At 68.1% G+C, this 55,930-nt stretch carries 55 protein-coding genes and 4 tRNA genes (2 of these 59 running past the window's edge); 35 read left to right on the plus strand and 24 right to left on the minus strand.

Annotated elements, in window-relative coordinates:
- The 5 genes in view from gatA to ACFM35_RS05175 are tightly spaced (at most 58 nt apart) and all read left to right on the plus strand, a layout consistent with a single transcriptional unit that may run on beyond the window.
- On the plus strand, window positions 1-1,122 hold the 3' portion of the coding sequence (gatA, locus tag ACFM35_RS05155; protein ID WP_378839229.1) for an Asp-tRNA(Asn)/Glu-tRNA(Gln) amidotransferase subunit GatA. It extends 387 nt beyond the left edge of the window; the window shows 1,122 of its 1,509 coding nt (coding positions 388-1,509); its start codon lies beyond the left edge, outside the window; the stop codon is at window positions 1,120-1,122.
- Window position 1,123: 1 nt separating this feature from the next.
- Window positions 1,124-2,626 (plus strand): Asp-tRNA(Asn)/Glu-tRNA(Gln) amidotransferase subunit GatB, encoded by a 1,503-nt coding sequence (gatB, locus tag ACFM35_RS05160; protein ID WP_378839232.1) that lies wholly within the window; start codon window positions 1,124-1,126, stop codon window positions 2,624-2,626.
- 51 nt (window positions 2,627-2,677) lie between these two features.
- Window positions 2,678-3,937, plus strand: coding sequence for a DNA polymerase IV (gene dinB / locus ACFM35_RS05165; RefSeq protein ID WP_378839234.1), 1,260 nt, complete (start codon window positions 2,678-2,680; stop codon window positions 3,935-3,937).
- A gap of 58 nt (window positions 3,938-3,995) precedes the next feature.
- The gene (locus ACFM35_RS05170) at window positions 3,996-4,316 is read left to right on the plus strand and encodes a hypothetical protein (RefSeq protein ID WP_378839237.1); all 321 of its coding nucleotides are present in this window, start codon (window positions 3,996-3,998) and stop codon (window positions 4,314-4,316) included.
- Window positions 4,291-4,884 (plus strand): nucleoside/nucleotide kinase family protein, encoded by a 594-nt coding sequence (locus ACFM35_RS05175; RefSeq protein WP_378839240.1) that lies wholly within the window; start codon window positions 4,291-4,293, stop codon window positions 4,882-4,884. The genes ACFM35_RS05170 and ACFM35_RS05175 overlap by 26 nt, the downstream gene beginning before the upstream one ends.
- A 10-nt stretch (window positions 4,885-4,894) precedes the next feature.
- Here the strand turns inward: ACFM35_RS05175 and ACFM35_RS05180 are convergent, their stop codons facing one another.
- The 6 genes from ACFM35_RS05180 to orn all read right to left on the minus strand — a co-directional run bounded on the left by ACFM35_RS05180 (window position 4,895) and on the right by orn (window position 7,613).
- Window positions 4,895-5,434: a DUF2017 family protein gene (locus tag ACFM35_RS05180; RefSeq protein WP_378839242.1), complete on the minus strand. Its 540-nt coding sequence runs from the start codon at window positions 5,432-5,434 to the stop codon at window positions 4,895-4,897.
- Entirely contained in the window at window positions 5,404-5,709 is a 306-nt protein-coding gene (gene clpS, locus ACFM35_RS05185) for an ATP-dependent Clp protease adapter ClpS (RefSeq protein ID WP_378839245.1), read from the minus strand. The genes ACFM35_RS05180 and clpS overlap by 31 nt, the downstream gene beginning before the upstream one ends.
- The gene (locus ACFM35_RS05190; RefSeq protein ID WP_378839247.1) at window positions 5,709-6,059 is read right to left on the minus strand and encodes a metallopeptidase family protein; all 351 of its coding nucleotides are present in this window, start codon (window positions 6,057-6,059) and stop codon (window positions 5,709-5,711) included. Before ACFM35_RS05190 ends, clpS begins: the two co-directional genes overlap by 1 nt.
- 446 nt (window positions 6,060-6,505) lie before the next feature.
- Window positions 6,506-6,751, minus strand: a complete 246-nt coding sequence (locus ACFM35_RS05195; protein WP_378839250.1) for a helix-turn-helix domain-containing protein — start codon at window positions 6,749-6,751, stop codon at window positions 6,506-6,508.
- A gap of 124 nt (window positions 6,752-6,875) precedes the next feature.
- A tRNA-His gene (locus ACFM35_RS05200) sits at window positions 6,876-6,948 on the minus strand.
- Between the two features lie 38 nt (window positions 6,949-6,986).
- Window positions 6,987-7,613 carry an oligoribonuclease gene (gene orn, locus ACFM35_RS05205; RefSeq protein ID WP_378839252.1) on the minus strand — a complete coding sequence of 209 codons (627 nt, stop codon included), beginning with the start codon at window positions 7,611-7,613 and terminating at the stop codon, window positions 6,987-6,989.
- A gap of 65 nt (window positions 7,614-7,678) precedes the next feature.
- Between orn and ACFM35_RS05210 the strand changes: the two genes are divergently transcribed.
- Both ACFM35_RS05210 and ACFM35_RS05215 read left to right on the plus strand, forming a co-directional pair.
- A tRNA-Arg gene (locus ACFM35_RS05210) sits at window positions 7,679-7,751 on the plus strand.
- Between the two features lie 137 nt (window positions 7,752-7,888).
- A complete protein-coding gene (locus ACFM35_RS05215) occupies window positions 7,889-8,101 on the plus strand; it encodes a methyltransferase (protein WP_378839255.1) in 213 nt (70 codons plus the stop codon).
- A gap of 84 nt (window positions 8,102-8,185) precedes the next feature.
- Here ACFM35_RS05215 and yczE read toward each other — a convergent pair whose 3' ends face one another.
- Window positions 8,186-8,809, minus strand: a complete 624-nt coding sequence (gene yczE, locus ACFM35_RS05220; RefSeq protein WP_378839258.1) for a membrane protein YczE — start codon at window positions 8,807-8,809, stop codon at window positions 8,186-8,188.
- Window positions 8,810-8,870: 61 nt separating this feature from the next.
- Between yczE and yczR the strand changes: the two genes are divergently transcribed.
- Window positions 8,871-10,295, plus strand: coding sequence for a MocR-like transcription factor YczR (gene yczR, locus ACFM35_RS05225; RefSeq protein WP_378839260.1), 1,425 nt, complete (start codon window positions 8,871-8,873; stop codon window positions 10,293-10,295).
- A gap of 10 nt (window positions 10,296-10,305) precedes the next feature.
- Here yczR and ACFM35_RS05230 read toward each other — a convergent pair whose 3' ends face one another.
- Entirely contained in the window at window positions 10,306-10,578 is a 273-nt protein-coding gene (locus tag ACFM35_RS05230) for a hypothetical protein (RefSeq protein ID WP_378839262.1), read from the minus strand.
- 237 nt (window positions 10,579-10,815) lie between these two features.
- On the opposite strand from ACFM35_RS05230, the gene ACFM35_RS05235 reads away from it, so the two are divergent.
- From ACFM35_RS05235 to ACFM35_RS05250, 4 genes are all read left to right on the plus strand, one after another.
- Window positions 10,816-11,364 (plus strand): single-stranded DNA-binding protein, encoded by a 549-nt coding sequence (locus tag ACFM35_RS05235; protein ID WP_378839265.1) that lies wholly within the window; start codon window positions 10,816-10,818, stop codon window positions 11,362-11,364.
- Window positions 11,365-11,433: 69 nt separating this feature from the next.
- Window positions 11,434-11,982: a DUF6993 domain-containing protein gene (locus ACFM35_RS05240; RefSeq protein ID WP_378839267.1), complete on the plus strand. Its 549-nt coding sequence runs from the start codon at window positions 11,434-11,436 to the stop codon at window positions 11,980-11,982.
- A 112-nt stretch (window positions 11,983-12,094) separates the two neighbouring features.
- Complete coding sequence (gene ettA / locus ACFM35_RS05245) at window positions 12,095-13,777, plus strand: energy-dependent translational throttle protein EttA (protein WP_378839270.1); 1,683 nt, start codon at window positions 12,095-12,097, stop codon at window positions 13,775-13,777.
- Window positions 13,770-14,270, plus strand: coding sequence for an acyl-CoA thioesterase (locus ACFM35_RS05250; RefSeq protein ID WP_378839271.1), 501 nt, complete (start codon window positions 13,770-13,772; stop codon window positions 14,268-14,270). The genes ettA and ACFM35_RS05250 overlap by 8 nt, the downstream gene beginning before the upstream one ends.
- 18 nt (window positions 14,271-14,288) lie before the next feature.
- Here ACFM35_RS05250 and ACFM35_RS05255 read toward each other — a convergent pair whose 3' ends face one another.
- A complete protein-coding gene (locus ACFM35_RS05255; protein WP_378839491.1) occupies window positions 14,289-15,134 on the minus strand; it encodes an acyl-CoA thioesterase in 846 nt (281 codons plus the stop codon).
- A 96-nt stretch (window positions 15,135-15,230) separates the two neighbouring features.
- Here ACFM35_RS05255 and ACFM35_RS05260 point away from each other — a divergent pair, with 96 nt between their 5' ends.
- Window positions 15,231-15,911 (plus strand): DUF8185 domain-containing protein, encoded by a 681-nt coding sequence (locus ACFM35_RS05260; protein ID WP_378839273.1) that lies wholly within the window; start codon window positions 15,231-15,233, stop codon window positions 15,909-15,911.
- Between the two features lie 71 nt (window positions 15,912-15,982).
- Here ACFM35_RS05260 and ACFM35_RS05265 read toward each other — a convergent pair whose 3' ends face one another.
- The 4 genes from ACFM35_RS05265 to pepN form a co-directional block, all read right to left on the minus strand.
- Entirely contained in the window at window positions 15,983-17,650 is a 1,668-nt protein-coding gene (locus ACFM35_RS05265; protein WP_378839274.1) for an FAD-binding dehydrogenase, read from the minus strand.
- A complete protein-coding gene (locus ACFM35_RS05270) occupies window positions 17,647-18,123 on the minus strand; it encodes a globin (protein WP_378839276.1) in 477 nt (158 codons plus the stop codon). Before ACFM35_RS05270 ends, ACFM35_RS05265 begins: the two co-directional genes overlap by 4 nt.
- The gene (locus tag ACFM35_RS05275) at window positions 18,120-19,346 is read right to left on the minus strand and encodes a mechanosensitive ion channel family protein (protein WP_378839279.1); all 1,227 of its coding nucleotides are present in this window, start codon (window positions 19,344-19,346) and stop codon (window positions 18,120-18,122) included. Before ACFM35_RS05275 ends, ACFM35_RS05270 begins: the two co-directional genes overlap by 4 nt.
- Before the next feature lie 74 nt (window positions 19,347-19,420).
- On the minus strand, window positions 19,421-21,964 hold the full coding sequence (pepN, locus tag ACFM35_RS05280) for an aminopeptidase N (protein WP_378839282.1): 2,544 nt from the start codon (window positions 21,962-21,964) through the stop codon (window positions 19,421-19,423).
- 212 nt (window positions 21,965-22,176) lie between these two features.
- On the opposite strand from pepN, the gene ACFM35_RS05285 reads away from it, so the two are divergent.
- The 5 genes from ACFM35_RS05285 to ACFM35_RS05305 all read left to right on the plus strand — a co-directional run bounded on the left by ACFM35_RS05285 (window position 22,177) and on the right by ACFM35_RS05305 (window position 27,200).
- Window positions 22,177-23,409 (plus strand): ferrochelatase, encoded by a 1,233-nt coding sequence (locus ACFM35_RS05285; protein WP_378839284.1) that lies wholly within the window; start codon window positions 22,177-22,179, stop codon window positions 23,407-23,409.
- A gap of 65 nt (window positions 23,410-23,474) precedes the next feature.
- Complete coding sequence (locus ACFM35_RS05290) at window positions 23,475-24,017, plus strand: ribose-5-phosphate isomerase (RefSeq protein WP_378839287.1); 543 nt, start codon at window positions 23,475-23,477, stop codon at window positions 24,015-24,017.
- On the plus strand, window positions 24,017-25,024 hold the full coding sequence (locus tag ACFM35_RS05295) for an Fpg/Nei family DNA glycosylase (protein WP_378839289.1): 1,008 nt from the start codon (window positions 24,017-24,019) through the stop codon (window positions 25,022-25,024). Before ACFM35_RS05290 ends, ACFM35_RS05295 begins: the two co-directional genes overlap by 1 nt.
- A 38-nt stretch (window positions 25,025-25,062) precedes the next feature.
- Window positions 25,063-25,704: an FMN-binding negative transcriptional regulator gene (locus tag ACFM35_RS05300; RefSeq protein ID WP_378839292.1), complete on the plus strand. Its 642-nt coding sequence runs from the start codon at window positions 25,063-25,065 to the stop codon at window positions 25,702-25,704.
- Window positions 25,705-25,727: 23 nt separating this feature from the next.
- Window positions 25,728-27,200, plus strand: a complete 1,473-nt coding sequence (locus ACFM35_RS05305; protein ID WP_378839294.1) for an amidohydrolase — start codon at window positions 25,728-25,730, stop codon at window positions 27,198-27,200.
- A 65-nt stretch (window positions 27,201-27,265) separates the two neighbouring features.
- Here the strand turns inward: ACFM35_RS05305 and ACFM35_RS05310 are convergent, their stop codons facing one another.
- Window positions 27,266-27,751, minus strand: a complete 486-nt coding sequence (locus ACFM35_RS05310; protein WP_378839297.1) for a Dps family protein — start codon at window positions 27,749-27,751, stop codon at window positions 27,266-27,268.
- Window positions 27,752-27,913: 162 nt separating this feature from the next.
- On the opposite strand from ACFM35_RS05310, the gene ACFM35_RS05315 reads away from it, so the two are divergent.
- Window positions 27,914-30,058, plus strand: coding sequence for an acyltransferase family protein (locus ACFM35_RS05315; RefSeq protein WP_378839300.1), 2,145 nt, complete (start codon window positions 27,914-27,916; stop codon window positions 30,056-30,058).
- 38 nt (window positions 30,059-30,096) lie between these two features.
- Window positions 30,097-30,633, plus strand: coding sequence for a gamma carbonic anhydrase family protein (locus ACFM35_RS05320; protein ID WP_378839302.1), 537 nt, complete (start codon window positions 30,097-30,099; stop codon window positions 30,631-30,633).
- 66 nt (window positions 30,634-30,699) lie between these two features.
- On the opposite strand, the gene ACFM35_RS05325 is transcribed toward ACFM35_RS05320, so the two are convergent.
- A tRNA-Gly gene (locus ACFM35_RS05325) sits at window positions 30,700-30,773 on the minus strand.
- Between the two features lie 242 nt (window positions 30,774-31,015).
- Here ACFM35_RS05325 and ACFM35_RS05330 point away from each other — a divergent pair.
- The 5 genes from ACFM35_RS05330 (at window position 31,016) to clpX (ending at window position 35,686) form a co-directional block, all read left to right on the plus strand.
- Window positions 31,016-31,089 (plus strand) — tRNA-Pro (locus ACFM35_RS05330).
- A 73-nt stretch (window positions 31,090-31,162) separates the two neighbouring features.
- Window positions 31,163-32,683 carry a trigger factor gene (tig, locus tag ACFM35_RS05335; protein WP_378839304.1) on the plus strand — a complete coding sequence of 507 codons (1,521 nt, stop codon included), beginning with the start codon at window positions 31,163-31,165 and terminating at the stop codon, window positions 32,681-32,683.
- A gap of 238 nt (window positions 32,684-32,921) precedes the next feature.
- Window positions 32,922-33,524, plus strand: coding sequence for an ATP-dependent Clp protease proteolytic subunit (locus ACFM35_RS05340; RefSeq protein WP_378839494.1), 603 nt, complete (start codon window positions 32,922-32,924; stop codon window positions 33,522-33,524).
- A gap of 24 nt (window positions 33,525-33,548) precedes the next feature.
- The gene (locus ACFM35_RS05345; RefSeq protein ID WP_378839308.1) at window positions 33,549-34,214 is read left to right on the plus strand and encodes an ATP-dependent Clp protease proteolytic subunit; all 666 of its coding nucleotides are present in this window, start codon (window positions 33,549-33,551) and stop codon (window positions 34,212-34,214) included.
- A gap of 200 nt (window positions 34,215-34,414) precedes the next feature.
- Window positions 34,415-35,686 carry an ATP-dependent Clp protease ATP-binding subunit ClpX gene (gene clpX, locus ACFM35_RS05350; RefSeq protein ID WP_378839310.1) on the plus strand — a complete coding sequence of 424 codons (1,272 nt, stop codon included), beginning with the start codon at window positions 34,415-34,417 and terminating at the stop codon, window positions 35,684-35,686.
- 55 nt (window positions 35,687-35,741) lie between these two features.
- Here the strand turns inward: clpX and ACFM35_RS05355 are convergent, their stop codons facing one another.
- The 4 genes from ACFM35_RS05355 to ACFM35_RS05370 form a co-directional block, all read right to left on the minus strand.
- Entirely contained in the window at window positions 35,742-37,799 is a 2,058-nt protein-coding gene (locus tag ACFM35_RS05355) for a M3 family metallopeptidase (RefSeq protein ID WP_378839313.1), read from the minus strand.
- Between the two features lie 60 nt (window positions 37,800-37,859).
- Window positions 37,860-38,108, minus strand: coding sequence for a hypothetical protein (locus ACFM35_RS05360; protein WP_378839316.1), 249 nt, complete (start codon window positions 38,106-38,108; stop codon window positions 37,860-37,862).
- 1 nt (window position 38,109) lies between these two features.
- On the minus strand, window positions 38,110-40,689 hold the full coding sequence (gene valS, locus ACFM35_RS05365; protein ID WP_378839318.1) for a valine--tRNA ligase: 2,580 nt from the start codon (window positions 40,687-40,689) through the stop codon (window positions 38,110-38,112).
- Between the two features lie 121 nt (window positions 40,690-40,810).
- Entirely contained in the window at window positions 40,811-41,680 is an 870-nt protein-coding gene (locus ACFM35_RS05370; protein ID WP_378839321.1) for a PAC2 family protein, read from the minus strand.
- Window positions 41,681-41,775: 95 nt separating this feature from the next.
- Between ACFM35_RS05370 and ACFM35_RS05375 the strand changes: the two genes are divergently transcribed.
- The 9 genes from ACFM35_RS05375 to lnt all read left to right on the plus strand — a co-directional run bounded on the left by ACFM35_RS05375 (window position 41,776) and on the right by lnt (window position 51,833).
- Entirely contained in the window at window positions 41,776-42,465 is a 690-nt protein-coding gene (locus tag ACFM35_RS05375) for an HAD family hydrolase (protein ID WP_378839324.1), read from the plus strand.
- Complete coding sequence (locus tag ACFM35_RS05380; RefSeq protein WP_378839328.1) at window positions 42,462-43,523, plus strand: tRNA (adenine-N1)-methyltransferase; 1,062 nt, start codon at window positions 42,462-42,464, stop codon at window positions 43,521-43,523. The genes ACFM35_RS05375 and ACFM35_RS05380 overlap by 4 nt, the downstream gene beginning before the upstream one ends.
- 9 nt (window positions 43,524-43,532) lie before the next feature.
- Window positions 43,533-44,480, plus strand: coding sequence for an FKBP-type peptidyl-prolyl cis-trans isomerase (locus ACFM35_RS05385; protein ID WP_378839331.1), 948 nt, complete (start codon window positions 43,533-43,535; stop codon window positions 44,478-44,480).
- Window positions 44,481-44,528: 48 nt separating this feature from the next.
- Window positions 44,529-45,524 (plus strand): helix-turn-helix transcriptional regulator, encoded by a 996-nt coding sequence (locus ACFM35_RS05390; protein WP_378839334.1) that lies wholly within the window; start codon window positions 44,529-44,531, stop codon window positions 45,522-45,524.
- Window positions 45,521-46,483: a helix-turn-helix transcriptional regulator gene (locus ACFM35_RS05395; protein ID WP_378839336.1), complete on the plus strand. Its 963-nt coding sequence runs from the start codon at window positions 45,521-45,523 to the stop codon at window positions 46,481-46,483. The genes ACFM35_RS05390 and ACFM35_RS05395 overlap by 4 nt, the downstream gene beginning before the upstream one ends.
- A 144-nt stretch (window positions 46,484-46,627) precedes the next feature.
- Window positions 46,628-46,906, plus strand: coding sequence for a twin-arginine translocase TatA/TatE family subunit (gene tatA, locus ACFM35_RS05400; RefSeq protein ID WP_378839339.1), 279 nt, complete (start codon window positions 46,628-46,630; stop codon window positions 46,904-46,906).
- Window positions 46,907-46,970: 64 nt separating this feature from the next.
- Window positions 46,971-47,723 (plus strand): twin-arginine translocase subunit TatC, encoded by a 753-nt coding sequence (gene tatC, locus ACFM35_RS05405; protein ID WP_378839497.1) that lies wholly within the window; start codon window positions 46,971-46,973, stop codon window positions 47,721-47,723.
- Window positions 47,720-50,230: a DEAD/DEAH box helicase gene (locus tag ACFM35_RS05410; protein WP_378839342.1), complete on the plus strand. Its 2,511-nt coding sequence runs from the start codon at window positions 47,720-47,722 to the stop codon at window positions 50,228-50,230. The genes tatC and ACFM35_RS05410 overlap by 4 nt, the downstream gene beginning before the upstream one ends.
- 49 nt (window positions 50,231-50,279) lie before the next feature.
- A complete protein-coding gene (gene lnt, locus ACFM35_RS05415) occupies window positions 50,280-51,833 on the plus strand; it encodes an apolipoprotein N-acyltransferase (protein ID WP_378839344.1) in 1,554 nt (517 codons plus the stop codon).
- Window positions 51,834-51,845: 12 nt separating this feature from the next.
- Here the strand turns inward: lnt and ACFM35_RS05420 are convergent, their stop codons facing one another.
- The 4 genes from ACFM35_RS05420 to ACFM35_RS05435 form a co-directional block, all read right to left on the minus strand.
- Window positions 51,846-52,229, minus strand: a complete 384-nt coding sequence (locus ACFM35_RS05420) for an RNA polymerase-binding protein RbpA (RefSeq protein WP_378839347.1) — start codon at window positions 52,227-52,229, stop codon at window positions 51,846-51,848.
- A gap of 92 nt (window positions 52,230-52,321) precedes the next feature.
- Window positions 52,322-53,119 (minus strand): glycerophosphodiester phosphodiesterase family protein, encoded by a 798-nt coding sequence (locus tag ACFM35_RS05425; RefSeq protein ID WP_378839350.1) that lies wholly within the window; start codon window positions 53,117-53,119, stop codon window positions 52,322-52,324.
- Between the two features lie 16 nt (window positions 53,120-53,135).
- Window positions 53,136-54,215, minus strand: a complete 1,080-nt coding sequence (locus ACFM35_RS05430; protein WP_378839352.1) for an SPFH domain-containing protein — start codon at window positions 54,213-54,215, stop codon at window positions 53,136-53,138.
- Window positions 54,212-54,682 (minus strand): NfeD family protein, encoded by a 471-nt coding sequence (locus tag ACFM35_RS05435; RefSeq protein ID WP_378839355.1) that lies wholly within the window; start codon window positions 54,680-54,682, stop codon window positions 54,212-54,214. The genes ACFM35_RS05430 and ACFM35_RS05435 overlap by 4 nt, the downstream gene beginning before the upstream one ends.
- 140 nt (window positions 54,683-54,822) lie before the next feature.
- Here ACFM35_RS05435 and ACFM35_RS05440 point away from each other — a divergent pair, with 140 nt between their 5' ends.
- Entirely contained in the window at window positions 54,823-55,608 is a 786-nt protein-coding gene (locus ACFM35_RS05440; RefSeq protein ID WP_378839357.1) for an SDR family oxidoreductase, read from the plus strand.
- Between the two features lie 69 nt (window positions 55,609-55,677).
- Here ACFM35_RS05440 and ACFM35_RS05445 read toward each other — a convergent pair whose 3' ends face one another.
- Window positions 55,678-55,930: the end of an HdeD family acid-resistance protein gene (locus ACFM35_RS05445; protein WP_378839360.1), read on the minus strand. The gene runs 299 nt beyond the window's last position; the window shows 253 of its 552 coding nt (coding positions 300-552); its start codon lies beyond the right edge, outside the window; it ends in the stop codon at window positions 55,678-55,680.

Below are 55,930 nucleotides of genomic sequence, written 5' to 3' on the forward strand. Positions count from 1 at the left end.
GGGTCTTCCACCGAGCACTCCGCCTACGGTCCGACGCACAACCCCTGGGATCTGGACCGCGTCCCGGGCGGCTCCGGCGGTGGGTCGGCCGCAGCCGTCGCCGCCTTCCAGGCCCCGCTCGCGCTGGGCAGCGACACCGGCGGGTCCATCCGTCAGCCCGCACAGCTCACCGGCACGGTGGGGCTCAAGCCCACGTACGGCGGAGTGAGCCGCTACGGTGCGATCGCGCTGGCGTCGAGCCTCGATCAAGTCGGCCCCGTCGCCCGTTCCGTCCTCGACGCAGGCCTGCTGCACGACGTGATCGGCGGTCACGACCCCCAGGACTCGACCTCCCTCACCGACATGTGGCCCTCGTTCGCCGAGGCCGCCCGGGACGGTGCGCGCGGGGACGTGCTCGCCGGGCTGCGCGTCGGCGTCATCCGCGAGCTCCCCGACAGCGGTTTCCAGCGGGGCGTTTCGGCGTCGTTCCGCGAGTCCCTCGCACTGCTCGAGGCCCACGGAGCCGAGATCGTCGAGATCAGCGCCCCGCACTTCGAGTACGGAGTGGCGGCGTACTACCTGATCCTCCCGGCCGAGGCGTCGAGCAACCTCGCGAAGTTCGACTCCGTCCGTTTCGGTCTTCGTACGCAGGTCGCCGGCACCGTCGAGGATGTCATGGCCGCCACGCGTGACGCCGGCTTCGGCGACGAGGTCAAGCGACGAATCATCCTGGGCACCTACGCCCTGAGCGCCGGGTATTACGACGCCTATTACGGCAGCGCTCAGAAGGTGCGCACGCTCATCCAGCAGGACTTCGACGCCGCGTTCGCGCAGGTGGACGTCATCGCCACGCCGACGGCGCCGACGACCGCGTTCCGTTTGGGTGAGCAGATGGAGGATCCGCTCACGATGTACCTCAACGACATCACGACCATCCCGGCGAACCTCGCAGGGGTGCCGGGCATCTCGATCCCGAGCGGTCTGGCCGCCGAGGACGGACTGCCGGTCGGCATCCAGTTCCTCGCCCCCGTCCGAGAGGACGCGCGTCTTTACCGCGTCGGCGCGGCGCTGGAAGCACTGCTCGAAGACCAGTGGGGCGGTCCGCTGCTGGATCGCGCACCGCTCCTGGGAGGGAAGGCCTGATATGGCGAAGGACCGTTTGCTCAGTTTCGACGAGGCCCTCGACCTGTACGAACCCGTCCTCGGTTTCGAGGTGCACGTCGAGCTGAACACCAAGACCAAGATGTTCTCGGCGGCGCCCAACTCGTTCGGGCGCGAGCCGAACACGGACCTCGCGCCGGTCGACCTCGGCCTCCCGGGATCGCTGCCGGTCGTGAACGGCGAGGCCGTCCGTTACTCGATCTCGCTCGGACTCGCGTTGGGGTGTTCCATCGCGCCGTCGAGCCGGTTCGCGCGCAAGAACTACTTCTATCCCGATTTGGGCAAGAACTACCAGATCTCGCAATTCGACGAGCCGATCGCCTTCGAGGGATCGGTCGACGTCGAACTGGCCGACGGATCCGTCGTGACCGTGCCGATCGAACGCGCTCACATGGAGGAGGACGCGGGAAAGCTGACGCACATGGGAGGCGCGGCCGGGCGCATCCAGGGAGCGGAGTACTCCCTCGTGGACTACAACCGCGCCGGTGTACCCCTCGTCGAGATCGTCACGAAGCCGATCTACGGCGCCGAACATCGCGCCCCCGAGATCGCGAAGGCCTACGTGCAGACGATCCGCGACATCGTTCTCTCGCTCGGCATCTCGGACGCGAAGATGGAGCGCGGCAATCTGCGGTGCGACGCGAACGTGTCGCTGCGGCCGCGCGGTCAGGAGAAGCTGGGCACGCGCACCGAGACCAAGAACGTCAACTCGATGCGGTCGGTCGAGCGGGCGGTCCAATACGAGATCCAGCGTCAAGCCGCCGTGCTGGCGGGTGGTGGGACCATCACCCAGGAGACCCGTCACTGGCATGAGGACACCGGCACGACCTCTCCCGGTCGACCGAAGTCGGACGCCGACGACTATCGGTACTTCCCCGAGCCCGACCTGCTGCCCGTCGTTCCGTCGCCGGAGCTGATCGAAGAACTGCGCGCGGCGCTTCCTGAGCCTCCTGCCGCGCGGCGTAGGCGGCTCAAGGACGCGTGGGGCTTCAGCGACCTCGAGTTCCAGGACGTGGCGAACGGCGGCATCCTCGCGGAGGTGGAGGCCACGATCGCCGCCGGCGCCACTCCGACCGCGGCGCGCAAATGGTGGACGGGCGAGATCGCCCGCCTCGCGAACGCGCAGGGACGCGAGGCCTCCGACCTGGTCTCCCCGGCAGATGTCGCCGCGGTGCAGGCGCTCGTGGACGCGGGGACGCTCAACGACAAACTTGCGCGCCAAGTGCTCGAGGGGGTCATCGCCGGGGAGGGGACTCCGCAGGAGGTGGTCGACACCCGCGGACTTGCGGTGGTGTCGGACGACGGACCGCTGATCGCTGCGATCGACGACGCGCTCGCTGCGCAGCCCGATGTCCTGGCGAAGATCCGAGAGGGAAAGGTCCAGGCGGCCGGAGCGGTCATCGGGGCGGTCATGAAGGCGATGCGGGGACAGGCGGATGCCGCCCGGGTCCGCGAGCTCGTCCTGGAGCGCGCGGCCTCATCCTGATCCGAGCTCGATCCGGTGCCCGATGTCCGAGGGGCACGCGAGAATGGGTCCATGGGGCGCGGTGACGGCACGGGACGGATGGTCTCGGCCGACGATGCCGACGACAGCGGCACCGGCATCCTGCATGTCGACATGGATGCGTTCTACGCTTCGGTCGAAGTGCTCGACGATCCGTCGCTGAAGGGGAAGCCGATCATCATCGGCGCACCCCAGGGTCGATCTGTCGTCTCGAGCGCCTCTTACGAGGCACGGCGCTTCGGGGTGCGTTCGGCGATGCCCGTCTCGCAGGCACTGCGGCTGTGCCCCGCAGCGGTGGTGGTGATGCCGCATTTCGACCGATACTCGGCCCTCTCTGCTCAGGTCATGGAGATCTTCCACTCCTTCACACCGCTGGTCGAGCCGCTCTCGATAGACGAGGCTTTCCTGGATGTCCGAGGGGCGGGCCGCCTGTGGGGCACCCCCGGCCGGATCGGCCGCACGGTGCGCGAACGGGTCCTCGCCGACACCGGGCTCACGTGCAGCGTCGGCGTGGCCGCGACGAAGCACGTCGCGAAGATGGCCTCGACGATCAGCAAGCCGGACGGCATGCTGATCGTCTCGGGCGACCAGACGCAGGCCTTCCTCGATCCGAGACCCGTCCGCGCCATGTGGGGCGTGGGTCCGAAAGCGGCGGAGTCGCTCGAGGCCCGAGGCATCCGCACGATCGCCGACATCCGCGGTACCCCGCAGGCCGTGCTCTCCCGCACGCTCGGGCCCGCGATGGGGGAGCGCGTGTGGCAGCTGGCCCGCGGTCTCGACCCCCGCGCCGTCACCCCCGAGAGGATGGAGAAGAGCATCGGGCACGAAGAGACCTTTCACGAGGACATCACCGATGCACGCCGGCTGCGGGCCGAGCTGCGCCACTTGTCCGACAGAGTCGGTGTGCGCCTTCGCAAGAACGGCTGGGAGGCGGCGACCATCTCGATCAAAGTGCGGTTCTCGGACTTCACCACCGTCACTCGTGCGCAGACGCTCGAGTCGCCGACCGCCGTCGGCCAACGCATCGGGGATGCCGCCCACGAGCTCTTCGACGCACTTCACACCCGCGATGCGGTGAGACTGGTCGGCGTCCGCGCCGAGAAGCTGCACGCTGCCGGCGGCAGCGCCCTGGCACTCTGGGACGATGATGAAGAATGGCGTCGCGTCGAGGGTGCCCTCGACGATGCGGCCGCGCGGTTCGGTCGTGATGCCGTGACGCGCGCCGCCTTCCTCGGTCGCGGTCCCGCGATCAACGCCCTGCCCACCAACCCACTACCGGGTGCTGACCTGTAGAGCGATCCCGAGACGTCAAGCCCTGTGCGCGACCGCGATCCGCAGCTAGCGTGGGGGTATGCCAAACATCGCACTCGAACTCGGTCAGCAATCCGCCACCCTCGGGGTGCACAGCGCCTACGGCGACGTGAAAGACCTCGACGGCGTCCGCATCGTCCCTGTGGCCCTCGCGTGGACGGGCTTCGGAGGCGGTTCCGACGAGGTCGGCAACGGCGGCGGCGGCGGCGGCGGTTATGCGCTTCCCCTCGGTGCATACATCCGACGCGGTGATGATGTGCGATTCGAACCCAACGTCGTCTCTTTCGCCGCCGTGGCGATCCCCCTCATCTGGGTCACGGGCCGCGCACTGAGCCGTGTCATCCGCGCCCTCAAGAAGTAGCAGAGATCCCCTGGCTGCCGCCCGGGCGGCAGCGGTCGCCCGCACCGTCGAAGCCGTGCGTGCGGTGGGGGCCACCAATCCGGTCGTCCTGATCGACGGCCGCTCCGGTGCGGGCAAGACGACCTTCGCGCGCGAACTGGTTGCACAGTGGCCGTTGCGCGGTCGTGTGCAGGCGGTGGCGTTGGATTCGCTGTACCCGGGGTGGGATGGACTGGCCGACGGCGTGGAGGCCGCACGAACACAGATCCTCGTGCCGCACGCGCGCGGAATGATCGGCGTGTGGCAACGGTGGGATTGGGACTCGTCGACGTACGCCGAGGCGAGCGCCGTCGACCCCGCCCTGCCGCTGATCCTCGAGGGGTCGGGCATCCTCACCCCGGTCACCGCGCGTCTCAGCGACGTGCGGGTGTGGGTGAACGCGCCGGCGGATGCGCGGAAGCGTCGTGCACTCGACCGGGACGGGGACGGATTCCGGCCGCACTGGACGCGCTGGGCCGAGCAGGAGGAGCGGCACGTGTCGCGAGACGATCCGCAGGGTCAGGCGACGCTGACCTTCGACTTCCCCTGACGCAGACCGATCAGTCGACCGTCGCGGCACGCACGAGTCCGTCCAACCGGAAGCCGAGCCAGTCGTAGATGCCGAACCGCGAATCATCCTCGTCGTGATCGTCGTCCGTCACGATCCCCAATCGCGTCGCGATGACCAATCGGATCGCGGCGAGGGTGCGCATCCACGCCCTGACCTGTTCGGCGTCCAGGGCGAGGGTGAGGATCTGCTCCAGTCGTGGATCGTCGAGGCCGAGACCGCTGTCGTCGTCGAGCTGCGCATCGGGCCCCAGGGTCTCCAGGACGACCCGGCTGTCCGTGGTTCGTCGCCCCAGCAGATCGGTCTCGGTGACCTCGCGGAACTCCCTCGCCGACACGGCGTCACCGCGATACGCGTCCGGGACGAGACGGGCGATCGCAGGATCCCCGCTCTCAGAGGTTCCCGCGGAGTCGTCCAGCAGATCGAGGAACTGGACGACGAGACCCGCCAGGTGCGTCGCCTCGATACGTGTGATCTCGAGCACCACCAGCCGCTCCTCGCTCACGGGGACGACTCCCTGACGGTGGCCCACAGCCCGTAGTCGTGCATCGCCTGCACGTGCAGTTCCATCTGCTCGCGGGCGCCCTCGGCGACGATGGCGTGGCCGTCATGATGCACGGCCAGCATCAGCCGGGTCGCCTCGTCGGGCGAGCACCCGAAGTAGCTTCGGAAGACGTAGACGACATAGCTCATCAGATTGACGGGATCGTTCCAGACGACAGCCTGCCAGGGCCCCGACGATGCGGGAAGTCCCGACAGGTCCACATCGACGTCGGTGTCGATGCCGGGCGCGGTTACGGTGCCCATCAGGACCACCCCAGCTCATGCAGACGCTCGTCGTCGATGCCGTAGAAGTGGGCGATCTCATGCACGAGGGTCGTGCGGAGCTCGTCCTGGAGTTCCGCGACGTCCTCGCAGGCGGCGAGATGAGCCTCCCGGTAGACGATGATGCGATCGGGCAGCTCGCCCGTTCCGTAACGCTCCCGCTCCGTGATCGCCCATCCGTCGTAGAGACCGAAGAGATCGAGGCTGCCGTCCTCCGGCCGATCCTCCACCACGAACACCACATTGTCGAGACCGTCGATCATGTCGTCGGGGAGTCGGTCGAGCTCCGAGACGACGAGGGACTCGAACGTCGCAGCATCCATCTCGATCATTGTCCTGCTCACTCTCATGAGCTCACTCGCTCATGTTCTCTCGCGGGGGATGGCCTGATCCGGATCGTGGCCCCGCATTCCACGTCGTGATGACGGACCCCCTAGATTACGACATGAACAGGCTGCCGGAGCCCGTGCGGAGCGGCACGCGGCGGGCATCGTCGAGAACGTCGACGGCGCACGAAGACAGGTAGTCCGCGACGAGATTCAGTAGTGCCTCGGTAGTGCGTGTCCCCCGAAAAGGGGACACACTGCGGATGGCAATCCCACGCAGCGGGCGTACGTTGGAGTCATCGGCTCGAGAGCCGACGAACAAGGGGGATGTTCCGATGACGACGATGTTATGGAATCTCGAAGTGTGGTGGGCTCGCAGGTGGTTCGCTCGGATGACGGTGAGGCAGGCGTACGTCATTTCGGTGGTCCTCGACGTCCCCGTGGAGAAGGTGCTAGCCATGCATCCCTCTCTGCGCACGAGCGAAGATGTCGAGCGGGCTCACGCCGAGAGCGGAAGCAATCGCTGAGAACGCCGGCAGGGGGATGTCCTGGGTCCCGCCGAGGTACCGCTCGACGGCGGGGGTGCTCAGATGCGCAGCCTCGGCGATCTCCGGGTGAGTCATGCCGATCTGGATCCGTCGCAGCTCCAGCTGATAGGCGACAGCCATGTTGAGTGTCAAGGCACTGTCATCGGTCATTCGGAGAGCGTAACTGCGACACCGGACGTCAGGGCCATGGCCTTGCGCAGAGAGACGCAATCGAGTAGCCCGATGTGTACCGACTACCTAGTGCTCGGGCTCCCGTTCGCACCGGGTGTTCCAGGGTGAGTAACGGGGCTCGAACCCGCGACATCGGCCACCACAAGGCCGCGCTCTACCAACTGAGCTATACCCACCATCGCGGCCCGCTCGCGCAGGCAACCACACGATTGTATTACACCTCGAAGACGAACGACGACACCGCGGAGGCTGCGAATCCTTTGGCGGTCTCGCTGTCGGGGCCGGGCTGAGGCACGAACACCGCCTCGCGGTAGTAGGCGAGTTCCCGAATGGATTCCCGGATGTCGGCCAACGCACGATGGCCGCCGTCCTTGCCCGGCGCGTGGATGTATGCACGGGGATACCAGCGCCGGGCGAGCTCTTTGACGCTCGACACGTCCACGTTGCGGTAATGCAGGAAGCGGTCGAGTCGGGGCATGTACTTGGCGAGGAACATGCGATCCGTGCCGATCGTGTTGCCCGCCAAAGGCGCCTTGCCCTCGACCGGCACGAAACGTTGAATGTACTCCAGCGCCCGGAACTCCGCCTCCGCAGCGCTGACGCCACCGGGAATCTCCCCCAGCAGCCCCGACGAACGATGCATGTTCGTCACGAACTCGTTCATGTGATCGAGGGCCGAATCGTCGGGCTTGACGACGATGTGGAATCCCGGGTCGAGGATGCGCAACTCGAAGTCCGTGACGATGACGGCGATCTCGACGATCTCGTCGACATCGAGGTCGAGTCCTGTCATCTCGCAGTCGATCCACACGAGCCGGTCTGTTGTCGTTGACCCCACCATGCGATCCATCCTATCGACGGCGCCGACACCCGGATTCGAGGCCACGCGATAGCCTGGTCGGGCACGCCTTCGTAGCTCAATGGATAGAGCATCGGCCTTCTAATCCGACGGTTGCTGGTTCGAGTCCAGCCGGGGGCACCGCAGATCCGACCGATCATCCGGCGTGCCGAGTGACGCCTCCGCGGCCGTCGCGGCGGTGTCCGCACACGCCGGGGATGCTCTAGCCAGCGTGACATCCGAGGCGTACCGTCACAGTCATCGGAAGGAGTTCCACAATGACCACAACCGAGACGCGTCACGCGCTCTGGGTCGCCTACGGGGCATCCGGGGTCGTCGGCTCGATTCGCAAGGGTGCAGACGGCTACACGGTCACGATGGCGGGCGCCGACGCCCCGGCGGGCACGTACCCGACCATGGAGATCGCGAAGAGCGCGGTGAACGCGCGTCAGCCGCACCCCGCCGATTGGCCGATGTTCCGCGAGCACTGAGACGCGCGTCGTCGGGACGGGTGACTCGCACCCTTCACGCATCGCTCCGTTCGGCCTCAGCCAGTCGTCCCCAGGGTGCCGTGACTAGACGACGGGCGTCGTCGCAGGAAGCACACGGTCGCGGGTCTTCGGCTGCGGCGGCGCGTCGAGAAGCGGCAGTGCAAGGTGCACGAGGGGTCCGATGAGGACCGCGAACAACACCGTCCCGATGCCCACCGTGCCACCGAGGAGCCAACCGACGGTGAGGACGGATGCCTCGACCACGAGTCGGCATGTCCAGATGGGCCAGCCGAACCGCGAGTGCATGCCGGTCATGAGGCCGTCCCGCGGCCCCGGCCCGAAATGCGCGCCGATGTAGAGGCCCGACGCGACGGCCACCAACAGGATCCCGCCGAGGAGAAGCGCGATCTGGACCACGATGCCCGACATCGGGGGCACCACGCCGAGCGCCACCTGCATGGTGGTGCCCACCACCAGGATGTTGGCGAGTGTCCCCACTCCCGGTCGCTGTCGAAGCGGGATCCACAGCAGCAGCACGATCAATCCCACGATATTGGTGACCCAGCCCACCCCGATGCCCGTGCGCACGGAGATCCCTTCGGCGAAGACCGTCCAGGGATCGACCCCCAGTCCTGCCTCGACGGTCAGGGCGCATCCCGTGCCGTAGAGGACGAGACCGACGAGCAGCTGTGTGATTCGGCGAGTCATGAATCAATCCAATCTCACAATTGGATCGTGACATCCATGCCAATTCCGTTATCGTGGCCCCATGGACTCCCGCGTCTCCGCCCGGTCGCTTGCGTCGAGCCTGGGCGGATGGCGCACGCGCGAACCCGCCTACGAGGCCCTGGCAGACGGTATCCGTCTGTTGTGCCTCGACAATCGACTCGCTCCGCGAACCGCGCTGCCGGCGGAACGCGAGCTCGCGAGCGCCCTGACGATCAGCCGCACCACGGTGGCCGCGGCGTATCGCAGCCTGCGGGACAGCGCCCACATCGAGAGCGTCCGCGGCTCGGGGAGCGTCACCCTGCCGCTGCGGCGCGAGGAGCTCGCCGGTTCTGCTCCGGGTGAGGGCACGATCGATCTGCAGCAGGCGAGTCCGCCCGCGTGGCCGGGTCTTGCCGGCGTCTTCGCCGAGATCGCCGGGTCCGCCGGGGCGCTCGTGTCGCGCGTCGGCTACGACGTCATCGGGCGACGCGACCTCCGCGAGGCGATCGCCGAGGGCTACACGCGCCGCGGTATCCCGACGACCGGGGGAGAGGTGCTCGTCACGACCGGGGCGCAGAGCGCCATCCATCTTCTCGCGGTCGTGCTGCTCGGCCGGGGCGATCGCGTCCTGATCGAAACGCCCACCTACCCGCACGCTGCCGACGCGCTGCGCCGCGAGGGAGGCCGTCTGGTCGGCGTGCCGGTGAGTGTCGACGACGGATGGGATCTCGACCGCGCAGAGCAGGCGTTCACCCGGACCCTTCCCGTCGCCGCCTATCTGATGCCGGACTTCCAGAATCCGACGGGGAGGTCGATGACCTCGACCGAGCGCCTCTCCTTCGTGGCGGGCGCCGAACGGTTCGGAACCGTCCTGATCGTGGATGAGACCACCGCGGACCTCGACATCGATCGCCCCGACGACCCGCCGGCGCTGGTGTCCGCCGATCCGTCCATCGTCGTCCGCGTCGGATCCCTGGGGAAGACGGTGTGGGGCGGGCTCCGGATCGGGTGGATACGCAGTGATGCGGATCTCATTCGCCGGCTGACCGCAGTCCGGTCGGCGCACGAGCTCGGCACGCCGGAGTTCGAGCAGGCCGTCGCCACCCTGCTTCTGCCACGCATGCCCGAGATCGCGGCGCAGAGGTCCTCCATCCTGCGTCGCGGTCGAGATGCGCTGATCACCGCGCTGGAAGAGAGAATCCCGGAGTGGCACGTTCCGCACCCGTACGGTGGAGTGTCGCTGTGGGTCGGTCTGGACGCCCCGCTCAGCTCAGCCCTGGTGATGGAATGCCGCTCCCGGGGGCTGTTCCTGTCCGGGGGCCCGCGATTCTCGGTGGACGGAGGCCACGACCGTCGGCTGCGCATTCCCTTCACGGCCTCGGCCGAGCAGCTGGTGCGGGCGACGGACATCCTCGCCGAATCGTGGGCGCATGTCCGCTCGGGTGCACCCGCCCTCCGGGTGGAGCACACGGAGTCGGTCGTCTGAGGGGATGGCGTCAGCGGGACGTCCGCACGCAGTCGACGGCATCTGCGCATGACCAGAAGTCACCCAGGTCGCGGAACGTGCGACTCACCGCGTGGAACCGCCGGGCCCGGTAGCGGATGCCGGCGCCATCATCGATGACGAGAACGTGTCCGAGCACGAGCCCGCCGACGTCGACGACGCGCCACAGGTCTTCTCCCGTCTGCACGAGACGTGCGGGCACCGTCGGCGAGATGGCCATAGCCGTCGACGTCACCTGATCCGGCCGAGTCGTGAGAGTGGTCATGTCTTTCCTCCTCGACTCGAACATAATGACGACCACCGACATCGAGATCTGCGTGGTCGGGGAGGGCGCCGCCGACTCCTCCCCAGTGGCGAAGCGGACGTGTATTTCCCCCGTTCACCCCGGGGAAAAGTGGTGTGCGCACGCCCGGGTCCATCGTGGAGGTGCGGCGGTGTCCGACGGGCACTCGGGCACCGCCGCAGCCCGGGGATGTCCTCCGGCACGCAGAAAGGAACAGTCATGAGCGACACCATCACGGTCACCGGCAACATCGCCACCGACCCGGAGCTGAAGCACACGCCCGCGGGCATCCCCATCGTCACGTTCCGCGTCGCGAGCAGTCAGCGGCGCTTCGACAAGTCCACGTCCAGCTGGGTGGAGGGCAGCACCAATTGGTACTCGGTCTCAGCCTTCCGAGGTCTCGCAGACCACGCCCACCGGTCCTTGAGGAAGGGCAACCGGGTCGTCCTCACGGGCCGGTTGAAGATCCGCGAGTGGGACACCGGCGCGAAGAAGGGCACGACCGCCGAGATCGAGGTCGACGCCATCGGGCACGACCTGCTCTGGGGAACCACCGTGTTCCAGAGGGACGGCGAAAGCAGATCCGACCACGGCGATGCATCCGACTCTCAGGGGAGGGACGATCAGACCGACTCGACAGGCTGGTCGACCCGGGCACCCGGCGACGCGCCGACGTCGGCGGCTGACGGCAGCTGGTCCGTGCCGTTCGAATCCGACTCCGCGTCAGAGCGCAGCGAGGAGAGCATCGGCGCCGGCGCCCCCTTCTGAGTGCGTTCGCGTCCGCGGCTCTCGGCGATCACTCGGGGAGGCGGCGATGCGCCGACCTAGACTCGGCACGTGCCCCGCCTCCCCGAGCCCCGCAGCCCGCTGAGCATCGTCGTGCCCGATCGCTCGCGCCATGTCAGGTTCGGGGTCGCCATCGTGGCGATCGCGCTGCTCCTCGCCGTGACCGGCTGCAGCGCCGACAGCACGCCGTCCCCGACGGTCACCCCGCCCGACGCTGCGCCGTCCGCCAGCGCGTCCACCGCCGCGGAGCCCGCCACGCCGGCAGCTCCTGCGCTTGTGCCCGGAGGGTCGGCCGCCGACAATCTCCCGGTCTTCACCGCCACGGTGAACGCGGTGTGGGCTGGTCCCGACCAGGTATCGGGCAGGGCGTATATCGACGCACTGGTCGGTGCGGGCTTCGATAAGAGCGCGATGCAGGTCACGAGCGACTCGTCGACGGTGGGCAATCCGGCGGAGAGCATCCAGTTCTCCGTCCTGTGGGGCACGGAGTGCCTCGTGGGGCAGGTGGGGCCCGCGACCGGCACCGCGGTGTCCGTCGTCCTTCCCGCCCTCGCTGAAGGCGGCTGCCTCATCGGCGAAACCCGCCCGATCGATTGGTGACGGCTTCGGTTTCGCGGGCGGGGCGTGCCCGGTCGCTCTCCACGTCGCGGGCGAGCCTCTCCGACCGCCCGTAGACTCGCTCTTTGACGTCGTAACGCCGAGGAGAGCATCAATGGCTGAATACATCTACCAAATGGTCCGCGCCCGCAAGGCGGTCGGCGAGAAGGTCATCCTCGACGACGTGACGATGTCGTTCCTCCCCGGCGCCAAGATCGGCGTCGTGGGACCCAACGGTGCCGGGAAGTCGACGATCCTCAAGATCATGGCCGGACTCGACCAGCCCAGCAACGGCGAGGCGAAGCTCACTCCCGGCTACACCGTCGGCATCCTGATGCAGGAGCCCGAACTCGACGAAGAGCTGACGGTTCTCGAGAACGTTCAGCAGGGAGTCGGTCCGATCATGGGAAAGATCACCCGATTCAACGAGATCTCGGCCCTCATGGCAGATCCCGACGCGGACTTCGACAAGCTGCTGGCCGAGATGGGCACACTCCAGGAGGACATCGACACCGCCGACGCGTGGGACCTGGACTCGCAGCTCGAGCAGGCCATGGACGCACTGCGCACGCCGCCCTCCGATGCCATCGTCGCCAACCTCTCCGGGGGTGAGAAGCGGCGCGTCGCCCTCTGCAAGCTGCTCCTCCAGAAACCCGACCTCCTGCTGCTCGACGAGCCCACGAACCACCTCGACGCCGAAAGCGTCCAGTGGCTCGAGCAGCACCTGGCGAAGTACCCCGGCGCCGTGCTCGCCGTCACCCACGACAGGTACTTCCTCGATCACGTCGCGGAATGGATCTGCGAGGTGGATCGTGGACGGCTGTACCCCTACGAGGGCAACTACTCGACGTACCTGGAGAAGAAGCAGGAGCGCCTGCAGGTGCAGGGGAAGAAGGATGCCAAGCTCGCCAAGCGCCTGGCGTCCGAGCTCGAGTGGGTGCGCAGCAATGCGAAGGGCCGCCAGACGAAGTCCAAGTCGCGCCTGGCCCGGTACGAGGAGATGGCCGCCGAGGCTGACCGCACGCGCAAGCTCGACTTCGATGAGATCGTCATTCCGCCGGGACCGCGCCTCGGACAGGTGGTGCTCGAGACCAAGAAGCTCAGCAAGGGCTTCGGAGACCGCATCCTGATCGACGGTCTGTCCTTCACTCTTCCCCGCAACGGCATCGTGGGCATCATCGGCCCGAACGGCGTCGGGAAGACCACCCTGTTCAAGACGATCGTCGGGCTCGAGCCTGCCGACAGCGGTGAGGTGAAGATCGGCGAGACGGTCGACATCTCCTACGTCGACCAGTCCCGCGGCGGCATCGACCCCAACAAGAACCTGTGGGAGGTCGTCTCCGAAGGGCTGGATTGGATCCAGGTCGGCAAGGTCGAGATCCCCTCGCGCGCATACGTCTCCCAGTTCGGATTCAAGGGCCCCGACCAGCAGAAGAAGGCCGGAGTGCTGTCGGGCGGCGAGCGGAACCGTCTGAACCTCGCGCTCACCCTCAAGCAGGGCGGCAACCTGCTCCTCCTCGACGAGCCGACGAACGACCTGGACGTCGAAACGCTCGGCAGCCTCGAGAACGCGCTGCTGGAGTTCCCCGGCTGCGCCGTGGTGATCACGCACGACCGGTGGTTCCTCGACCGTATCGCCACGCACATCCTCGCCTACGAGGGCACGGCGGAGAACCCTGCGCAGTGGTACTGGTTCGAGGGCAACTTCGAGGCCTACGAGGAGAACAAGATCGAGCGCCTCGGTCCCGACGCCGCGAACCCTTCGCGTTCCACGTATCGCAAGCTGACGCGTGACTGACGTCACCACCGGGGTGCGTCTCCACATCCCCATCCCGTTGCGCTGGGGCGATCTGGATGCGTTCAACCACGTCAACAACACAGCCATGCTCAAGCTGCTCGAGGAGGCCCGTGTGCGGGCGTTCTGGAAGCCCGACGTCGGCGAGACGGCGCCACCGACCGCCGTGCTCGACTCGGGCCTCCACAGCGGCGTCCTGACTCTGATCGCCCGCCAGGAGATCGAGTACCTCGCCCCGGTGCCGTACCAGCGCCATCCCCTGGACGTGCAGATGTGGTTCGGCAAGCTCGGCGGATCGAGTATCGAGGTCTGTTACGAGGTCTGCAGTCCACAGGAGACGGCGGAGGAGGGCAGGCAGATCGTCTACGCTCGTGCGACGACCGTGGTGGTGAAGGCGGATGCGGCCACCGGGCGTCCGTTGCGCCTTTCCGCCGAAGAGCGCTCGGCGTGGGCGCCCTTCACGGGCGAGCCGATTCTCTACGCGCACCGTCGCTGAATCGCGGACGCGTGATCGTCAGGACTGCGGCACCCGCACCATGATCTCCTGAGCGACCGTCGCGAGCAGTTCTCCACCGCGGGAGAAGATCCGCCCGGTGGCAAGCCCTCGGCCGCCGCGCGCGCTCGGCGACTCCTGGACGTACAGGGTCCATTCGTCGAGGCGACCGAAGCGGTGCCACCACATGGCATGATCCAGGCTCGCGACCTTGAGCCCGGGTGTCGCCCACGCCACACCGTGCGCGCGCAGCACCGACTCCTGGATCGACAGATCACTCGCGTACGCGAGGACCGCGCGATGCACCGCAGGGTCGTCCGGAAGAGGCGAGCGGGTGCGCATCCACACCGCCTGGTGCGGGACGTGCCGACCCTCGACCGAGAGGTAGATCGGCGACGGGACGTGCCGCAGATCCACGGGTCGATCGGCGAACAGCCTCCGCGACATCGGGTGGAGGCCCTGGATGTGATCCTCGAGATCCGGAATGTCCTCGGGTCGAGGAAGGTCGGCGGGCATTTCGGCCTGGTGTTCGAGTCCGGGATCCTCGTCCTGGAAGGACGCGATCATGGAGAAGATCGGCACGCCCTCCTGGTAGGCCTGGGTGCGACGTGTGGAGAACGACCGACCGTCGCGCAGCCGATCGACGGAGAACGTGATGTCGCTGCTCGCGTCGCCGGGACGAAGGAAATACCCGTGCATCGAGTGCGGAATACGCTCCGGGGGGAGGGTGCGCGAAGCCGCTACCAGGGACTGGGCGAGCACCTGGCCCCCGAACACGCGACCGAGCGGCATCGACTGCGACCGGCCCGTGAAGATGTCCTCGGTCGTGCGCGCCTCGCTTGCGGCGATGTCCAGGACCGCCAGCATCGCTGCCACGGTGTCCGCGGGTGCGTCGTCTGCCACGGTGTCACGATCCCTCTCCTCGGTCGTGGGGACCGAACCTTCGGTTGGTAGTTTAGGCGGATGCCTGCGCGCCTCCTCTTCCTCGACCCGCACGCCGCCGCCGACGCGATGACATTCGCCGGGCGGGCCTCGCGTCTCGCCGAGGACGCGGTGCGACTGCAGGCGGCCGGCGGCACTCTGGCCATGACGGCGGCGCCTCTGGCACCGCGAGGTCTGCTCGATTCGACCCCGACCGTGCTCGCTCTGCGGGCGCTGCCGGTCGACCCCGAGCTGGAATGCGACATCGTGGTGACGGCATCCGCTCTCTCGCCATCCGCTGACGACGCCGCGGCGATCGACCTGCCGGAGTCGGCTCTGAGCGCCGCGTGGGCGGGGATCTCACCCCCGCGTTCCGGGTGGACGGAGCTCCCCGGAATCACGGCGTCGACGCTCGCCGAGCGGGCGCAGTGGGGGATAGCCGCCGTCGCGGAGGGGATGCCGCAGAACGCCGGAGAGGATGCTGTTCGAGCGATCCGCGCGAGCGTGTGGGGAGCACCCGACGCCCAGATGGACGATCTGCCGCGCGGAGCAGCCTTCGCCGCCTTCGCCATGGGATTCGTCGCCGGGGAGGAGACGGCCCGGGTCCTCACCAGCGGACCCTGGACCCGCCTCACCCTCTCGAGAGGTCACGTCCTTGTGCGGGGGCCCGTGCGGAGCGGGCTGACGGCCGTCCGCGCCACGGGTTCACCGACCGCGCGCTGAATCCGTGACGGCCCGACCGGGCCCCGTCGCCGTGGTTTCCGATCATGCATCCCGCGGGGGCTGGCGCGCGCTCAGACCGATGCCGCGGCGGCGCGTCCTGCGATGCGGCCGGAGAAGAGGCATCCGCCCAGGAACGTCCCCTCGAGCGCGCGATACCCGTGAACGCCACCGCCGCCGAAGCCGCTGGCTTCGCCGGCCGCGTACAGTCCGGGGACGACAGCCCCCTCCGCGTCGAGTGCCCGCGCGTCCAGGTCGGTCTCGACACCGCCCAGCGACTTGCGTGTGAGAACGTGCAGCTTCACCGCGATGAGCGGTCCGGATCTCGGATCGAGGATGCGGTGCGGGCTCGCCGTGCGGATAAGCCGGTCACCCCGGTAGGAACGAGCCGAGCGCAGCATCGCGACTTGCGCGTCCTTCGTGAACTCGTTGTCCAACTCGCGGTCGCGCGCCTCGACCTCGCGCCGCACCCGCTCGCCGTCGAGCGCATCTCCGCCGGGGAGCGCGCGCATACCGTCGATGAGTCCGTCGAGATCATCGCGCACGACGAAGTCGTCGCCGCGGTCGAGGAACGCTTGCACCGGTGCGGCCGCCCCTCTGCCGAGGCGCGACTTCACCAGCAGTGGCACATCCTTGCCCGTCAGGTCGGGGTTCTGCTCGCTGCCCGAGAGCGTGAACTCCTTCTCGACGATCCGCTGCGACAGGACGAACCACGAGTGGTCGTGCCCGGTCGTCCGCAGATGCGCCAGGGTTCCCAATGTGTCGAAACCTGGAAAGAGGGGCACGGGCAATCGTGCTCCGGTCGCGTCGAGCCAGATCGAGGACGGGCCCGGCAGGATCCGGATGCCGTGGCCAGGCCAGACCGGATCCCAGTTCTGGATCCCCTCGACGTAGTGCCACATGCGATCGCCGTTGATCAGGTGGGCGCCGGCGGCTGCGGCCACGGGCTGCATGGACCCGTCGACGTAGGCGGGCACTCCGGCGATCATCGTCGCGGGCGGCGTCCCCAGCCGGGCCGGCCAGTGTCTGCGCACCAGTTCGTGATTGCCGCCGATGCCGCCTGAGGAGATGATCGTCGCTCCCGCCTCGACGTCGAAGCCGCCGACCACCTCGCGGGATGTCGCGACCCCGCGTGCGGCGCCGGACGGCGCGAGGATGTCCCCGGCGGCACCGGTCACGGCACCGTCCCGGGTGAGCAGGGCGGTGACGCGGTGACGCGGGAGGATCGTCAGGCGCCCCGCGGCCTCGGCCTCCACGACGGCGGCGTGGAACGGTGCGACGACGCCCGGTCCTGTTCCCCATGTGACGTGGAAGCGCGGCACGGAATTGCCGGGCCCCAGGGCGGTGTAGCCGCCGCGCTCCGCCCAGCCGACGACGGGGAAGAAGCCGACGCCGCGCGATCGGAGCCACGCGCGCTTCTCACCGGCGGCGAACTGCAGGTAGGCCTCCGCCCATCGCCGCGGCCATGCGTCCTCTTCGCGATCGAAGCCGGCGGTGCCGAACCAGTCCTGGCGCGCGAGGCCGAGCGAATCCGAGATGCCCATGCGCCTCTGCTCGGGCGAATCGACGAAGAAGAGACCGCCGAAGGACCACCAGGCCTGACCCCCGAGATTGGTCCGCGGCTCCTGGTCGACGATCGTGACGGACTTCCCCGCCGCCACCGCCTCGGCGGCGGCGACAAGACCCGCGAGCCCCCAGCCGACGACGAGGACATCGCTGGACCGCGTGGTTCTGGTGATCATGAGGACTCCTTCGTCCGTGGGGTGAGAGGCACCTCAGCTCGTCCTGTCGGGGCGGGGCCGATGCCGCCGGGCTCGCTGGGGGAGCGTTCGAAGGTGTTGACCATCGCGTGCGCCGCACGGTTTAGATAATCCCAGAGCGTGGCCTCGTGCAGGGGAGGCAGGTCGAGCGCGTCCACGGCCGCACGCATATGACTCAGCCAGCGGTCGCGCGCATCGGGATTGACGTGGAAAGGCATGTGGCGCATCCGCAGTCGGGGATGACCGCGTTCCTGACTGTAGGTCGTCGGGCCACCCCAGTACTGCTCGAGGAACATCAGCAGGCGCTGCTTGGCGGGACCCAGGTCCTCCTCGGGATACATCGGCTTCAGGACGGCGTCGGAAGCGACACCGTCGTAGAAGACGTCGACGAGACGCACGAACGTCTCATGGCCCCCGATCTCGTCGTAGAACGACATCGGTTCGTGCTCGCTCATGCCGGCGTCCCGTCCGTGGGGCCGTCAGCATCGGTGTCGGCGTCCCTTTCCGCCGACACGGGGGGGAGCTTCTGAGCGCGCGGATGCCGCGGTGCGGCCGGAGCTTCGTCGTCGGATTCGACGGAGTCCCAGGAGACGGACGCCGGTGCGCGCGCATCTGCGGGGGGTGTCGCCGTCGCGCTCTTCTTCGCGCCCCGCTTCGGCCGCCATTTCGGCGTGGCCTCGCTCACGAGCACCGTCGGGTTCGGCCGGGTCCTGGGCGGGTTCGCCCCGCGAACGCGCGATGCGGCGTCCAGTCCGGTGAGCGTGATCGAGTTCAACGCCGGAAGGCGCAGACCCAGCTCGTCCATCGCATGCTTGATGCGCATCCGGAGTTCGCGCGCCACGTCGTCCTTCGCGTTGGACCTGGTCTTCATCACGAGCCGGATGACGAGCGCATCACCCGAGACGGACTCCAGGCCCCACACCTCCGGCTTGTCGATGATGCGTGTACGCCACTTCGGGTCCCTCGCCAGCGTGCGCGATGTCTCCAGAAGCGCGTCCTCCACCTCGTCGATCTGCGCGTCGTACGGAACAGCCAGGTCGATGATCACGCGGGCCCAGCCCTGGGACATGTTGCCGATGCGCGTGATCTCGCCGTTGCGCACGTACCAGAGCGTGCCGTTCACGTCGCGGACGTGCGTCACGCGGACGCTCACGAACTCCACGATGCCCGTCGCGAGCCCCAGGTCGACGACGTCGCCGATGCCCACCTGGTCCTCCGCGACGATGAAGATGCCGTTCAGCACGTCTTTGACGATGTTCTGCGCGCCGAAGCCGAGACCGGCGCCGATGGCGGCCGTGAGCAGCGCGAACGAGCCCAGGATGCCGGAGTCGATCGCGTTGACGATCAGGATCAGCGCGATGATGACGATCGTCACATTGACGATGTTCTGCAGGATCGAACCGAGGGTCCGGGTGCGCTGAACGAGGCGGACGGATGCGAGCGGCGAGCGCTCCAGCGCCTGCGTGTCGTCGACGTTGGCTTTTCCCTTGGCGCCGTTGACGATCCGCGACACGACCCGGCGGATGACGAGCTTCAGCAGCCACGAGAGCAACAGCGCACCGACGACGATCCCCGCGACCATGAGCGCCTTGACGCCGAATGCCAACCACCACTGACCGACCTCCGCCCAGAAGGTGGTGACGGCGGGTTCGGCGGTGTCCAGAGGAGCGATGATCATCGGTTCAACTCTAACGACGGATGCCTCGGCAAACCCTGGAGAGGGCAGGCCGAGGCATCCGATCCGACGTGTCGCTACTCGGCGTCGCGCTCCTGGACTGCGAGCGCCCGCTCGACGCCGGCGAGGTTCTCCAGGACCAGGCGTCGCAGCGCCGGGGTCGCCTGTCCGTTCGCCGCCAGCCACGCGCGCGTGGCGTCGCGCAGGCCACGATCGGCGAGCGCCGCGGGGTAGAGACCGGTGATGAGGTACTGGGCGATCTGGTAGGACCGCGACTCCCAGATCGGAAGGATCATCTCGAAGTAGGGCGCCACGAAGTCGCGCAGCAGCTCCACGCCCGCGGGGTGGGTGAAGCCCAACGCAGCCGAGCGGACGATCGTGTTCGGCAGGTCGTCGCTCTTCACCAGCGAGTCCCAGGCGGCACGCTTGGCCTCGGCCGTCGGGAGTGCGGCCTTCGCCTGCGCGGCGAACTCGCCGCCCTTGGCGGTGTTGTCCTCCGCGAGCGCCGCGTCGACCACGGCTTCCGAGACGACGCCGCCCGCCGCGAGCGAGACGAGGAGCTGCCACGAGAGGTCGGTGTCGATCTCGAGGTCGGTGAAGACGACCTCTCCTTCGCGCACCTGCCGGACGCGCTCCCACTGCTCGGGTGTGGAGGCCGCCGTGGCGAACGAGGTCACGAACTGCAGCTGACTGTCGCTGCCGGGCTCAGCCGCCTGCGCGAGCTCCCACAGCGCGTCGGCGACGCGCTGACGGCTGGCCGCGCGCTTCTCGGGCGCGACATACGCGTTCGCGGCGAGCTGCAGCTGGGCGAGCGTCGTGCGCACGGTCGTCGATTCGCTCTCGTCGCCGATGTTGCGCAGCACCAGGTCGATGTAGTCGGTCGCGGACGATTCGGCATCGCGGGTCTGGTCCCACGCCGCTCCCCACACGAGTGATCGAGCCAGCGGATCCTGGATGTCCCGCAGGTGGGCGATGGCCGTGCGCAGGGACCGCTCGTCGAGGCGGATCTTCGCGTACGCCAGATCTTCGTCGTTGAGCAGGACGAGGTCGGGCCGCTTCTGACCCTTGAGCTCCGCGACCTCGGTGCGATCGCCGTCGACGTCGATCTCGATGTGGTGCACGCGCACGAGGTCGTCGCCTCGGAGGCTGTAGAAGCCGACGCCGAGACGGTGCGGGCGGATCGTGGGGTAGTCCGCCGGCGCGGTCTGCACGATCGCGAATCGGCTGATGGCGCCGTCCGCGCCCTCCTCGATCAGCGGCGTGAGCGTGTTGACTCCCGCCGTGGTGAGCCACTTCCTGGCCCACGTGTCGAGTTCGCGCCCACTCGTGGTCTCGAGCTCGGCCAGCAGGTCGCCGACCTCGGTGTTGCCCCACTCGTGCTTGGCGAAGTACGCCGCGACCCCGGCGAAGAACTGCTCGATGCCGACCCATGCCGCGAGCTGCTTCAGGACGGATCCGCCCTTGGCGTACGTGATGCCGTCGAAGTTGACCTGCACGTCCTCGAGATCGTTGATCTCCGCGACGACAGGGTGGGTGGAGGGCAGCTGATCCTGCCGGTAGGCCCACGTCTTCTCCATCGCGTTGAAGGTCGTCCACGCCTCGGTCCACTCCGTCGCCTCGGCCGTCGCGATCGTCGAGGCCCACTCGGCGAACGACTCGTTCAGCCAGAGGTCGTTCCACCACTTCATCGTGACGAGATCGCCGAACCACATGTGCGCGAGCTCGTGCAGGATCGTCACGACGCGGCGCTCCTTGACGGCGTCGGTGACCTTGCTGCGGAAGACGTAGGACTCGGTGAATGTGACCGCGCCCGCGTTCTCCATGGCACCCGCATTGAACTCGGGGACGAAGAGCTGGTCGTACTTCGCGAACGGGTACGGGTAGGCGAACTTCTCCTCGTAGTAGGCGAAGCCCTCCCGCGTCTTGTCGAAGATGTAGTCGGCGTCGAGGAAGCTCCAGAGGCTCTTGCGTCCGTAGACGCCCAGGGGGATGACGCGGCCCGACGCGCTGGTCAGCTCGGAGAACGTCGACTCGTACGGGCCGGCGATGAGGGCCGTGATGTAGGAGGAGATGCGCGGCGTGGGCTCGAAGTGCCAGGTGGCGGAACCATCGCCGTGGAGCGTGGGCTCGGGGGTGGGGGAGTTCGAGACGATTGCCCACTCGGCGGGCGCGGTGACGGTGAACTGGAACGTCGCCTTGAGGTCGGGCTGCTCGAAGACGGTGAACATCCGCCGGGAATCGGGCACCTCGAACTGCGAGTAGAGGTAGACCTCGCCGTCGACCGGGTCGACGAACCGGTGCAGGCCTTCGCCGGTGTTGGTGTACATGCAGTCCGCGTCGACGATGAGCTCGTTCTCCTGCTCGAGTCCGTTCAGCGCGATGCGCGAGTCGGTGTGCGCCCAGACCGGGATGTCGCGGCCGTTCAGCGTGATCGTGCGCACGTTGTTCGAGATGAGATCGATGAACGTGTCGGCACCGGCCGTGGCCGAGAAGCGCACGACGGTGCGCGACGCGAAGACCGTGTCGCCCTTTGTCAGATCGAGGCTCACCTCGTAGGAGTGCGTGTCGACGATGGTGCGGCGCTCTTGCGCCTCGATGCGGGTGAGGTTCTCTCCAGGCACTGCTGCTCCCGTGGGGGTGAAGGGCGGATGCCGCGGACTGGCGCTGCTGGCGCCGACGACAACCGGACCAGCCTACGTCAGGAGATCACGGTGTCGAACGGATGCGCGACCATCGCGCCGGAGGCGGGTGCGGAGGTTCGACGTCGTAGCAGGTGGCGCGGGGCGGTTGTCAAGCGGCCTGCCCGCCGTTCACGCGATGTCAGGATGGGGACATGGGTGAGCGCAGCGAAGACCAGCAGAGCACGATCGACCCCTCGGCCGGGAGGGTGGTGCCGTTCGCGTCGCCCGCGGCCCGCTCGGGTCGTGCGCACATCGAGGAGCCCATCGCCTACGACGCGATCCTCCTCGCGGGGTTCGGTGGGCCCGAGGGCCAGGACGATGTCATCCCCTTCTTGCGCAATGTCACCCGTGGGCGCGGCATCCCCGACGAGCGCCTCGAAGAGGTCGCGCACCACTACCGCGCCGTGGGCGGCGTGAGCCCCATCAACGCCCAGAACCGCGCGCTCAAAGCCGCCCTCGAAGCGGAGCTGGAACGCCGTCGGATCGATCTGCCGGTGTTCTGGGGCAATCGCAACTGGGCGCCGTACCTCGACGAGGCGGTGTCGGATGCCGCGGCATCCGGCCGTACTCGTCTCATCGCGATCGCGACCAGCGCCTACAGCTCATTCTCGAGCTGCCGTCAGTACCGCGAGGACTACTACCGCGTGCTGACCGAGACCGGCCTCGGCGACACCGTCACGATCGACAAGGTCCGTCAGTTCTTCGATCACCCGGGCTTCGTCGGGCCGTTCATCGACGGCGTGCGCGACGCGGTCGCCGGATTCCTGGCCGAGGGCCTGGCACCCGCGACGGTCCGGGTGCTGTTCTCCACGCACAGCATCCCGTCCGTCGACGCCGAGCGATCCGGCCCGCGTGAGGGCGACCCCGAATACCGGGACTTCGGCGACGGCGGCGCGTACGCCGCTCAGCACCGCGCGGTCGCCGAGGTCATCATGACCGAGGTCGCCGCAGCGGTCCCCGGCGCGTCCGACATCGACTGGGCACTGGTCTTCCAGTCCCGCTCCGGTCCGCCGACGCAGCCGTGGCTCGAACCTGACGTCTGCGACGTCATCCGCGACCTCCCCGCAGTCGGTGTGGAGGCGGTCGTCATCGTTCCGCTCGGATTCGTCAGCGACCACATGGAAGTGCTGTGGGACCTCGACACGGAGGCGATTGACGCTGCGGCCGAGGTCGGCCTGCGCGCCGTGCGCACGCAGACCCCAGGCGTCGATCCCGCGTACGTGTCGGGCCTGGTCGACCTGGTCGAGGAGCGTCTGCTCGGTACACCGACCGAGGAACGGCCGCATCTCACCTCCCTCGGGCCGTGGTTCGACGTCTGTCGTCCGGGGTGCTGCGAGAACATCCGCGCGGGGTTCAAGCCGGCCGCGGCCGGCGTCGCGCCCTGACGTCGGATGTCCGGAAGCGGCCCGGCGCTGACGCGACCGCCCGTCGACCTGAAAGAATCGCTGCCATGCGTATCCACATCGCGACCGACCACGCCGGCCTCGAGTTCTCGACCCAGCTCCAGCATCATCTCGCCGAGGCCGGTCATGAGGTCATCGACCATGGGCCGCTCGACTACGAGCCGTTGGACGACTACCCGGCGTTCTGCATCCGCGCCGCTCAGGCGACCGTGCGCGACCAGGAGGCCGGGATCGAGGCGCTCGGAGTCGTGTTCGGCGGCTCCGGCAACGGCGAGCAGATTGCGGCGAACAAGGTGCGCGGCGTCCGCGCGGCGCTCGTCTGGAACATCGCCACCGCAGAACTCGCCCGAGAGCACAACGACGCGAACGTGATCGCCATCGGCGCCCGCCAGCACACGTTCGCCGAGGCATCCTCCTTCATCGACCGCTTCATCGCGACGCCGTTCTCCGACGAGGAGAGGCACATCCGGCGCATCGGGCAGATCGCGGCCTTCGAGGCCGACGGCAGTCTGCAGCCCGATCCGCGCGCGGTGCCCAGCGCTCCCCTCGGCGGCGAGAGCGCCGACGCCATGGACCCCGAGGCAGGCTGATGCCGGAAGGCCATTCCGTCCACCGGATAGCGCGTCAGTTCGAGCGCAACGTCGTCGGTCACGCGGTTGCGGCGTCCAGTCCGCAGGGTCGGTTCGTCGAAGGCGCGCGCCTCATCGACGGGCGGTTCGCCACTTCCGTTCAGGCGGTGGGCAAGCAGATGTTCCTCGAGTTCGACAACGACCTCTGGCTGCGGGTGCATCTGGGCATGTACGGGGCGTGGGACTTCTCCGGCGAGATCGTCGTCGACCCCACGATCGCCTCGTCGAACGGCCGCATGGGCCAGACGAACCAGCGCGGGACCGACCTCGGCGCTCCGGACGACGCCATCATGGACGCGGCGGGCGAGAACTCGCTGTCGTCGATCGGTGCGCCGCGCCGCACGCGGGTCACCGTGCGCATGTCGGAACAGACGCGAGGGCTGCCCGAGGTCGACGCGGAGTGGCCGCCGCCGGTGGTCGGCCAGGTGCGCCTGCGACTGCTCACGAGTTCGACGTGCGCCGATCTGCGCGGCCCCACCGCCTGCCAGATCCAGACGCCGGACGAGGTGCTGGCATCCATCGCCAAACTCGGTCCGGATCCCCTGGTGGATGACGTCGCGGAGGGGGAGGAGCGCTTCACCGCCGTCGTGCGACGCAAGCCCACGTCGATCGGTCAGCTGCTCATGGATCAGTCCGTGGTGAGCGGAATCGGCAACGTGTACCGCGCCGAGATCCTGTTCCGTGCGCGACTCAACCCGCACACCCCGGGCAAGCAGGTCCCCGACGAGATCGTGCGCGAGATGTGGCGGGACTGGGTGCGCCTCCTCGCCATCGGCGTCGAGACCGGCCAGATGATGACGATGGACGACCTCGATCCCGCCGCCTACCGCCGTGCGATGGCCCGCCGAGACGACCGTCACTGGGTGTACCACCGCGCCGGCCTGCCCTGTCGCGTGTGCGGCACGGAGATCCTCATGGAGGAGATGGCAGGACGGAAGCTGTATTGGTGCCCGTCCTGCCAGGCCTGATCCATCGGCTGCCGGATCCGAGCTTCTAGGCTGAGAGGATGCGCCAGAACCCCTCCTTCGCCATGACGGACGTCGCCGAACTGCGACGGCTCATCGAGCGGCACCCCTGGGTGACCCTGGTGAGCGCCACCGACGCCGGACTCGTCGCCTCCCACTACGCGGTCCTCCTGGACGACTCTCGCGACGACCTCACCATCGTCGGTCACGTCGGCAAACCGGATGATCAGCTCCACGGCCTCGGAGACCGCGAGCTCCTGGTGGTCGTGCAGGGCCCGCACGGCTACATCTCACCCGGATGGTACGGGGACGTCGCGTCCGTTCCGACGTGGAACTTCGTCTCCCTGCACCTGAGCGGAGTCCCCGAGCTGCTGACCCCGGAAGAGAACCTGGTCGTCCTCGACCGCCTCGTCGACCATTTCGAAAGCAGGCTGCCGCAGCCGCGAGCGATGTGGGAACGGCCGAACGACGCGCCGTTCATCGAGCGGCTCGAGCGGGGAACGGTGGGTTTCCGCCTGACACCGACGACGGTGGTCGCCAAGCGCAAGCTCAGTCAGAACAAGTCCGCCGAGGTCGTCGACACCGTCATCTCCGAGCTCGACGGCGCTGGACCGTACGCGAGCCCGGAACTCGCCGCCGAGATGGCCCGGGCGCACGCCGCGATGCGGGCGGCCCGTCCGTGACGGGCGTCGGTGAACACGTCGGGATGATCCGGAACGCCCGCATTCCCCGCGGGCTGACCTCCGTGCTCGCAGACGAGCCGGTCGACGTGATCATCGCGAACGGTCGGGTCGCCGACCTGGCGCCGAGGGGCAACCTCACTGCGCGCGGCGAGGTGCTCGAGGCCGGCGGCGCGTGGCTGATACCGGGCCTGTGGGATCACCACGTGCACGTGATGCAGTGGGCGTTGGTCGCCGAGCGCGAGGACGTCGGGGTGGCGCGCTCCGCCGCGCATGCGGCACAGATCATGGCCGCAGCGCCCGCGCTCGCCGACGGCCGACGCATCGGCACCGGATTCCGCGATGCCCTCTGGCCGGACTCTCCCACGCTCGAGATCCTCGACGCGGCCACGGGAGAGGTGCCGACCTACCTCATCAACGCGGACGTCCACAGCGTGTGGCTCAACAGCGCGGCGCTGAGGAGGGAGGGTCACCACCCGGACACCACCGGCGTCCTGCGCGAGGAGTCCGCCTTCGAGATCTCACGGCGCCTCAATGACGTCGACCAGCAGCACGGCGACGATCACGTGCGCCGGATGACACAGGATGCCGCCGCCCGTGGTGTCGTCGGACTGATCGACTTCGACATGGCCTGGAACGAAGGCTCTTGGGCAAGACGGCTCGCCGGGGGATTCGACTCGCAGCGTGTCGAGTTCGGCATCTACCCGGAACACCTCGAGCGCGCCGTCGCCGAGGGTCTGCGGTCGGGCGACCGTGTGCGGGGCGCGACGACCGACCTCGTCCGCGTCGGTCCGCTCAAAGTGATCACCGACGGTTCCCTGGGAACGCGCACGGCCGCCTGCTCGCACTCCTATCCCGGCGACCCGCTCAACCACGGTCTGCTGACCGTCTCACCCGAGCGCCTGGTCGAACTGATGACCACGGCCACCGCGGCCGGGCTCTCGTGCGCTGTGCACGCCATCGGGGATGTCGCCAACAGCCACGCGCTCGACGCGTTCGCGCGGACCGGAGCCTGGGGGACGATCGAGCACGCCCAGCTCGTGGCGCACGCCGATATCCCGCGGTTCGCGCGCCTGGGGGTCGCCGCGAGCGTGCAGCCCGAGCACGCGGTGGATGACCGCGACCTCACCGACACGATCTGGGCCGCTCAGACGGCGCTCCCGTTCCCGCTGCGAGCTCTCGCCGATGCCGGAGCCGACCTGCATTTCGGGTCCGATGCGCCCGTCTCGCCCCTCGACCCGTGGGCGGGCATCGCCGCGGCGGTGTTCCGCACGCGCGGCGCTCGTCAGGCGTGGCATCCCGAGCAGGAGGTCGATGTGTCGACCGCGCTGGCGGCGTCCATGTACGGCGGATCGGCGACGCGCGCCGCGATCGAGCCCGGCGCACCCGCCGACCTCGTGCTCTGCGGGGACGACCCGGTCCTCGCCGACGAGGTCGCGATGCGCGGCATGCCCGTCCTCGCCACGCTGCTCGGCGGCCGCCTCACGCATCTGCGGTGACAGGGCACACACGATGAACCCCCCGGAACATCCGTTCCGGGGGCTTCATCGTGTGTTCGCGAGGTCTATTCGGCGATGTGCGCGAAGAAGAACCAGCGGTCCTTCTCGAGCCCGCGCTTGATCTCGATGGCGATGTCCTGACTCGACAGATCGAACTCGTCGAGCCCGTCGATGGCCGTCTGCACATCGAGCAGCACGGCGTCGATGTCGACGATGATGTCCCGGACGATCGCGTCGGACTTCGTGAATCCGGCCGGCACCTCCGTGGGCGTCGCCTTCGTGGCGATGGTCGACAGCCTCGCGTCGATCGGCAGCCCGAGGGCCACGATGCGCTCCGCAGCGAGGTCGGCCCACGCGCCGGCGTGGGCGACGAGCGTATCGAGCAGCTCATGGACGCCGATGAAGTTCGCGCCGCGCACGTGCCAGTGAGCCTGCTTGCCGTTGATCGTGAGAGCCTGCAGGCCGATCACGACGGGCGTGAGGAACTGCGCTGTCGAGGTCACCGCGTCCGCGCTGCTGGCGGTCTGGGAGATGTGCTGGATTTCGGTCATGATGGCGCCTCCTGGCTTCTGTCACGCGCACCCGTCACGTGCGACGTCGAGGGCAACGCTACTCAGCCGGGAACATTCCACAAGCAAGCTGAGGCTCGGCTAATCTGCGCGCGAGCGGGCAGAAATCCACGGTTGCGGCAACCGTGCGACTAGCGTCGAAGCGTGCCATCCGCAGACCATGACCTCGGCCCTCAGGACCTCGGCCGGCCGGCGACGACCGTGCACCGCGAGCCTCTCGACCGCTCGCCCGAGCACGCGGAGCCCTCGCGCTTCCTCCCGCACGTGCAGGGTCTGCGCGCGATCGCCGTGCTCTTCGTGGTGCTCTATCACTTCTGGCCGGCGCGACTGCCGGGCGGATACGTGGGTGTCGACATCTTCTTCGTCATCTCCGGCTTCCTCATCACCGCGCACCTGATGCGCGAGATCGCCACCACGGGCACCGTGCGTCTGGGACAGTTCTGGGCGCGGCGCGCCCGACGGCTGCTGCCGGCGTCGCTCCTGGTGCTGCTGTTCTGCGCGCTCGCGGTGATGTCGCCCTACCTGATGCCCACGTCGGCTCTGCCGAACGAGGTGCGCGAGATCATCGCCTCGACGTTCTATGTGGAGAACTGGTCGCTGGCCCTCAGTTCGGCCGACTACCTGAACCACTCCGGCGACCCCACGACCGTGCAGCATTACTGGTCGCTGTCGCTCGAAGAGCAGTTCTACGTGATGTGGCCGCTCATCATGCTCCTGGCGGCATGGGTCGGCGTGAAGTCCTTCCGGGCGTCGCGCAGACGCGCCGTCCTCGTTGCGATCGGCGTCGTGACCGCAGCATCCTTCATCTTCTGCGTCGCGTTCACCCTCACCAACCCGGCGCCGGCCTACTTCGTCACGTTCGGCCGCATGTGGGAATTCGGTCTGGGCGCGCTGGTCGCACTGGTGCCCAGGCTGCGGGTCCGCCACGCCGTGGGCAGCTTCGTCCTCGGGTGGGCAGGCGTCCTCGCGCTGCTGTACACCGCGTTCCGCTTCGACGGCCAGACGCCGTTCCCGGGCTACGCGGCGACGTTGCCCGCTCTGGGCGCCGCCGCGATCATCGCCGCCTCGAACACCTCGGGATGGTGGCAGCCGACGCGCATCCTGGCGATCCGTCCGGCGCAGTTCACGGGCGACATCTCGTACTCGCTCTACCTCTGGCACTGGCCGCTGATCATCATCGCGCCGTCGGTGCCCTTCTGGGGGCTGACGATCTACCACCGCGTCGCCCTGCTGGCGATCTGCTTCGTGCTCGCCTGGTTGACCAAGCGCTTCGTCGAGGATCCGGCCCGCCACTGGAAGGTGCTGGTCACGCGTCGGGCGGCGGTGACCCTGTGGGCGTCCCTTGCCGCGATGGTGCTGGTGGCGGGCACGGCGGGCGCCGCATGGGCCGTCAATGCTCCCGCCTATCGCGACGGCGTGCAGTCCCTCGCGCAGCTGCGGCAGGATCCGCCCGACTGCTTCGGTGCGGCGAGCGTGCTCGAGGCGGGCTGCGCCGGCACCGACTTCGGCGGGACGATCCTGCCCGCGCCGGGCTTCGCGGGGGTCGATCGGCCCGCTGACGAGCGGTGCTTCGTGCAGCTCAACGACTCGCGACCCGTCTCGTGCGACTTCGGCTCGGATGATCCGGATGCTCCGCGCATCGCGCTGATCGGCGACAGTCACGCCTTCCAGCTGCTGTCGACCTTCGAGCGCATGGCGGAGGAGAACGGCTGGCACCTGGTCACCTTCTTCAAAGGCGCGTGCGCATGGAGCACGACGCCCCTGTCGACGCCCGGCGCATTCGGCGACGCGTGCACGACGTGGCGGAACGGCGTCACCGCGGCGCTCCGCGACGCGGACATCGATGCCGTCTTCACCGCGGCGATCGCCTCCACCCCGTACTCCTCGGCCGGGTTCGATTCCTCGCACGACGCCGCTGTCGCCGGATACCGCGGCGCGTGGAGCGAAGTGCTGGATCGGGGGATCCCGGTCATCACCGTCGTCGACAACCCCGTGTGGGAGACCGACCCCAACAAGTGCCTGCGCACCCGCGCAGAGGCGTCCTGCGTCGGTGCGCGCACCGAGATGCTCGTCGAGGACGATCCGCTGCGGGACGCCGCCGCCGGCATCCCCGGCGTCACCCTCCTCGACTTCACCGATGTCTTCTGCGACGACTCCGCGTGCTTCCCCGTCGTGGGGGGCGCCAACCTGTACCGCGATCAGGATCACTTGACGGTGACGTTCGCCGACACCTTGGCCCCCCAGTACACCGCGGCGATCACGGCAGCCCTCGCGGCCGGGGTTCCCTGACGCGGGGAGGCCTGGAACGGTCGCCGTAGGGTGAGGTCATGACCATCGCCGAAGGTGCCTCCGTCCTGTCCGTCGCCGGGCTCGTGCCGTCACTGCATCCCGACGCCTTCGTGGCCGCCGGGGCACGGGTGATCGGTGCCGTCACCCTTGAGGAGGGTGGCAGCATCTGGTACAACGCCGTCCTCCGCGCGGACAGCGATGCCATCACCCTCGGCGCGGGGAGCAACATCCAGGACAACGTCTCGGTGCACGTCGACCGCGGACACCCGGTCACGATCGGGCGCGACGTCTCCGTGGGCCACAACGCCGTCGTCCACGGCTGCACGATCGAGGACGGATGCCTCATCGGCATGGGCAGCGTCGTCCTGTCGGGAGCGGTCATCGGCACGGGCAGTCTCGTCGCCGGGGGAGCGGTCGTCCTGGAGGGGTCCGTCATTCCTCCGGGTTCGCTCGTGGCCGGCGTCCCGGCGAAGGTGCGCCGCAGCCTCACCGACGATGAGAAGGCCGGGATCGTCCGCAACGCACAGATCTACCGCGCGCACACGGGCACCCACGAAGCCGCCGCGTCGCTCTGAGGCGGCCCGGGCCGGTTCGGTTCGGGCTGAAGAGGGGCACGCGGAGTCCGCGGATCCGCGGACATATGGAGGGGCTGACGAGAATCGAACTCGCATCATCTGTTTGGAAGACAGAGGCTTTACCACTAAGCTACAGCCCCGGATTTCCGGCCTGATCTGGTCTTCCGATAGGAGGTTCAGACGTCGGGCCGGGGTTTTCCGTATTCGGTTAGCATGCGTTCCCGCATGTCATCGCCGCAGCTCATAGGCCGTGGCATCCGCAATCCTAACGGAATCGGCGACCATCCTCGAACGCACGCGACAACAGGGGAGCGGATGCCGCACACCCAGGTCGGCTAGACTTCTCGGGGTCGTTTCGTGTCCGCGTGTGCGCGTGACCTCCCGGGGCGTAGCTCAGCTTGGTAGAGCGCCCGCTTTGGGAGCGGGAGGTCGCAGGTTCAAATCCTGTCGCCCCGACAATCCGGCCCCGACGAACCCCCGCCCTTCAGCCGCCGCGCGCATGCGCGGAACACAGAGGAGAACGAACACCATGGTGAACAGCACCGTCGAGAAGCTCACCCCCACCCGGGTCAAGCTGCACATCACGGTCACGCCCGACGAGCTCAAGCCGAGCATCGCGCACGCGTACGAGCACATCGCGCAGGATGTGCAGATTCCCGGCTTCCGCAAGGGCAAGGTGCCCGCGCCGATCATCGACCAGCGCGTCGGCCGCCTCGCGGTCCTCGAGCACGCCGTCAGCGAGGGCCTCGACACGTTCTACCGCGCAGCCGTCCAGGATCTCGGTGTCCGCGCGCTCGGCCGCCCCAGCGCCGACGTCGTCGAATGGCCGTCCGACAAGGACTTCTCCGGTGACCTGCTCGTCGAGGTCGAGGTCGACGTCCGCCCCGAGTTCGACCTGCCCGACTTCGAGGGCACCACGATCACCGTCGACGCCGTCGAGACCGACGACGCGGCGATCGACGAAGAGCTCGACCGCCTCCGCGCGCGCTTCGGCACGCTGGTCACCGTCGACCGGCCGGCCACCACCGGCGACTTCGTCGAGCTCGATCTGGTCGCCACGATCGACGGCACCGAGATCGACCGCGCGCAGGGCGTGTCGTACGAGGTCGGTTCCGGTGAGCTGCTCGTCGGCATCGACGAGGCGATCGAATCCCTCACGGCGGGCGAGGACACCACGTTCCGCTCCACGCTCGTCGGCGGCGACCACGCCGGCGAGGAGGCTGAGGTCGCCGTCTCCGTGACCGCTGTCAAGGAGCGCGAGCTGCCCGAGAGCGACGACGACTTCGCGCAGATCGCCAGCGAGTTCGACACGATCGCCGAGCTCCGCGAGAGCCTGAAGGAGCGGGTCGGACAGCAGTCCGTCTTCACCCAGGGCTCCGCTGCCCGCGACAAGCTCGTCGAGGAGCTCCTCGCCCAGGTCGACATTCCGGTTCCTCCCCAGCTCGTCGAGGACGAGGTGCACCAGCACCTCGAGGGCGAAGGCCGCCTCGAAGACGACGTGCACCGCGCCGAGGTGACCGAGGCGAGCGAGAAGCAGTTCCGCACGCAGATGCTGCTGGACGCGATCGCAGAGAAGTCGAACGTCCAGGTCTCGCAGGACGAGCTGACCCAGTACCTCATCCAGTCGGCCGCGCAGTACGGTATGGCCCCCCAGGAGTTCGTGGAGACGATCCAGCAGAACGGACAGCTCCCGGCGCTCGTCGGTGAGGTCGCGCGCAACAAGGCGCTCGCCGTCGCACTCGGCAAAGTCACCGTCGTCGACACCAACGGCAAGACGGTCGACCTGACCGGATTCGTCGCGACCGACGACGAGGACGAGGCCGAGGAGGAGGTCGTCGACGAGGCGCAGGACATCGCAGATGCCGCCTCCGACGCCGACGCGATCATCGAGGCCGAGGAAGCTCCCGCGGCCCCGCCCGCCGGGAAGAAGGCGCCCGCCAAGAAGGCCGCCGCTCCCGCTGCTGCCGAAGAGCCCGCCGCGAAGAAGGCGCCGGCCAAGAAGGCCGCCGCCAAGAAGCCCGCGGCGAAGAAGGCTGCCGAGTCCGAGTAGATCTTGTGCGGCGAAGGGGGTGGGATGCTGCGGCATCCCACCCCCTTCGCGTTCGCAGGCCCGGTACGAGGCAGTGCAGGGAGGACGGGTCGTACGCCTTCCGCAGCGTGCGCGATCGGTCACGGGCCGCACGCGGGAACGGCGCGACAGCGACACGGCTATGCCGACGGCGAACACGGGGAGCGGCGCGGAAACCCGCCGGTAGATTCGTCTCAGACGTACAACGAACGGAGCAATGATGGCCGAACCCCTGGTCGCGACAAGTGTCTTTGACCGGCTACTGAGAGACCGCATCATCTGGTTGGGATCGGAGGTGCGGGACGAGAACGCGAACGAGATCTGCGCGAAGATCCTCCTCCTCGCCGCCGAAGACGCAGAGAAGGACATCTTCCTCTACATCAACTCGCCCGGTGGCTCGATCACCGCCGGCATGGCGATCTACGACACGATGCAGTTCGTCCCGAACGACATCGTCACCGTCGGCATCGGCATGGCCGCCTCGATGGGTCAGCTGCTGCTGACCAGCGGCACGAAGGGCAAGCGCTACATCACGCCCAACGCCCGCGTGCTCCTGCACCAGCCGCACGGCGGGTTCGGCGGCACATCCAGCGACATCCAGACGCAGGCGCAGCTCATCATCTCGATGAAGAACCGCCTCGCCGAGATCACCGCAGCGCAGACGGGCAAGCCCGTCGAGCAGATCAACGAAGACGGCGACCGCGACCGCTGGTTCACCGCCGAAGAGGCGTTGGACTACGGCTTCGTCGACCACATCCGCGCCCACCTCACCGAGGTCGTCGGCGGCGGCGGAACCGATGTCGTCGGCGTGACCGCGGACTGACCGAAGGCGAAAGAGAGAGAACGCATGAACACCCCCACCTTCGGAAACCCGCAGGGGCTGCAGATGCCCGGCAGCCGCTACATCCTTCCGCAGTTCGAAGAGCGCACGGCCTACGGCTACAAGCGCCAGGACCCTTACAACAAGCTGTTCGAAGATCGTGTGATCTTCCTCGGCGTCCAGGTCGACGACGCATCAGCGGATGACGTGATGGCCCAGCTGCTCGTCCTCGAGTCGCAGGACCCCGAGCGCGACATCATCATGTACATCAACTCGCCCGGTGGCTCCTTCACGGCCATGACCGCGATCTACGACACGATGCAGTACATCGCGCCGCAGATCTCGACGGTCGTGCTCGGACAGGCGGCGTCAGCGGCATCCGTGCTCCTCGCCGCGGGTGCACCCGGCAAGCGCCTCGCGCTGCCGAACGCGCGCATCCTCATCCACCAGCCCGCGGTCGGCGAGGCCGGACACGGCCAGGCCTCCGACATCGAGATCCAGGCTGCGGAGATCCTCCGGATGCGCACGTGGCTCGAAGAGACCATGGCCCGCCACACGGGTCAGGATGTCGCGAAGGTCAACAAGGACATCGACCGCGACAAGATCCTGTCGGCGCACGAGGCCCTCGCGTACGGCATGGTCGACCAGGTGCTGACGACGCGCAAGCGCACGCCCGCCGCCCTGACGAGCTAGACGCACGACGCACCGGATGCCTCGCCCCTCGTCGCTCGACGGGCGAGGCATCCGTCGTTCCGGGGCACACGGTCGGACTCCCGTCCGTGCGGTGACACCCCCGTTCACAACGCCCGCCGCAATCCACCCGTTGTCGATGCCAGCGGCTAGGCTCGAAGGACACACCAGGGGGACACCCCGCGGCGACGAGGAGGAGCCTGATGGCTCGCATCGGTGAAAGTGCCGATCTGTTCAAGTGCTCGTTCTGCGGGAAGAGCCAGAAGCAGGTACAGCAGCTGATCGCCGGTCCCGGCGTGTACATCTGCGACGAGTGCGTCGAGCTGTGCAACGAGATCATCGAAGAGCGCATGGCGGAGTCCACGACCGGCGTCGTCTCCGATTTCGATCTGCCCAAGCCCCGCGAGATCTTCTCCTTCCTCGAGGAATACGTCGTCGGCCAGGTCGACGCGAAGCGCGCCCTGTCGGTCGCGGTCTACAACCACTACAAGCGCGTCCGCGCGCACGGCACCCTCCAGACCGCCGAGCAGCGCGCCGACGACGTCGACATCGCCAAGAGCAACATCCTGCTCCTCGGCCCCACGGGCTGCGGGAAGACCTACCTCGCGCAGACGCTCGCGAAGCGGCTCAACGTGCCGTTCGCCGTCGCCGACGCCACTGCACTCACCGAGGCGGGTTACGTCGGAGAAGACGTCGAGAACATCCTCCTCAAGCTGCTGCAGGCCGCGGACTTCGACACGAAGCGTGCCGAGACCGGCATCATCTACATCGACGAGGTCGACAAGATCGCCCGCAAGGCGGAGAACCCCTCCATCACCCGTGACGTATCGGGTGAGGGTGTGCAGCAGGCGCTGCTGAAGATCCTCGAGGGAACGGTCGCCTCGGTCCCGCCACAGGGGGGACGCAAGCACCCGCACCAGGAGTTCATCCAGATCGACACGACGAACGTGCTGTTCATCGTGGCGGGCGCTTTCGCGGGTCTCGAAGAGATCATCTCGGCACGTGTCGGCAAGCACGGCGTCGGCTTCGGCGCCCCGCTGCACGACAAGGACGAAGACATGAACCTCTTCATGGACGTCCTGCCCGAAGACCTGCACAAGTTCGGACTCATCCCCGAGTTCATCGGTCGGCTGCCGGTCGTCGCCTCCGTCTCTCATCTCGATCAGGATGCGCTGATGGAGATCCTCACGGCGCCCCGCAATGCGCTGGTCAAGCAGTACCAGCGCATGTTCGAGCTCGACGACGTGCAGCTCGAATTCGAGGAAGACGCGTTGCGCGCCATCGCCGATCTCGCCGTGCTCCGCAAGACCGGCGCTCGGGGCCTGCGGGCGATCCTCGAAGACGTTCTGGGGCCGATCATGTTCGACATCCCGTCGGCGGAAGACATCGAGCGCGTGATCATCACCCGCGAGGCAGTGGAGAAGGGCGCCACGCCCACGATCATCCTGCGCGGCGAGAAGCTCAAGAGCGCCTGACCGCTCCCGCGCCGAGCGGCCAGGCGTTCCGGTCTGGCCGGGGCCCGTACCGACGTCAGTCGGTGAGCCCCCGGCGCTCCAAGAGCGGGCGGATGTCGGCGTCCCGGCCGCGGAAGTCGCGGTAGGCCGCCAGTGGATCCTTCGACCCGCCGACTCCCAGCAGTCGCGCGCGGAAGCGGTCGCCGTTCTCCCGCGTCAATCCGCCGTTCTCCTCGAACCACTCCACGGTGTCGGCGTCGAGCACCTCGCTCCAGATGTAGGAGTAGTAGCCGGCGCTGTAGCCGCCGGAGAACACGTGCGCGAAATAGGTCGATGAGTATCTGGTCGGCACGACCGGATTGTCGAGTCCGATATCGCGGAGAGCGGATGCCTCGAACTCGGCGACATCGGTGTCGGCGGCGGCCTCGTCCGCGCTGAGTGAGTGCCATGCCTGGTCGAGCCACGACGCCGCGAGGTATTCGCTGGTGGCGAAGCCCTGATTGAAGACCTCGGCCGCCTTGAGTTTCTCCAGGACGTCGGCCGGCAGCGGCTCCCCGGTCTCGACGTTCCTGGCGTAGTGGGAGAGGACCTCCGGCCAGTAGATCCACATCTCGTTGACCTGACTGGGGAACTCGACGAAATCGCGGAAGACTGCCGTCCCCGCGAAATGCGGGTAGGTCACCTCGGCGAAGAGTCCGTGCAGGGCGTGACCGAACTCGTGGAACAGTGTGGTGACCTGATCGAGGGTCAGGAGCGTCGGCATGCCCGCGGCGGGCTTCGAGACGTTCAGGTTGTTGACCACGATCGGGGCGGTCCCGCGCACGCGCGACTGCGACACGATGGAGTTCATCCAGGCACCGCCGCGCTTCGTGTCGCGGGTGTACAGGTCGAGTACGAAGAGGCCGAGCGCCGATCCGTCGGCGTTGTGGATCTCGAACACACGCGTGTCGGGGTGATACCCGCTCAGATCGTGCCGTTCCGTGAAGGTGACGCCGTACAGCGCCGTGGCGGCGTAGAAGACACCCTCCTGCAGCACCCGCTCCGCCTCGAACCAGGGCCGCAGGGCCGCGGTGTCGAGATCGTAGCGGGCCGCGCGCACCTTCTCGGTGTAGTACGCCCAGTCGTGCGCTTCGAGCGGGAACGGATCGGACTCGGCGTCGATGATGTCCTGCAGGGCGGCCTGCTCCCGGGCGGCGTTGCGCGCGGCAGGGACGGCCAGCCTGCGCAGCAGCTCGTGGACGGCCTCCGGTGATCCCGCGGTCTGATCAGCGGTGACGTATGCCGCGTGCGAGTCGTACCCGAGAAGGGCGGCGCGCTCGGCACGCAGTCTCACGATCTCGCGCAGAACGGGGCGATTGTCATGGGCACCCGCCCGCGAGCCGCGAGCACGGGAGGCGTCGAGGATGCGCCGGCGACTCGTACGATCCTTAAGGCTCGCGAGATAGGGGTGTCCCGTGAACAGGGTCAGCGTCACGACGTGCTTGCCGTCGAGCCCCCGGTCGGTCGCGGCCTGCGCGGTCGAGGACAACTCGCCCGCCGTCAGTCCGTCGAGGTCGGACGCATCGTCGAACACCACGGCGAGGTCGTTGGTGTCGGCGAGCAGGTTCTTCTCGAACGTGGTGGTGAGCGTCGACAGCCGCTGGTTGAGGTCGGTCAGGTGCGCCTTCGCCCCGTCGTCGAGCCCTGCGCCGCCGTGCGACATCTCGCGGTAGTGCCGTTCGACGAGGTACGTCTGCTCGGGGTCGAGGTCGAGGGTGGGCAATTGATCGTGCAGCGTCTTGATGCGCCAGTAGAGCTGACTGTCGAGCTGTATCGCATCGTGGTGCGCCGACATGAGCGGTGCGAGCGCCTCCTCGATCTCCTGGATCTGCTCGGTGGCATCGGCCGACGACACCGTGTAGAAGGTGCGGGCCACTCTGCCGAGCAGATCCCCGCTCGCCTCGAGAGGGACCATGGTGTTCTCGAAGGTCGGCATCGAGCGGGCGACGGTGATGCGGGTGACCTCCGCACGGTGCTCGGCGAATGCCTGCTCGAATGCCGGAAGGTAGTGCTCGGGCCGGATCAGGTCGTAGGGCGGGAGCCCATAGGGGAGAGTGCTGGGGGAAAGAAGTGGATTGGAAGCGGCATCCGTCATGATGCCAGCGTAAGCGCCGAGTCCGGGCCTCTCCGCCGCCAGCCCGCGAGGCTCACGGTGTCAGGCGAACCCGTCGTCGTGATCGTGTCGCACCACGGCATTTCCGTCGGCGTCGAGCGTGACGATGACGCCGGTCTCGGACTCCGCCACCGGGCGGCCCTCCAGGAACGTCAGGGTCCAACGAGGTGCGGCCTGCCCGAGGGCATCCGGCGGACTCGCTGCCTCCACCGCCAGGATCTGCGCGCGCAGCGGGGCCGGAACCGCAGCCGGGGGTTCGTCTCCGGCCGTCCACCGTGTGCCCAGTCGCATCTCACACCTCCGGGGCGGCGAGGACGATATCGGTCACCGACGTCGACTCCGCCTCTGCGTAGATGATCTCGCTGATGCGTCCCACGGCCTTCAGATCGCCTTCGGTCAGCTGCAGGATGGCGATCGCCGCGGCGGGCGCGGAGATCGTCACCCGGGTGACGGGGGTCTTCTGCGAGGCCTTCGCCTCGGTCTTGGCGCGACGGATGCTGACGAGAGCTTCGCTCGCGGCGGCGAGGACGGCCGGATCGCCCGCGAAGCCGAGAGGCTCGGGCCACGGCGCCACGTGCACGGAGCCGTGCTCGAACCACGACCATGATTCCTCGGTCGCGAACGCGAGAACGGGGGCGAAGAGCCTCAAGAGGGTCGACAACGCGAGTCGGAGCGCGAGCGCCGCGGACGCCTGGCCGACGTCGGACTGATCGTACGCACGCTCCTTCACGAGCTCGAGATAGTCGTCGCAGAACGTCCAGAAGAACGACTCGGTCAGCTCGAGCGCACGCGCGTGATCGTAGGCCTCGTAGGCGCGCGTCGCCTCGCGCACGACGACGTCGAGCGTCGCGAGCATCGACGCGTCGAGGGCGTGCGTCACCTGCGCGCCGTCGGGGACCGGGAAGGACAGCACGAACTTCGCGGCGTTCAGCACCTTGATCGCGAGGCGACGGCCGATCTTCACCTGGGTCGGGTTCTGCGGATCGAAGGCCGCGTCAGAGCCCAGGCGGCTGGAGGCCGCCCAGTACCGCACCGCGTCGGTGCCGTGCTGATCGAGGATGTCGGCGGGGGTGACCACGTTCCCCTTCGACTTCGACATCTTCTTGCGGTCGGGGTCGACGATGAAGCCCGAAATCGCCGCATCCGTCCACGGAGACCGACCGTCTTCGAGCACGCTGCGCAGCATCGTGGAGAAGAGCCACGTCCGGATGATGTCCTGGCCCTGGGGGCGCAGATCGAACGGCGCGACCAGCTGCCACAGCTCGTCGTCCCGCTCCCAGCCGCCCGCGAGCTGCGGGGTGAGCGACGACGTCGCCCACGTGTCGAAGATGTCCTGTTCGCCCTCGAATCCACCCGCCTGACCGCGCTGCGACTCGTCGTAACCGGCCGGGGCGTCCACCGTGGGGTCCACCGGAAGTTGACCGAGGTCGGGGACGATCACGCGCGCGAAATCGCGGTCGCCGTTGTCGTCGAGGCCGTACCACACGGGAATGGGCACCCCGAAGAAGCGCTGGCGCGAGACCAGCCAGTCGCCGGTCAGCCCGTTGGTCCAGTTCTCGTAGCGGACGCGCATGAAGTCGGGATGCCAGCCCATGCCCTGCCCGAAGGCGATCAGCTTCTCGCGCAGATCCGCGTCGCGCGCGCCGTTGCGCAGATACCACTGCCGGGTCGAGACGATCTCGAGCGGCCGGTCGCCCTTCTCGAAGAACTTCACGGCGTGCGTGAACGGCTTCGGCTCACCGATCAGGTCACCCGATGCGCGCAGCAGGTCCACGATGGTCTTCTTGGCGCTGAAGACCGTCTTGCCCGCGAGTTCGGCGTACGCCGCGCGCGCGTCCTCCGTAGTGATCACGTCGGGGGCGTCCGGGAGCAGGCGGCCGTCCTTGCCGAGGATGGTGCGGTTCGGAAGGTCGAGCTCTCGCCACCAGATGATGTCCGTCACGTCGCCGAAGGTGCAGATCATGGCGATGCCCGAACCCTTGTCCTTCTGCGCGAGGGGATGCGCCAACACGGGTACTTCGACGTCGAAGAGGGGGGTGCGCACGGTCGTTCCGAAGAGCGGCTGATAGCGCTCGTCGTCGGGGTGCGCGACGAGCGCGACGCAGGCGGGCAGCAGTTCGGGACGCGTCGTCTCGATGTGCACGTCGCCGGTGCCGTCGGTCTTGTGGAAGGCGACCCGATGGTAAGCGGCGGGCTGGTCGCGATCCTCGAGTTCCGCCTGGGCGATCGCGGACCGGAAGTCGATGTCCCACAGCGTCGGGGCCAGCGCTTGGTACGCCTCCCCGCGCTCGAGATTGCGGAGGAACGCGAGCTGGCTCGTGCGGATGGTGTCATCGGAGATCGTGCGGTAGGTCTGCGTCCAGTCGACGCTCAGACCGAGCTGCCGGAACAACGACTCGAACTGCTGCTCGTCCTCCACGGTGAGGCGTTCGCAGAGCTCGATGAAGTTGCGGCGGCTGATGGGAACCTGGTCGGCGGCGCGGCTCGACTTGTTGTCGCCGCCCTCGAACGGCGGCGTGAACCCGCTCTGGTATGGCAGCGACGGGTCGCAGCGCACGCCGTAGTAGTTCTGCACGCGGCGCTCGGTGGGGAGACCGTTGTCGTCCCACCCCATGGGGTAGAAGACGGACTTGCCGCGCATCCGCTCGAACCGCACCTTGAGGTCGGTGTGCGTGAAGGAGAACACGTGCCCGATGTGCAGGCTGCCCGAGGCCGTGGGCGGGGGAGTGTCGACCGAGAAGACTCCCGCTCTGCCCCGCTCGGCGGCTAGACGCCGATCGAACAGGTACGTGCCCTGCGCTTTCCACGCGGCATCCCACTTCTCCTCGAGACCCTCGAGAGCGGGCTTGTCGGGAATGTGCGCGTTCGACATGGGGTCTCCTCGTGCGATATGTGCGGCACTGTGTGAGCGTGCCTGAGTGTGGATGCCCGTCAATCCTAGCCGCCCGGGCACGTCGGCCTCCTGCGGATCCGGGGACGGAGCCGGGATGCTGCTATCGACGGGGTTCGTCGCGGCCCGGCTTGGTCGGGCCTCCGCCGCCGTCCCCGCGTCGCAGATAGCGCTCGAACTCCTGGGCGATGGCATCGCCGGAAGCCTCAGGGGAGTCCCACGTGTCGCGGGTCTTCTCGAGCTGGCGGATGTACTCCGTCATCTCCTCGTCGTCTGCTGCCGCGGCGTCGATCGAGGCCTCCCACGCCGCCGAGGCCGTCGCCAGGTCGGCACGCGGGACCTTGGCCCCCGTGATGTCCTCGAGACGATCCAGCAGTGCGAGGGAGGCCTTGGGCGACGGGGTATGTCCCGCGACGTAGTGCGGGACGCTCGCCCACAGGCTCGCTGCGGGGATGCCTGCGAGATCGGCGGCCTGACCCAGGACGCTGAGGATGCCGACCGGACCTTCGTACGTGCTGCGCTCCACCTCGAGCGACAGGCGCAGCTGCTCGTTGTCGCTGCCCGCGAAGACCGAGATCGGCCTCGTGTGGGGTACGTCGGACATCATCGAACCGAGGGCGACGAAACCCGTGACGTCCTCGCGCAGGGCGACGTCCATGAACTCGCCTGCGAAGGCCTGCCACGCGCGCGCCGGCTCGACACCGGTGAGCAACCACAGCTGCGTGCCACGGGTCGCTCGCCGCGGACGGTAGAGCGTCGCCTCCGGCCAGCGCAGCTGACGCTTGCCGTCGCCGTCGGTCTCGAGATGCGGCCGCGTGTACTGGTAGTCGAAGTAGAGCTCGGGATCGACCGAGAAGACCGGCTCGTAAGCGCCCTCTTCGCGAAGCAGCGTCACCGCGGAGGATGCGGCTTCTCCGGCGTCGTTCCAGCCGTCGAACGCCGCGACGATCACCCTACGACCCAGTCCGTCCACGCGACCTCCTCTGCTGGGGGAGTTCATCCAGGATAGGCGCACGGCGCTCACGGCGGGCGACGGGCCGATGTGGGCGCGTCGGTAGCATGGGGCGAGTGACCTCTCCTGCACCCGCCGCCGTCCTCTGGGACATGGACGGAACACTCGTCGACACCGAGCCGTACTGGATGGCCGCCGAGAAACCGCTCGTGGAGAGCTTCGGCGGCACCTGGTCGCACGAGCAGGCGCTGACCCTCGTCGGCCGCGGCCTCGAGGACTCCGCGCGGATCCTTCAGGACGCCGGAGTCAGGATGAACGAGCAGGCCATCATCGACCGTCTGACTGATGACGTCATGGGTCGTTTCGGCATCGACGGCGTCCCCTTCCGCCCCGGCGCCCGCGAGCTCCTCGTGCACTTGCGGGAACGGGGGATCAAGACGGCCCTCGTGACGATGTCGCTGCGACGGATGGCGCAGACCGTCGTCGACCTGATCGACTTCCCGGCATTCGACCTCGTCGTCGCGGGCGACGACGTGACGCGACCGAAACCGCATCCCGACCCCTACCTCCAGGCGTGCGCGTCCCTGGGCGTCGATCCGGTCGACACCGTCGCCATCGAGGACTCCCCGAACGGGCTCCGCTCGGCGATCGCCGCCGGAGGCTCGGTCATCGGCGTTCCGCTGATGGTCTCCTTGGCGGGCGTCGGCGCGCACGTGCTGTGGCCGACGCTCGAGGGCAAGACGGCCGACGATGTCGCAGAGTTCCACGAACACCGCCGCGCGCAGCGGCAGAGAGCACCACGATGAGCTTCGAATCCCCCGCACCTACCGACGACGACTCCCCTTCCGGCGGGTCCGCACGCCCGAGCGGACCCTTCCGCGTCGGCGACCGCGTGCAGCTGACCGGGCCGAAGGGTCGGATGCACACGATCACCCTCCGGGAGGGCGGCGAGCTGCACACCCATCACGGTGTCCTGAAGCACCGGGCGCTGATCGGCCTGCCGGACGGATCGGTCGTGAGCAACAGCGGAGACCACGAGTATCTCGCGCTGCGGCCGCTGCTGCGCGACTTCGTCATGTCGATGCCCCGAGGAGCGGCGATCGTCTACCCGAAGGATGCCGCGCAGATCCTCGCCGACGCGGACATCTTCCCCGGCGCAGTCGTCGTGGAGGCGGGAGTGGGCTCCGGCGCGCTCTCCCTGTGGCTGCTCCGAGCCGTCGGACCCGCAGGACGGCTCTTCTCCTTCGAGCGTCGCGCCGACTTCGCGGAAGTGGCCGCGGCGAATGTCGAGACCTTCCTCGGCGTACCCCCGCAGAACTGGGACGTCGTCGTCGGCGATCTCACGACATCTCTGCCCGAGACGGTGGCAGCGGCATCCGTCGACCGCGTCGTGCTCGACATGCTCGCGCCCTGGGAGTGCATCGACGTCGTCGCCGATGCGCTCGCGCCCGGAGGAGTGGTGCTCTGCTACGTCGCCACCGCCACGCAGCTCAGTCGTGTCGCCGAGTTCCTGCGGGGGACGGGCCTGTTCACGGAGCCGGTCGCATCCGAGACAATGGTGCGCGGCTGGCATGTCGAGGGACTCGCGGTGCGTCCGGACCACCGGATGGTCGCGCACACCGGATTCCTCATCTCGGCGCGAAGGCTGGCGCCCGGGGCCGTCCTGCCTGAGCTGAAGCGCCGCGCGTCGAAGTCCAGCTACGGCGACGAGGACGTGGAGCTGTGGACACCCGGAGCAGTCGGGGACCGCGACATCACCGACAAGAACCTCCGCAAGCGCGTCCGCGAGGCGCAGCGCGCCGTGGGTGGCGCGCGTATCGCCGCGACCTCGAGCGGGTCGGGCGCGGAAGACACGAACGCCTAGACTGTTGCGGTGCGCAAGATCCCCGCTCTGATCGCTGTCCTCGGTATGGCCTCGGTCGGTCTCGTCGGCTGTGCCGCCGGCGGCAGCGCGGCGACCTGTCCTCGACCCGCATCCGGTGATTCGTCGGTGCTCGACGCCGTCACGATCGCCGACGGCAGCGGTGACGCCCCCGACGTCTCCGTGTACACCCCGTTCAAGGTGGGTGCCACCGAGTTCGAAGACGTCACCCGCGGCACAGGCACGGCCATCACGTCCGACGAGCAGGTCATCGTCCTCGACTTCACCATCCTCGATGGAACGACCGGGACGACGATCATCCAGACCCCGCACGACGGCACGACCGGTGTCAGCGCACTCTCGGCCTGGGGTGAACAGCTCTTCCCGACCCTTCCGGACGCGCTCCACTGCGCGACCGCCGGGTCGCGGGTCGTGGTGGGCATGCCGTACACCGACGTCGCCGCCTCTGCGGCGAGCCAACTCGGCCTGAAAGAGGGCGACTCCATCGTCGCGGTGTTCGATGTCGCCGACGTCTACCTTCCGCACGCCGAGGGTGATTCTCAGTTCAATGACGCTCTCGGACTGCCGACGGTGGTGCGGGCGCCCGATGGTCGACCGGGGATCATCGTCCCCGCGGCGACCGCTCCCACCGAGGTCACGGTGCAGACCCTGATCAAGGGCTCCGGTGAGACCGTGTCGGGCGACTCCACGGTGCTGCTGCACCAGACATCGGTCTCGTGGGATGACCGCTCGGTCATCGACACGACGTGGGACGGCCCCGCGGCACCCACCGACCTGAGCACTCTTCCCGCGGGCGTCGCCGATGCCGTGACCGGAGCATCGGTGGGCTCGCAGCTCCTTGTGGTCGTTCCGGCGGACGCCACCGAATCGGGTGCGTCGGCCTCGGCCACGGTGTACGTCGTCGACGTGCTCGGGACGGGTCTGCCCGCGACGCAGTGACCTGCAGGGAGCACGCGCGCATCGGCACGCCCCTCGTAGGATGAGGGAATGCCCGCCAACTCTCCCGCGAAGAACCCGCCTGAGGAACGGCTGGTCAATCTCGTGGTCGCGCTCATGGCGACCGAGCAGGGGCTGACGAAGGACGCCATCCTCGGTTCCGTGGCGGGCTATCGCGAGCAGCAGGATGCCGGGGCGTCCAAGGACGCACTCGAGAAGATGTTCGAGCGTGACAAGGAGAGCCTGCGCGGGCTAGGCGTGCCGATCGAGACCATCGGCGACTGGGCAGACCCCGACGATCTCCGGGAAGCACGATACCGGGTGCCCGTCGCGGAATACGCTCTGCCGGTGGACATCGAGTTCGCGCCCGCGGAGATCGCCCTCCTCACCCTGGCCGGAAGCATGTGGAGTCAGAGTTCCATGTCGGCCGATGCTCGAAGCGGTCTGCGCAAGATCCGCGCCCTGGGTATCGCCGTCGACGAGCCCATCATCGGCTTCGCGCCGCGCATCAGCGTCCGCGAGCCGGCGTTCGGCCCTCTGCAGCATGCCATCGAGCATCACCGCGTCGTGACCTTCCCCTACATGAAGCCGGGGGAGCAGTCTCCCCGCATCCGACGGATCCAGCCGCTCGCGCTGGTCGAGTACGAGGCGCGATGGCATGTCTTCGGGATCGACCTCGCCGCGGCATCCGACCGCACGTTCCTGCTGTCTCGCATCGTCGGCGAGGTGCAGGCGACGCGACATAGCTTCGATGCGGCCCTCCGGGAAGGGGCGGGGGAGCGTGCCCTGGCGGGGCTGCAGGATCTCGCGGCTCGCCAGCGGGCGCTCCTGGAGGTCAACCCCGGCACCGAAGCCGCGCTGCGACTCGGCCGCCGAAGCTCACCGGCCGACCAGGGGATGCACGTGCCCTACGTGGACGTGCATGTCTTCGCCGACGAATTGGCCTCCTACGGTCCCGAAGTGCGCGTGGTCGAACCGGAAGAGCTGCGCATGCAGGTCATCGCCCGGCTCGAGCGCGCTCTCGAACGCAACGGAGGATCGTCGTGAACGCTCAGAAGCCGCTCGTCGCCACCGACCGGGCTGCCCTCATGCTGCAGCTCGTCCCGTATCTGCTCACGAAGGGCGAAGTCTCGGTCGCCGAAGCGGCGGACGAGTTCGATGTCACGATCGACCAGATGCGCGGAATGGTCGAGAAGCTCACGGTGATCGGCCTGCCCGGCGAACGCGGCTATTGGCAGATGTCGAACGACCTCTTCGACATCGATTGGGATCTGCTGGACCAGCGCGACCTCATCGTCATCACGAACAGCGTGGGTCTCGAAAGATCGCCCAAACTCACCTCGCGCGAGGCTGCTGCGCTCCTGGCCGGTCTCCAACTCGCCAGAACCCTCCCGGGCGTCGGTGACACCGCTCTGTTCTCTCAGCTGCTCGCCAAGCTCGCGCGCGGCGCCTCGAGCGCCCCCGTCGACGTGATCGTCGCACCGGGACCCGTCGACGCGGTGCGCGACGCCGTCGCATCGGCCCTGAAGGCGGGCGTCGCCGTGTCGTTCACCTACAAGGCTCCGGATGCCGCGCCCACGACGCGAACCGTCGATCCGGTCAAAGTGCTCATCTCCAACGGGCAGTGGTATCTGCAGGGATGGTGTCACCTGCGTGAGGCCATGCGCACCTTCCACCTCGACCGCGTGGGCGATCTCGTACCGACCTCCCTGCCCAGCGAGCACGCGGCCGATGAGGTGCCCGCGATGTTCGAGCCGGGGGACGACGATGTGCAGGTGCGCATCCGCTACCCGGAGTCCGTCGCGACGCTTCTCGGCGAGTATCTCGAACGCGCCGACATCTCCACCGCGGACGGAGTCTCGGTCGCGACCGTCCGGCTGCCCGACGACGCGGCCCTGCGGCGGCTGGTGGCCCGCAGAGGCGGGGATGTGGAGATCCTCGAGCCGGCGTCGGCGCGCCAGGCCGCGGTGGCCTGGGCCGAGGCGGGTCTGGCGCAGTACAGTTGACGCGACGGTGCGACCGCGGAACTCCATCCGATGGCCGCCTCGTTACGAACATGTATTGCGGATGCCCAGCGTGCGGCGAGCGACCCGCCGTCTGACCTGAGCCTCGGGTTAGACTTCTCAGACACCGCTTCGGAAGGAAACGACATGTTCCAAGGACTTACAGGGTGGCACTTTCTGATCGTCCTCGCCGTGATCCTCTTGCTGTTCGGCGCGGCCAAGCTGCCCGCGCTCGCCAAGAGCATGGGCCAGTCTGCCCGCGTTTTCAAGGGTGAGATCAAGGCCATGAAGGACGATGACGCCACGGTCGCCGGCAAGACGGACACCGTCGCCGCGCCGGTCAGCCCGGTCGCCGAGACCACGCTCCCCACCGTGCGCGCTGATGCGACGCCCATCGTGAGCGACACCGCCGCACCCAAGCCCTGACCAAGCTGTGACGACGGCTCGAGCGTCGCGCCGCGCCACGGGCGCCGCGCGGGGCGAGAAGAGGATGTCGCTCGGCGGCCATCTCGTCGAGTTGCGCAAGCGGCTGATGATCTCAGCTGCGGCACTGATCGTCTTCATGGTGGCGGCGTTCTTCCTCTCCGAGCCGATCATCGACCTGCTCACCGTTCCGGTGGACGTGATCAATCAGCGCACGGGCAATGCAGCGCTCAACTTCAGCACGGTGACAGGCGCCTTCGACCTGCGGGTCAGAATCGCCTTCGCCGTCGGTCTGCTGCTGTCCGCTCCGGTGTGGCTTTCGCAGATCTGGTTGTTCATCTCTCCCGGACTCACGCGCAAGGAGATCCGTTACGCCGTCGGCTTCCTCGGTGCGGCCATCCCGCTGTTCTTCGCGGGTGTCGCGGCCGGTTATCTCGTGATGCCCCACATCATCGAGCTGATGGCCTCCTTCGTGCCCGAGGGAGCCGCAAGCTACTTCACGTCGAACGACTACTACGACTTCATCCTGAAGCTCATGCTCGTCGTCGGGGTGGCCTTCGTCCTTCCCGTCTTCCTCGTCCTGCTCAATTTCGCCGGCATCATGAGTGGCGTCGCCATCCTCAAAGGCTGGCGATTCGCCATCCTCGCCATCACCCTGTTCACCGCACTGGCCACCCCCGCCGCTGACGTCATTTCGATGTTCCTGCTGGCCATCCCCATGCTCATCCTGTATTTCGCCGCAGTGGGCGTCGCGGTGCTGTCCGATCGCAGACGAGCCAAGCGAGCCCCCGATCTGATGGTGCCCGGGGCAACTCCGTGACCGAGGCGAGTCCGGCGGAGAGGTTCGCTCGGGCCCGTCAGACGCAGTCCCATCCGCTGACGTCGGCATTCGCGGCGTCGCTCGCGTTCGACCTCGATCCCTTCCAGATCGCGGGCTGCCACTCGCTCGAAGACGGGCGCAGCGTGCTGGTCGCGGCGCCGACCGGAGCGGGCAAGACGATCGTGGGCGAGTTCGCCATTCATCTTGCGATGCTCGCGCAGACCGACGGCGGGCCACCCGACAAGGCCTTCTACACCACGCCGATGAAGGCGTTGTCGAACCAGAAGTTCCGCGAACTGCAGGAGGTGTACGGCGCTGATCAGGTCGGCCTGCTCACCGGCGACACGAACATCAACGGCAACGCCCGCATCGTCGTGATGACGACCGAAGTGCTGCGCAACATGCTGTACGCGGACTCGCCGGCGCTGCGCGGCTTGCGCTTCGTCGTGATGGACGAAGTGCACTACCTCGCCGACCGCTTCCGCGGCGCCGTGTGGGAAGAGGTGATCATCCACCTGCCTCCCCGCGTCAAGCTCGTCTCGCTCTCGGCGACCGTGTCCAACGCAGAGGAGTTCGGCGATTGGCTCGACACGGTGCGCGGCGACACCGAGGTGATCGTCTCCGAGATCCGCCCCGTTCCGCTCGAGCAGCACGTCCTCGTGCGCGGAGATCTCCTGCCGCTCTTCGACGACCGAGCCGGGATCGCGACTGCACAGGTCAATCAGGAGCTCATGCGCATCCGGTCGTTCAAGGGGCCGACGTTCGAGAACAACAGGCGTGCGTCGAGCATGAACAGCGCCACGGATCGCAACGGGGGATCACGGAACGCGCCGTCGGGCCGCCGACCCCACAAGGGCGGACAGCGGCCGGTGCGTCCCTCGAACGTGCAGCGCATCGAGCGCATCGACCGCCCCGACGTCGTCAGGCTCCTCGAACGCGCCACTCTCCTGCCGGCGATCTTCTTCATCTTCAGTCGCGTGGGCTGCGACGCCGCGGTGCAGCAGGTACGGCGGTCTGGCGTGCGCCTGACGACCGCCGAGGACCGCGCCGAGATCCGAGCGGTGGTCGAGGACCGCACCCGCAGCCTGAACGATGAAGACCTCGGCGTGCTCGGATACTACGAGTGGCTCGACAACCTCGAGCGGGGCGTCGCCGCGCACCACGCCGGGCTGCTGCCCGCGTTCAAGGAAGTCGTCGAGGAGCTGTTCCGTCGCAAGCTGGTGAAGGTGGTCTTCGCCACGGAGACCCTTGCCCTCGGCATCAACATGCCCGCGCGCACCGTGGTCCTCGAGAAGCTCGAGAAATTCAACGGCGAGGCTCGGGTGGCGATCACGTCGGGGGAGTACACCCAGATCACCGGTCGTGCCGGCCGGCGCGGAATCGATGTCGAGGGCCACGCGGTCATCCAGTGGACCGAGGGACTCGACCCCCAGCAGGTCGCCGCTCTCGCGTCACGTCGCACCTATCCATTGAATTCGAGCTTCCGCCCGACCTACAACATGGCGGTCAACCTGATCGACCAGTTCGGTCGCCCCCGCGCACGGGAGGTGCTGGAGTCGTCTTTCGCGCAGTTCCAGGCCGACCGCTCCGTCGTGGGGTTGGCGCGCCAGGTGCGCGAAGCGGAGGTGTCACTCGCCGGGTACGCGAAGTCCATGACCTGCGACCGCGGCGACTTCGTGGAGTACTCCGAGATCCGCCGTGACCTGAGCGATCTCGAGAAGCTCAATCGCAAGGACGTCACGGCGTCCCGTGCCACCCGGGAGAAACGCCAGCGGGAACTGAGCGGCTTGCGACGGCGGATGCAACGGCATCCCTCGCACCAGTGCCCCGACCGAGAGCAGCACGCGCGGTGGGCGGAGCGCTATTGGAAGCTCAGGCGCGACACCGACAAGCTCAGACAGCAGATCCAGACCCGCACGGGAACGGTCGCGCGCATCTTCGACCGCGTGGTCGAGGTGCTCGCCGAACTCGAATACGTACAGCTCGACGGCACGGACGCCTCTCTCACCCCGACGGGGCGCACGATGCGCCGCATCTATGGTGAGCGTGATCTGCTCGTAGCCGAATCCCTCCGGCTCGGACTGTGGAACAACCTCGATGCCCCGTCGCTGGCGGCGCTCGCCTGCTCGCTCGTCTACGAGCCCCGACGGGACGAGGGACCCCCCGGAGAGCATCAGCTGCCCCGCGGCGCGTTCCGGCGGGCGCTGAGCGAGACCGAAGACCTGTGGTCGCGACTGGATGATCTGGAACGCGATCACCGGCTCCCCGGCACCGAGCCGATCGCCGCCGGGCTCGCGCAGCCGATGCACTCCTGGGCTCGTGGCGTCCTGCTGGACCGCGTCCTGGCCGACGCGGACATGGCCGCGGGGGATTTCGTGCGCTGGACCAAGCAGACGATCGACCTCCTGGACCAACTGTCGCTCGTCGCTCAGCCCGAGGTCGCCCGGACGGCCCGCACCGCTCTCGAGTCCGTCCGACGCGGCATCGTCGCCTACAGCTCGGTGTGATCGCCGCGGCGGCGGCGGGGGAGCGACGGCGCCCACGTAGGCTGGATGCGTGCCCCTCGCCCCACGCCCGCTCCTCCCGCTGTGGGCGGCGTCGGCCGCCTCTGCCGTCGGCGGACTGGTGCTGTGCACGGCGTTCCCTGCGCTGTCGTGGTGGCCGATGGCCTTCCCGGGAGTGGCTCTCGGCCTGGTCGGACTGATCGGCCGCAGGGCTTGGTCGGCGTTCCTCGTCGGATTCGTCTTCGGTGCCGCCTTCTTCTTCGTCAACCTCTTCTTCACGGCCCGCTATCTGGGCCCTGTGCCCTGGATCGCTCTGGCGATGCTCGAGTCGCTCCTGACGGCGCTGGGCGCCGTCCCCATCGCGTGGGCGTACCGATGGCTGCCGCGGGTGCTGTCCGGGGTCGGTGCACGTCTGATCGTGCTGCCGATGCTCGTCGCCGGTCTGTGGACGCTTCGCGAGCAGATCGTCGGATCACAGCCGTACGGCGGATTCCCGTGGGGACGCGTCGGCATCACCCAGGCGGGCAGCCCGCTCGCGCACCTCACATCCTGGATCGGCATCTCGGGGCTCACCTTCGTGATGGTCATGCTCTGCGCCGCAGCCATCGAATACGTGAGGATCGGCCGCTTCCGCCGGCCACTGACCGCGGCACCCGTCGCCGTTCTGGCGCTCGTGCTGCTGCTCGTTCCGCAGTTCCCCACGACTGCCGAGGGCAGCCTGCGCGTCGGCTCCGTGCAGGGCAACGGTCCCGCCGGCTATTTCGACCGGCGTACGGAGAATGCGGTGCTGAATGCCCAGCTGAAAGCCACCGAGCCGTTGCTCGGCCAGTCCATGGACGTGCTCCTCTGGCCCGAGGGTGGGGTCGACTCCGACCCCACCGACGACGACGTCACGGCCGACGTGCTGGACGGTCTCTCCGAGCAGCTCGGAGCGCCGCTTCTGGTGAGTGCCGTCACCGCACGGGACGGCCGGTACTTCAACTCCGCGCTCCTGTGGGAGCCCGGCGAAGGAGCAGTGCAGACCTACGACAAGAGGCACCCCGTGCCGTTCGGTGAAGTCGTACCCGACCGGTGGTTCTGGGAGATGCTCGCGCCGGACCTCATCGGCTTGATCGGTCGGGAGTACACGCCCGGCACCGCGGCGCCGTTCATCGATCTCGACGGCGTCGGAGTGGGTCTGGCGATCTGCTTCGACGTGATCTACGACGATGTCATCTGGGACGGCGCTGACGACGGAGCGGAGGTCTACATGTTCCAGACGAACAACGCCGACTTCCGCGGTACCGACGAGAACCTGCAGCAACTCGCGTTCGCGCGGATGCGGGCGATCGAGACCGGCCGGTCCGTCGTGAACATCAGCACGGTCGGCACCAGTCAGGTGATCGCGCCCGATGGCACCACGATCGATGCACTCCCGGCGGACGTCGCCGGACACATGCTGACCGATGTCCCCCTGCGGTCGGGGTCGACGCCTGCCGTGATCATCGGAGAGGCCGTCAAGAACGTGATCGGGTGGGGGAGCCTGCTTGCTCTTGCGCTGTGCGGCGTACTCGGTCGGCGCCGGCGCAACGCGAAGACGCCGGCCCCCGAAGGGACCGGCGTCTGAGACGTCAGGAGATCAGGCGCTGATCTTCTGAGTGGCCGGATCTTCGCCGGCTCCGCGACGGGAGCGGACGTACGCCAGACGCTCTTCCAGAAGTTCTTCGAGCTCGGGAAGCGAGCGACGCTCGAGAAGCATGTCCCAGTGCGTTCGCGCCACCTTGTCTTCGCTGTGGTCGACGGTCGCGTGACCCTCACCCACGCGCAGCAGGGCCTCTGCTCCGCATGTGCGGCATTCCCATGCCGGGGGTACCTCTGCATCGGCGGCGAAGGTCATGGTCGTGTCACGTCCGCACGACGTGCACGAGTAGATGTGCTGGGCGCGCTCATGGAACACGACGCCGTCTTCGCTTTGTAGGCTCTGGGCGCCGAGTCGGATGCCGCGCAAGCTGCGGTCTGCCATTATGTGGTCCTCTCGTTACTCTCCGGTATAACGTCGCCACCTGTGCGGATCATCCGAAGCGCACCGGTTCAGGAGCCATTCACAGACGATGCTCAGCGGCGGTTCTCCGCCACCACGGAGAGCGCGAGATCCGCTCGATCGGTGACGAGACCGTCGACCCCGAGGTGGAGCAGCCGGCGCATCTCGGCGGGGTCGTTGACGGTCCAGACATGCACCTCGACACCCGCTTCATGGGCGTACTCGATGAGGCGGGGGGACAGCACCGCCAGGCGTCCGCGGCGCTCGGGAATCTGCAGCGCATCGATTCCGGCCACGGCGTGACGCACCAGAACGGCGGAACGCAGCGCGACCGCCGAGACGACCTTGGCCAAGGTGTTCACACCCGCCGAGGTGGCCGGTCGGATGCCTTCACCGCGCCGCTCGATCTCGCTCTCCGCCGCCTCGCAGGCCGCCCGCCGCCGCGCATCGGAGAAGCTCGTCAGCAGGACCCGTGCTCCATCTTCCGCCACGAGACGCCCGACGTCTGCGGCGGCATCGGGCGCCTTCACATCGAGGTTGAACCGGAGGGTCGGGAAGGATTCGAGAGCCTGGGGGAGGCTGATCAAACCACCGCGATCCGCCATCAGGTGCTCCAGCTCGCGCTCCGTCACCTGCGAGACCCGCCGGGGGTCACCGGTGATGCGCAGCAGGTCGTCGTCGTGGAACAGGACGATGCGACCGTCGCTCGTGCGGTGACAGTCCGATTCGACGTAGATCGCGCCTGCCGCGTGCGCCTGTGCCACGGCCGCGAACGAATTCTCGGTCACGCCGTGGTCCGCGGCATCCGCGGTCACCAGCCCCCGGTGAGCCAGAACACGCGGCAGCTCCGTGCGTTCGAACCAGGGGTGCATCGATGGAACGGCGCCGCTATTCGGCGGCGGCGGTGGGTGCGTCGCGTGCGGTGCTCGCGAGCGCGACGGACTCGGCGCTCTTCGCCACTTCCGCCGCTTCGCGGGCCGCTTGGGCGGCCGCCTCGTTCGCCGCCTGCGCGGTCTCGGACGGCGAGTACTGCCGCGGCGCAGCTCCACGGGGCGCACGCGGCGCGGACGGGGTGTCCCTGCCGCCGAACGCGTCGCCGATGCCCTTCAGCGCCTCGGTCAGCTCGCTCGGGATGATCCAGAGCTTGCTCGACGGGCTCTCCGCGATCTTCGGGAGGGTCTGCAGGTACTGGTAGGCCAGGAGCTTCTCGTCCGGGTCGCCGACGTGGATCGCGTCGAACACCATCTGAATGGCCTCGGATTCGCCCTGGGCGCGGAGCACGGCAGCCTGCTTGTCGCCCTCGGCCTTGAGGATCTCCGCTTGGCGGCGTCCTTCGGCCTCCAGGATCTGGGACTGCTTGGAGCCCTCGGCCGTCAGGATCGCCGCACGACGGTCGCGCTCGGCGCGCATCTGCTTCTCCATCGAGTCCTGGATCGAGTGCGGCGGGTCGATCGCTTTGAGCTCCACACGGCCGACGCGGATACCCCACTTGCCGGTCGCCTCGTCGAGGACGACGCGCAGCTGTCCGTTGATGTTGTCCCGGCTCGTGAGCGCCTCCTCGAGGTTGAGCCCACCCACGACGTTGCGAAGCGTCGTCGTGGTCAACAACTCGACGGCTCCGAGATAGTTCGCGATCTCATAGGTCGCAGCGCGCGCATCGGTGACCTGGAAATAGACGACGGTGTCGATCGAGACGACGAGGTTGTCCTCGGTGATGACGGGCTGCGGAGGAAACGAGACGACCTGCTCGCGCATGTCGATCAGCGGCCGGAGTCGGTCGACGAACGGGACCAGCACGTTCAGACCCGGCGTCAGCGTCTTGTGATACTTGCCGAGCCGCTCCACGACGCCGGCCGACGCCTGCGGGATGATGCGGATCGCACGAGCGATCACCACGACGACGAAGATGAGGACCGCGAGGGCGAGAAGCCATCCGATCGCCTGTGGGACGAATTCCTCGGGGGTCATGCGGTCAGTTCCTCCTTGGGCAGGACGAGCGCCGTGGCGCCGTCGATTCGGCTGACGAGGATGGTCGTTCCGGGTTCGAGGACGGTGCGGTCGGCAGTTCGTGCCGTCCAGATGTCTCCGTTGGACAGCTTGACCTGACCACCGACGGACGTCACGGTCGACACGACCAGGCCCGGCAGGCCGACCAGCGCATCGACGTTGCTCGGTGTCTTGTCCTCGCCTCGGTGCAGACGTCGCAGGAGAGGTGGTCTCAGCGCGAAGACCAGGACGGCCGCGACGGCGGCGGCCACGATGACCTGCAACCAGATCGGGGCACCGAGAAGATCGGCTCCCAGCCCCGCGAGGCCGCCGATGCTCAGCATCAGGAAGGTGAAATCGAGCGTGAGCATCTCGATGACGAGGAACAGCAGGATCAGCACGAGCCAGCCGATCCACGCGAATTGCTCGATGGTCTCGATGAATTCCATGGCGCACTCCCTCGTTCCTTCGACGCTAGCACGGCAGTGCGCGGGGGGACCCGGAAGGCCGTTCGCATCCCGGTCGACCGAACCCGCCCTTGGTAGTGTCATGACGCCGTCACGACGCGACCGTCGAGCCGGCCGTCACCATGGAACCGTCAGGAGTACCCGTGTCCCCATCCCTCCCTCCGCATTCCCTCGATGGGAAGAAGGCGCTCGTCACCGGCTCGTCGCGCGGAATCGGCGCCGACACCGTGCGCTTCTTCGCCCACGCCGGAGCCGACGTCGTCATCAACTACCGCAACAAGGCGCCCCGCGCCGAGAAGCTCGCCACCGAATTGCGTGGCCTCGGAGTCGAGGCACTGGTGGTCGGCGCAGACCTCACGGACGAGGCATCCGTGCAGGAGCTCTTCGCGCAGGTCGGGTCGACCTTCGGCTCGCTCGACGTCCTCGTGCTGAATGCTTCGGGCGGGATGGAATCGGGGATGGCGGAGGACTACGCGCTGCAACTGAATCGCGACGCCCAGGTACGGGTGCTCAACGCCGCCCTGCCGCTCCTCGGTGATGGATCGCGCGTAGTGTTCGTGACGAGCCACCAGGCCCACTTCATCCGGACGACCCCGACGATGCCCGAATACGAGCCCGTCGCGAAGTCCAAGCGCGCGGGGGAGGACGCCCTGCGGGAGCTCATCCCCGCGCTCGAGGCGCGCGGGATCGGTTTCGTCGTGGTCTCGGGCGACATGATCGAGGGCACCATCACCGCGACGCTGCTCGAGCGCGCGAACCCCGGCGCGATCTCGTCTCGCCGCGAGTCGGCGGGCAAGCTCTACAACGTGAGCGAGTTCGCCGCGGAGGTCGCGCTCGCGGCCGTCGACCCGATCCCCGCCGACCACACCCGACTCGTCGGCGACGTGACGTCGTTCGTCGCCGAGTGAGACGATGCGTGAACAGGAGAACGGCCCCCGGATCACATCCGGGGGCCGTTCTTCGTGCGCGTCAGGAGATCAGACGGCCTTCCAGGTGAAGGCGCGGGCGATCTGGATGATGCCGAGCACCACGAGCATGATGCCCAGCAGCCACCACAGCACGATCGCACCCAGCAGGGCGTTGAACAGCAGGTAGAGGCCGGCGATGATGCTGACGATCGCGAAGAAGATCGACAGGCCCTTCGACGCCGAGCCGCTGAGCGTGGTCAACGAGACGATGCCCTCGACCACCCACATGATGCCCACGAGGATCGCGACGAAGATCGCGAGC

Origin of the sequence: Microbacterium songi (assembly GCF_042747925.1) — a bacterium.
Taxonomy (GTDB): domain Bacteria; phylum Actinomycetota; class Actinomycetes; order Actinomycetales; family Microbacteriaceae; genus Microbacterium.

Excerpts from the sequence above, each read along its gene's own strand:
- ACFM35_RS05440 (WP_378839357.1), top strand. The coding sequence starts at position 54,823 with ATGGAACCGTCAGGAGTACCCGTGTCCCCATCCCTCCCTCCGCATTCC.
- ACFM35_RS05170 (WP_378839237.1), top strand. The coding sequence starts at position 3,996 with ATGCCAAACATCGCACTCGAACTCGGTCAGCAATCCGCCACCCTCGGG.
- ACFM35_RS05305 (WP_378839294.1), top strand. The coding sequence starts at position 25,728 with ATGATCCGGAACGCCCGCATTCCCCGCGGGCTGACCTCCGTGCTCGCA.
- ACFM35_RS05295 (WP_378839289.1), top strand. The coding sequence starts at position 24,017 with ATGCCGGAAGGCCATTCCGTCCACCGGATAGCGCGTCAGTTCGAGCGC.
- ACFM35_RS05435 (WP_378839355.1), bottom strand. The coding sequence starts at position 54,682 with ATGGAATTCATCGAGACCATCGAGCAATTCGCGTGGATCGGCTGGCTC.
- ACFM35_RS05265 (WP_378839274.1), bottom strand. The coding sequence starts at position 17,650 with ATGATCACCAGAACCACGCGGTCCAGCGATGTCCTCGTCGTCGGCTGG.
- ACFM35_RS05290 (WP_378839287.1), top strand. The coding sequence starts at position 23,475 with ATGCGTATCCACATCGCGACCGACCACGCCGGCCTCGAGTTCTCGACC.
- tig (WP_378839304.1), top strand. The coding sequence starts at position 31,163 with ATGGTGAACAGCACCGTCGAGAAGCTCACCCCCACCCGGGTCAAGCTG.
- ACFM35_RS05300 (WP_378839292.1), top strand. The coding sequence starts at position 25,063 with ATGCGCCAGAACCCCTCCTTCGCCATGACGGACGTCGCCGAACTGCGA.
- ACFM35_RS05190 (WP_378839247.1), bottom strand. The coding sequence starts at position 6,059 with ATGATCGAGATGGATGCTGCGACGTTCGAGTCCCTCGTCGTCTCGGAG.
- ACFM35_RS05380 (WP_378839328.1), top strand. The coding sequence starts at position 42,462 with ATGAGCTTCGAATCCCCCGCACCTACCGACGACGACTCCCCTTCCGGC.
- ACFM35_RS05420 (WP_378839347.1), bottom strand. The coding sequence starts at position 52,229 with ATGGCAGACCGCAGCTTGCGCGGCATCCGACTCGGCGCCCAGAGCCTA.
- yczE (WP_378839258.1), bottom strand. The coding sequence starts at position 8,809 with ATGACTCGCCGAATCACACAGCTGCTCGTCGGTCTCGTCCTCTACGGC.
- ACFM35_RS05345 (WP_378839308.1), top strand. The coding sequence starts at position 33,549 with ATGAACACCCCCACCTTCGGAAACCCGCAGGGGCTGCAGATGCCCGGC.
- ACFM35_RS05270 (WP_378839276.1), bottom strand. The coding sequence starts at position 18,123 with ATGAGCGAGCACGAACCGATGTCGTTCTACGACGAGATCGGGGGCCAT.
- ACFM35_RS05195 (WP_378839250.1), bottom strand. The coding sequence starts at position 6,751 with ATGACCGATGACAGTGCCTTGACACTCAACATGGCTGTCGCCTATCAG.
- ACFM35_RS05260 (WP_378839273.1), top strand. The coding sequence starts at position 15,231 with ATGCCTGCGCGCCTCCTCTTCCTCGACCCGCACGCCGCCGCCGACGCG.
- gatB (WP_378839232.1), top strand. The coding sequence starts at position 1,124 with ATGGCGAAGGACCGTTTGCTCAGTTTCGACGAGGCCCTCGACCTGTAC.
- yczR (WP_378839260.1), top strand. The coding sequence starts at position 8,871 with ATGGACTCCCGCGTCTCCGCCCGGTCGCTTGCGTCGAGCCTGGGCGGA.
- orn (WP_378839252.1), bottom strand. The coding sequence starts at position 7,613 with ATGGTGGGGTCAACGACAACAGACCGGCTCGTGTGGATCGACTGCGAG.
- valS (WP_378839318.1), bottom strand. The coding sequence starts at position 40,689 with ATGTCGAACGCGCACATTCCCGACAAGCCCGCTCTCGAGGGTCTCGAG.
- ACFM35_RS05355 (WP_378839313.1), bottom strand. The coding sequence starts at position 37,799 with ATGACGGATGCCGCTTCCAATCCACTTCTTTCCCCCAGCACTCTCCCC.
- ACFM35_RS05285 (WP_378839284.1), top strand. The coding sequence starts at position 22,177 with ATGGGTGAGCGCAGCGAAGACCAGCAGAGCACGATCGACCCCTCGGCC.
- ACFM35_RS05230 (WP_378839262.1), bottom strand. The coding sequence starts at position 10,578 with ATGACCACTCTCACGACTCGGCCGGATCAGGTGACGTCGACGGCTATG.
- tatA (WP_378839339.1), top strand. The coding sequence starts at position 46,628 with ATGTTCCAAGGACTTACAGGGTGGCACTTTCTGATCGTCCTCGCCGTG.
- ACFM35_RS05235 (WP_378839265.1), top strand. The coding sequence starts at position 10,816 with ATGAGCGACACCATCACGGTCACCGGCAACATCGCCACCGACCCGGAG.
- ACFM35_RS05340 (WP_378839494.1), top strand. The coding sequence starts at position 32,922 with ATGGCCGAACCCCTGGTCGCGACAAGTGTCTTTGACCGGCTACTGAGA.
- ACFM35_RS05425 (WP_378839350.1), bottom strand. The coding sequence starts at position 53,119 with ATGCACCCCTGGTTCGAACGCACGGAGCTGCCGCGTGTTCTGGCTCAC.
- clpS (WP_378839245.1), bottom strand. The coding sequence starts at position 5,709 with ATGGGCACCGTAACCGCGCCCGGCATCGACACCGACGTCGATGTGGAC.
- ACFM35_RS05360 (WP_378839316.1), bottom strand. The coding sequence starts at position 38,108 with ATGCGACTGGGCACACGGTGGACGGCCGGAGACGAACCCCCGGCTGCG.
- ACFM35_RS05320 (WP_378839302.1), top strand. The coding sequence starts at position 30,097 with ATGACCATCGCCGAAGGTGCCTCCGTCCTGTCCGTCGCCGGGCTCGTG.
- ettA (WP_378839270.1), top strand. The coding sequence starts at position 12,095 with ATGGCTGAATACATCTACCAAATGGTCCGCGCCCGCAAGGCGGTCGGC.
- clpX (WP_378839310.1), top strand. The coding sequence starts at position 34,415 with ATGGCTCGCATCGGTGAAAGTGCCGATCTGTTCAAGTGCTCGTTCTGC.
- ACFM35_RS05390 (WP_378839334.1), top strand. The coding sequence starts at position 44,529 with ATGCCCGCCAACTCTCCCGCGAAGAACCCGCCTGAGGAACGGCTGGTC.
- dinB (WP_378839234.1), top strand. The coding sequence starts at position 2,678 with ATGGGGCGCGGTGACGGCACGGGACGGATGGTCTCGGCCGACGATGCC.
- tatC (WP_378839497.1), top strand. The coding sequence starts at position 46,971 with ATGTCGCTCGGCGGCCATCTCGTCGAGTTGCGCAAGCGGCTGATGATC.
- ACFM35_RS05310 (WP_378839297.1), bottom strand. The coding sequence starts at position 27,751 with ATGACCGAAATCCAGCACATCTCCCAGACCGCCAGCAGCGCGGACGCG.
- ACFM35_RS05430 (WP_378839352.1), bottom strand. The coding sequence starts at position 54,215 with ATGACCCCCGAGGAATTCGTCCCACAGGCGATCGGATGGCTTCTCGCC.
- ACFM35_RS05215 (WP_378839255.1), top strand. The coding sequence starts at position 7,889 with ATGACCACAACCGAGACGCGTCACGCGCTCTGGGTCGCCTACGGGGCA.
- ACFM35_RS05275 (WP_378839279.1), bottom strand. The coding sequence starts at position 19,346 with ATGATCATCGCTCCTCTGGACACCGCCGAACCCGCCGTCACCACCTTC.
- ACFM35_RS05255 (WP_378839491.1), bottom strand. The coding sequence starts at position 15,134 with ATGCTGGCGGTCCTGGACATCGCCGCAAGCGAGGCGCGCACGACCGAG.